Here is a 56,188-nt window from a genome sequence, read left to right as displayed (position 1 = left end):
TCCAGCCGGGCGCGCTCGGTGCTCGCCTCCTTTTTCAGCCGCTTGCGCTCGGCGTTATAGGCATCGACAAATTCAGCGATCATCTCGGGATGGGTGAGGTGCTGGCGCAATCCCGTTATCGCGAGTGCTTCGATGTCGTCGAGGTAGACGCGGCGGCCGTTGGTGCAAGAGCCGCTTTCCCGGTATGCCGAGCATTGCACTCGCAACCCTTTGCGGTCACTGCCAACCGAACACATACCGCCGCCGCATGAGCCGCACCTGATCAGTCCGGAGAACACTCGTTTCGCTGCGCGCGACTTTTGCGCCGTTGCTGGCGTCGCGTCGCGGCGGCGCTCGATCTTGATGAGTTGCGCGGTCTTGAACGTGTCGTCGTCGATAATGCGCAAGTGCGGCACCTCGACAATCTTGTATTGCTCTTTCGGATTGGGCCGCGACAGGCGCTTGCCGGTCGTCGGGTCCTTCACCATCCTGACCTTATTCCAGACGATGCGACCGGCATAAAGATCGTTCAGGATCATGCCGCCGCCGCGCGCGACGTGACCGTTGATGGTCGAGCCGTTCCAGAGCCTGCCGCGAGGCGGGCGCACACTGCGTTTGTTGAGGTCGTGCGCGATTTGGCGCGGCGTCATGCCGGCGATGTAATCAGCGAAAATCCGTCGAACGATCTCGGCCTCTTCCTCGATGATCTCCAACTCGCCGGGCTTGCCCTTAACAGCGCGGTAGCCGTACGCGCGCCCTCCAGCGTGCCGACGGTCGCGCAAGACACCTTCAAGACCGCGCCGGGTATGCACTCGCAGGTTTTCAATGAACTGCTCGCTCATGAGCGCGCGCAAGGCACCGTCAATCGTGCCAACCTTACCGCTCGCGGTGTGCAGGGTGATGCCGAGGAAGTCGAGCCGCTTGCGGGCGTTGTGATAGTCGGCCTGATCGCGGAAGATGCGATCCATGTCCTCAGCAACAATTACATCAAACAAGCTGTTCTCGGCCGCCTGCATCAGCGCCTGGAAGCCAGGACGGTTGACGGCGGCAGAGCCGGAGATCGCGCGGTCCTCAAAGGTCGAGATCACCGCCATGCCTTCGCGCGCGCAGAGATCGCGACAAAGGGCGATCTGATCGTCAATCGAACGATCCTTCTGACGGTCGGATGAAAAGCGGGCGTAGATTGAAGCGCGGATCATTGGTGTTCGCTCGTCGCAGGTTGGGATGCTGGGCGGGCCGCGATCTCGGCCTCATGATCCTCGCGAGCGAGCCGCTTGGCAAGCTCTCTCACGTAGCGGAGAACGGCCTCGTCGGGCCGATCCGGCGGTATTATTTGACTCTCGACCTCGCCAGATGCCGCTGCGGCCCGCGCCGGCAAGAGGCGTTCCAATGTCGCCGGTTGTTGAAGATGCTGTTTGTGCTCCACCTGGAGGTCTCAGGACTGCGGCGCGGTTGCACAAGCGGGTTACGGCAATGTTCCGGACGGCTTGTTCTGCGCCGTAAATTGACGCAGCATCGCTGCCCCGTGAAGGAAAACCGGCGGTGCTTTTCTGCGCTGCCAAATAGCGTTTCAATCGATCGGCCGGGCCGACATGACCAAGCACAGGCCGCCCCCTAGCCAGGCAGAAGGTCGTGAGCAGCTGTTCGAGAAGCTGCTGGCGGCGATGGGCATTGGCGAGGCCGACCACCTTCTCCGTTTTGGGTTGACACAAGAGCTTGACCAGATTGGCCGTAACGCGCGCCAGATCGCGATGCCGGGCACGCAACCGGATCGTCGTAGGAAGGTGCAGCAATATCGCGCAGCGATCACGAAGGTGCTTGCGATATCCGAAACACTCGGGCCTGATTTCTTTGCCAACGAGATCGCGAGGGCATCCTTGTCACGGCTCAACCCTGACAAGGATGCCAGTACGCTGGACAGGCTGGTGGACTTGCACCGTGACGACCGCGACAACGTGGTTGCCGTGCTAACGTCGCGAGTGCGGGACATCGACCACTGGCTCGAGATCAGCGGCGACGACTACCGGAAGCGCGACGTGCGCGAACTTGTAGTCGAACCGTTTCTACGGCTGATGTCCGAGCACGGGATCACCACGAGCCGCAAGCAGCGGCCGCGCAAACGCATTTTTGACGCACTGTTCGATTGGCTCGGGATCGAACAGAGGGTCCGACCTACAAGCGCCAACATCGACAAGATTGCCAGAGACTTAGAGATGGCCAGCGAATCGATCCCCAAAAGCAAAACGGCGGACTAAAATCCGATCGCCGCTTTTCCTGTGCTTTCGCGACACTCGGCCTCAGAATGAAAAAACCCCGCCACGTTAGCGCGGCGGGGTTCTTTCAAAACTGGGGTCGCATCCCAGTCTTGGCTCACTTTGCACGATGATGATGCCACGGCTGGCGCGACCCCGCAAGAGCGGAGGTCTCCACCCTATGAATTTCACCATCGTCCCGCGTGGGCGCAAACCCAAGCCGTCGATCCCGTTGCATCGGTACATGTACCGCGCGTGCCGGGACATCGAGCATATCACGCGGACCGCGCTGACGTGCTCGCCGACCGATAGCTGGTCGCAATACCTGCTCACCAACATCATCCGCGCCATGCGCAATGGGGCCGATGAACTGGAGCGTGCCATCGAGCTGCGCGTTGCGGAGGATCGCGCGGTGCGCGAGGAAGAGCTCGCCGCGCTGCGCAAGCGCGAGCAGGAGGCGGGTCGGTCATGAACGCGGGCGCTCAAGCTCTCCAACCGAACCTCGCCGACATCCAAGCGCATTTCCATGCGCTGTTTCATCCGGCATTCGTGCACGCCTATCCCAATGCCTTCATCCAGATCGCCTACGCTGACCCGAGCAGAGGCGGCAGCGTGAACGAGGCCAAGATTTTTGAGGCCCACGATTTGAAAAGTGCCGCCATGGAGGCGGCGACCCTGAATGCCAATGGCTACAACGTCTACACCAGCCCTGCGTTGCTGCAATTTCCCAACCGCAAGGTGCCACCGGACAAGCGGGTCCGTGATGACAAATATCTGACCTCCGCCTTCGCCTGGGTCGAGTTCGATAGCGCGGGCGATGCCGAGCGCGTCAACGCCATTCTCAAGGAAAAGCAGATCATCCCTGCACTGATTGTGACGACCGGTACGACGCCCCATCCGCGCATGCATGTCTATTTCAAGGTTGAAGGCATTCGCGACGCAGAGCACCAGAAGCAGATCAACGGTGCGCTGCAAACCCTCCTTGGTACCGATAATGTCAAGGACGCCTGCCGCGTGATGCGGGTCGGTGGCAGCGTCAACTACCCGACTAAGGAGAAGGCGGACGAACGCGGCTACGTCGCCGAGGTGACCAGCTTCCGTAAGGTCTCCGACGCCCCGACCTACCGCGCCGAGCAGTTGCTTGCGCTGGCGCCGGCGCCCCACGATCTCGACGTATTCGCCGAATATCCGAAGTTTCTCCAGCAACTCGGCATCCTCGTCAAGCCGGGCAAGAGCCACGACGACTTGATCGCGATGCTCCAGGCCAGTCAGGTGAAGGGCCAGTGGCACAACAACATGCGCGATGCGATTGCCTCGATGGTCGGCAAGCGCTGGCCCACGCTGGCAATCAAGTCGATGTGCGGGAACTTCGCCGAGGGCGGATTCGACGACAAGGATGTCGAGAAGCTGATCGAGAGCGCCGTCGAGAAGTTCGGCGACCCGGATGATGATCTGGAGAGCACCGCCGCGCACCCGAAAGAGAAGCCCGAGGCCAAGGCGTCGAGCGCGCTGGCCCTGACCTATTACAACGAGCTGAACGAGCTGCCACCGAAGTTCTGGATCATGAAGTTCGTCCTGGCGCGGGGCGAGACCTCGAACTGGTTCGGCCCGCCCGGCGTCGGCAAGTCGGTGCTGATGACCGATCTGGCGTTTCATGTCGCGTGGGGACGCGATTGGCGCGGCTACCGCTCGAAGGAGCGTTGCGGCGTCGTTTACATCGCGCTGGAACGCGGCGCCTTGGTCAGGCGCCGCCTGTCGGCCTACATGCGCAAGTATGAGACGCCCGACCTGCCGATCGCCGTCGCTTCCAACGTCGTCGATCTCAAGAACAAAGGCTGCGTCAAGGTGATCCTCGATACCGCCCGCGAAGCCGAAGCCCGCTTTGGCTGCAAGGTTGGCGTGATCGTGATCGACACGATCAGCAAGGGCATCGCTGCCGGCGGTGGCGATGAGGACAAGGCGAGGGACATGAACATCGTCCTTGCCAATCTGCGCCGCGTCGAGGAGCTGACGAACGTCCACATTGCGTGCGTCGGCCACACCGGTAAGGACGAGGCCCGGGGGCATCGGGGCTCCAACGCCAACCCGGGCGACGTGGACTTGATGGTGCAGATCAGCGGCGACGGCGCGGTCAAGACTGCCACCGTCGTCAAGATCAACGACGGCATGGAAGGCCCGCTTACGCACTACAAGATCGAAAGCGCGCTGCTCGGCACCGATGAGGACGACGACCCCATCACGACGGCCATCGTGTCGGACGATGGAGCCGAGGCCGAGCGGGAAGCCAAGGCCAAGACGGGGCTCAGTGATGCCCAAAGGCGTGCGCTGGAGTTGCTGACGCGGTGCATCAACGAGCACGGACGGCCGCCGCCGCCGTCGCGGGAGTTCCCGCAGAACGTCCGCGTCGTGTTGCTCAAGGAGTGGCACACCATGTGCGAGCGCTGCAGCCTGTCGTCGGCGGAGAAGAAGACCGACCGTGACAAGGCTTTCAGACGGGCGTGGGAAGGTCTGCAAACCAAGATGCGGATTGCCTGCCTCGATGGATGGGTTTGGCTGGTGCGCGATGACGGCTGAGCAGGTGCGGACAGCAGACAAAGGCGGACAATGTCCGGTCTTGTCCATTTGTCCTTTGTGCGGACAGGCACGGACACACCCCTATAGGGGTGTCCGCGTGTCCGCAGGGACCGGAGATCGGGGGAGGTCGTTGGAAAGATCATTGGCGCCGCCGCGCCGCCTTCGCCCGGGTCCTTGCGCCGGCCCAATGAGGCTGAAGCGATGGCTCGCCGCGAGATCAGCAAACAGTGGAGGCAATCACCATGACCGACGACGTTGGATCGGCTCGCAAGCGCGCCCAGCGTGAGCGCAAGCAGCAGCAGCGCCGCGAAAGAATGAGGCGTTATCGCGCCAATGTTCGCGAGCAGGTGAGCATGGTACTCGTGCCCGTCTCAAACAAATGGATTGATGGCTTCATCGATGCGCAGCGCCTACTGGCATCCGAAAGCGAAGACAAAAAGGAGGTCGCTACCGCTATCATTGAAATCGTCTCTGAGTATTTGGCATCCGCAAAAAAGAAGCGCTCATCGTAGACGCGTCTACGTCCCAATCAGTGCAAACGTGGTCTTATCGGTCCGGCTCACAACGGACCACGAGAATTGCCCATGACGAAAGGCCCGCGACCGATCTCTGTTCGCGCTGACTATCCCAAGGCTTCCGGCGTGCCCTTCACGCGTGCATGCTTCGCGCTCGTGCAGCGCCATGCCCTCCAGCGCGACCATGAGGACATCGATTCTTTCATTCCTTACGATGATCCGGTTGCAAAGGAGATCGTGGCCCGCGCTGTGGCGGGAGCTGGATCGGCGACCGGCTCCGGTTGGGCTGCTGAGTTGGCTCAGCAGTCGTTCGGGGCATACCTCAACGATCTCGCGCCGCATTCGGGCGCCGCGCGCTTGATCGCCCTGGCGACCCCGGCAGTGACGACCAATCCGGAGGACACCACGAAATATCCGACGCGGGTCGGCCCCACGGCGCCGGGCTTCGTCGCCGAGAATTCGCCCATGGCGCTCAGCAACTACGCCTTCGATGCCGTCCAGATTGGCCCGGCGAAAAAGATGGGCGTCATTGTCCCGTTCACGCGCGAATTGGCAAAGCGGTCGGATGCCGAACGCATCTTCGCACAGATGCTCCGGGAAGACCTTGCCGCTGGCCTCGACACTGCGCTGTTCTCGACAAGCGCCGCCACAAGCGCGGCACCTGCCGGGCTGCTCTACGGCGTGACCGCCGGCACCGGAATTCCTGGTGCGGACGGCGCAGCGATGAAACAAGACCTGATTGATCTCGCCGCCTCTGTCGCAGACGGCGGCAGCGGCAACGTCACCTTCGTCATGGCTCCGAAGCGTCTCGCCAAGCTGCGCATCCTCGATCCTGTCCTCGCCGCCTCTCTGGACGTGGCCGCCAGCGCGGCAGTGCCGGCCGATCGTATCATCGCGGCGGATGCCGCAGCGCTACTGGTGGCGACGGACCCGGCGCCGGAAATCGACGCTTCCAACGCCGCAACGCTCCACATGTCCAGCGTGCCGCTTGAGATCGTGAGCCTCACGGGTCCGACCACGGCCGATCCCGTTCGCAGTCTGTGGCAAACCGCTTCGACGGCGTTCCGCTTGTTGCACGACCTCGCATTCGCCAAGCGTCGCGCGACGTGCGTCGCCTATACCGACGCAGTGACCTGGTGATGGTGGGAGAGATGCCGGATTATCCCTTCAACGGCGGGCAAGCCAGAACCGAAGCGGATGATCCGGCAGCTCGCCATGAGCGGATTCTCGCTAGGGCTGCGGGGACAATTCAGCGCCTGGGACAGCAGGCTGTGGAGCATGAGCGTTGGCTCAATGACCCGGCTCGGCGCGATCGTGCGGAGTCGGCTCAGGAATACATCAACGAAACTCATCGGCGGAACGGCGGTGCGTAATGGCAGTGGACCTGGAGAATTTCGCGGCGATGATCGGCGAGGAAGTTGCGCGCGTGCAGAAAGCCGAGCGCGAGGACATCGAGCGTCAGTTCGAGCTGATGCGCCGCGCGTTGGAGGTTCAGGCGAGCCGCATCGCTGATCTGGAGGCGAGTGTTGCGGCACCTTCTGAGCGTTCTCTGGCGCCGGAGAGGACCGCGAGCTTGCTCGCGGGGCGTGCTGAATGAAGTTGGTTGACTCAGCTCGGCAGTGCCGGGCGAGCGCGGTTGAGCTGCGCGCCGGCATCAGACGGTTCGGTGAAGCTGCGCTGGAGATCGAACAAGCCGTTGCGCTGATCCGCGATGCCGCCGAGCTGATGAGTGAAGGTGAGCCTGTCCGAGCCCTGGCGCGGGTGCGGGAGGCGGCGGCCATGATGGGCTGCGGCACGCTGCACTGAGCGACACCGGGGGGGCGGTCGGAAAATCTCACGTCCGGGACCCTTAGAACGGTCCGGGGGTGTCGTTGGGGACGGCGCAAATTCTGAGAAAGGGTTGGGAACAATGCCGCCTAAACGCAAGCCCGGCGCCCCGATTGGCAATGCCAACGCCCTCAAGCATGGCAGATACTCAAAGCCCCTCCGTGCGGCGCGGTTGGCCGCCCTTCAGGCCGCAGTAAAGGAACGAGAGCAACAGCGATCGGCGTGGATCGCGACCGTCCCGCAGACCGATTATGGCGCGATCGTCGACGGATTGCGCGCCCTTCGGCGTTCGAAAGAGGCCCTCAATGTGCAGCTCGCAGAACAATTTTCCGATCGGGATTAGGATTCCAAACTCGCGCAGGGCCGCCCTGGAGCGCGCCGCAGCGATGCGCGGGCTGTCGGTAACGCGGCCCTAATGTGTCGGGCGCACAATTCATCGAAGGGCAATAGGAAACGATCAGCATTGGCCGCCTAATTTACGTGTTTGTGGATCGTGAAGCGGAATTGCTCACCGGCACAACGCTGTTTCGTTTTCGAATGACGCATCTGACCTACTGAACCGCGAACTCACCTTTCCATCGTCGTGAACGAAGAATGAATATATCCCGTATTCGTTCGCTTCCTTCAGATGAATGCCGTACCGAACGTCAGCATACGACGGAAGCTGAAACACCCCTATTTGCCCGTCTTCATAGTTGCCGATTGGGGAGCCTGACTGTTCGGCAACCCGGCAGGCTAGATAGTAGCTATTGACGGCGCTTCTGAGAGAGGACGCGAACGCCCGGTCCTTCAGTTCTTGCATGCAACGCTGAAAGCTCCTGTCATCATCGTCGGGGAAAATAGGTCTATGCGAGCGGCTATCTTGTATTCTCGTAAGGATCAAGAATTTCGAGATGTCGAGATAAGCATCAGAGAATTCTCCCTCCTCACCCCAAAGCGGCTCACCGCTGTACGGGACAAAATGCTTCGTGCCGATTTTGTCGAAGTCTTCATAGGCGGGGTATTTGTGCGTGAGGGCCGTCAGCTCAGCTTGAACGCGCGCCTTGTCGGCGTTCAGCATCTCTCGCTCTTGAGCTTTCGCCTTCCGGTATAGCGCAATCATCTTGTCCGGGTTATCGCGGGCGATGATGTTCGCCAGCTCCCGTTGCAGCACCTCAAGGTATCGGTCGTTTGCCTCATTGGCTGCTGAGGCTTTTCGGTCGGCTGTGCGGGCCAATGAACCGAGCGCGGCCTTTTGAGATTGGCGGCCAATGTAGATGCCGACGGCCAATGTTGCGGCGGCGATGATGAAGACTGAAAAATCCATTTTGCCATCCGAAGGTGCAGAAATTATCGCTGTTTGTAGGGTTCGACGTACGGGTATTCCTTCCGGAACATGTCGATGATTTTGCCATACTGAAAGCTAAAATCCCGGCTCAGCATTTCTTCCTCAAAAGCTTGACGCTGCTCGCGGCCGAAAAGAATACTGCGGTTGCGGATTGCTGCGAGAACGAAGGCGCTGCCGTCGCGCTCAAAAGATGTTCTCATCTCTTTTACGGTCAACTTGCCGTTTCCATAGTAAGCCGCTCGCATGGCAACGTCGTTTGATTTCGAGGTGGCCCGCAATTCATTGTCCTTCAACGCCGTTCCGTAGAGTGAAGCGATGACACAACGAAACTCGTCCGTCATCGAAACGTTCTCAGCAAACAATCCCTTAGAGTCCTCGCCACTTCTGTCCCTGATGTCGAGTGACATCCATCGCTGCAAAATATCTTGCAGTCGCTCAGTCCGGGCAACATGCAAGGGGTTCAGATTGTTGAGAAGATCAAAGAGAACCGTTCTCCAGAGCGGGCTTACTGGCGCGGTTTCGACAAGCTGTAGGATCGCATTATGAATGCGGAAGTGCCCCAAGTCGGGACTGTAATCGTCGTCATTGTTGGTGTTTAGGCGCTCGTTCTCGCGCGAACTATGGACCAGCGTCGCGAGGCGTTGATCCGGCACGCTCGCGAATGCTCCTTCCCGCTTGTATAGCTGCTCCAACAGTTGGTCGGACACCGCAGGATTTCGAACGAGAGTTTCCGCCAGACCGTATTCGCTCTCTCCTAATATGTGCTCGAATTCGTCGTCGCCGATTAGCTCGCGAGGGAAGTCAAAAATGAAGTGCGCCTTCTGTATCGTCGCATTGGAAAGGCAGCCGAGCAAAAGGCCACGGCGATATATTTCGTCAGCTTTGTCCGTTGGGGCTCCGCGACCATGATTATACAGCGCGACAAAGACGCTTTTGTTAGTGCAGTAGCAGGCGAGACCTAGATTGATCAGCGGCTGACCGCGTTCGATCAACAACGGTTCAATGCCGTCTGATCCCGACATGAGCAGGGTTGTACGTATCTCATTGGAAATGTCCCTCAATTCCGCGAAGACTTGATCGGGACTTGCCGACAAGAGCCTTGCATCGCGCGTAAGTTTTAGTTGGTGGTCATCCCACGACATTCGGCCGCCCCCCTTGTTCTTTTGTTTTTTTATTGTTGATCCGGGAGGCTATCGGCGGCCGGTTCGAGTTCTAAACTGAGCTGAGCCTTTTCAGGCGGCAAGGGTAAATCAGACAAGGTGATGACCTTGATCTTCGCGAGCGCCCCAAGCGTGGCAACGTCTCCATCGTCGGAATAAATTTCGGTCGCGCCGTGAACCCTCGCGATGGCGACAATCTGACGATCAACTTTCACCTTCTGCCATGGCGCTTTGCTGTTGCCGCGCTTGTTTCCGTTTGCAAGCGCTGTGCGCAGCATCGCTGCGGCTTCCAGAGCTGCGCGGGTATCGAATGGCTCGATTGCGAACACAGCGTATTTCTGCAAATCCTCTACGATTTTCTGAGAGGCTTCCGGCCCGGCCGTGACTAGGGCCTCGCTAAGCGCGGGCGTCGGTATGATGATTTTCGATTTGTCCTGACTCAGCCGGTGCACCAAGTACTGGATTCTATCCCGAGGGCGGATGATGGGGGCACCGTCCGCTCCATTGGGAACGCGGGTACCAGGGCGCAGTAGCAGTAAGAGATTAGTGGAATCAATGACCACCATTCTTGCTGCCTCCCGGTCCCTTTCGCATATCGATCAGCTCCTGATACGCGTCGTCTCCCCATTCGGTGGGAATGTCGCGTAGAGCCGCGAGCGCGTCGGTAAGCTGGGTCTCGCGGAGGGCTTCAAAGCTCTCCACCCGGAAGTTCTCTAGTGTCCAAGTGCCGTCCGCATCGCGAGTCCACTTGCCCTTGCCGAACAATCGCACAGGCTCGAAGAGCTTAGCCCCGAGCTGTTTGGCTATGGCGCGTGTGGTTTCGCAGCCGCTTATCTGTTGAGTTTCAGATTGCAGGGTTATGTGGATGGAGCTGTCTTTGCCGCGAATGCCGGTGACAATGCCGTCAATCGAGCCTTGCTGTTTGACGGTGAATCTTTCCTCCACCGCCTCGCGTCCGGGGAAGCGGATGATGACCCCACGGGGCGCGGCGTCTCGCAGCACGCCGACCGCGTTGTCGGCCTTAAGAAGCTTGTTCAGGGTGTTGAAGGCCCGGAGGGTGTCTCCGCTAGCATCCCCCGCGCGTACGGCTACCACGCGTGCGCGGACCTTGGGCATGGCTTCCCGGTCAACACGCGCGTTTAGGATCGTGCTGCCCTTTGTGAGACCTCGAAAATGCACCGCGTCCCGCTCGCCGAGCAACGTTGCCAATTCGGCCATGTACTGAGCTAGCCGTCCCATCGGCATGGTGGCCGGGCTATAGGCGTCAATCCTGAACTGATATTCGCTGCCGTGCGGACGGGTCGCTTTGTTCGGAGGCTTTGCCATTGGCGTCAACTTTTTAAGGGGCGCGCGTCAGTAAAGCAGAGCCGCTTTAATAATACTACCAATGCGGGCGCGAACCGACGAAAGTAGAGCAGGGCGCGCAACACGCTGCTTTGGGACCGGATCACGGGCGGACGGGGTGCTAAGTCAGGCCGCCCGATAAGTCTTTGAAAATAAAGGCCCGTATTGGGGGGGGCGTTCGTAGCGCTCCCCCGCTCCAAGCCACAACGCCGATAAGACCCGCTGTAGGGGCTTTCGGAAAACTAAGCAGCCGAGATCAGAAACTCCGGAAAATCCTGTCGGGGGGAACGTAGGTAGCGCTCCCCCGCTACCAAAAATCTGACCTACATAGCGTGCAGTCTAACCTTCGGCATGAGTCCCGCTCTTAGATGTCGGACGCGTCCTGGCGGACTAGGATGCGTTAACGTTCGTCCGAATCAAAAGCCGGGCTATTGAGTTTGAGTGAAATTTCAGAGCTGGTTTTACGCGCAGCTGAAAGGCTCGCGGCGGTTCCTAGCGAGGATTTTGCTGCAACCGTGCGCGAATGCCTGCAACAAATTATTGGGTCCGCATTCCGGGTGGCACCCGGATCTGTTGTGGACGCGACCGGAAGTAAGTCCTCTGATTTTCCAATCGTGATCTATCGGCAAGACGATGAGGAAACCGTCTCGTATCCTCAAACGATACCAGCCGATCGCGTTGCTGTTGTTGTGGATATTTGTGAGGAGCTGAATTCGGCGCGTCTGGGCGAAGCTTACTCGCGGATTGCTGAAGCTAAGCGATTGGTCAAGTCAGCCGTTCCAAAAGGTGAAGTGCGCAGCAATAGAACACTGGGCATCATTCTCGCGCAAAAATCCGAGGTCTCACTCGATCTGCTTGCGGAGCAGCTCTACCAACTAGCCTGTCGAACGATACACGCGGAGTGGTTGGATATGCTTGTGGTCGACTCCGTCGGTATCATCAATCAAGCCGTTCAATTTCCGGGAGAGAATGTCAGCGGCAACTTCCTGCCACCAGCTGAGGGTGCGCTTGCATCGCCAGCTCCGCCAGCATTCTATGTTACCATAGTGATGCGTCCGACAGGCGTGTCCTCATTCAATGCCTTCGTCGCGTTCATCGTGGGGCATTTAGTCTTTTTTGCTCCGCAGATTGCTGAGAGCTTGCCAAACTCAAACTTGATAGTGGATGGCCAGGCGACCACCGCAATTACCACGCTCGGCTTTCAGCCGAATTTATCCGGTGAGCTAGTTCCTGTACCTGCCGACGGCTACAGTGGGGCATTCATTCCAAACACGCCAATTCGACTCGAAGATCCGCAGGGTCAAGTGCTGGGTGCCTTGCAATTCATAAAGTGGCAGACCGGTGGTGTGATCTTGATGGCTGGCAAGCTGCCTTTGGAAGGGATGTTGATATTTCTTCCGAACCTTAGGCCAGAATACACGAGGGTCGTAAGGCGCCCAACTCACCAGATATCGCCGGTGCTTCCGATATCCGAATCCGAGTTCAATCAGTTTCTGTCAAACATCCAAGCGCGATCAAATATTCGCGTTCGGAAAGATGTCGGCGGCATCGTCAAACAGAAGTTTTTGGATGAGGGAGCGAGCAGCCCTTTCATTGCTAGATGCACCTTGGGACTGCTGCGTATTCGAGAAAATGTGCTGACTGAACAAGGTCGTCGAAACGACTTCGACAAAAGATTCGAAAGTGCATTCTCGGCCCTGTTGAACGCCAGGGAAGCAGGCAAGAAACTTGGTGAAACTTGGAAGGGCCACACGGAGCGCGTCGCTTCTGGGGTCGCTGCTCAAGTTGAGGGGCGCGATATTCGAATTCATGAGAACATCAACAAGCAGCTCGGCGCTGATTTTGAATCGTTCCTGAATGCTTCCACACGCGCAATCAAGACGGGTGTTCAAGGTATCTGTTCTTTTCTGGCGCTAGACATTGGTTTCTTGTTCAAGAAGCAATCGGCGTTTGATGCGAACATCGAACGCTTGCGGCACACCGATTCAGCATTGGCCGACTACCTTGTCGAAGTAAGAAAGTGGAGTGAGCGTCTATTGCTCCTGCGCAACAATCTGGAGCACGATATCTGGGAGTTTCCTAAAGTAGGTTATGAAATTGTGGGTGATGCGGTGCGGGCAACGGAACCGCAGCTTTCGGGCGATAAGGTCACAGCCCTGGTCAACTTCTTGCTAGATCGCACACTTTGCTTTTTTGAGGAGATCATCGTGCATGTTCTGCAACATCATTTGCCTCTTGGCGTATCTGTCACGGAAATACCTCTTAGCCAACGAAGCGTCGAAGCTCCAGAACGCTTTCAAATCACGCCTTATCCGGGCGGTAAGCCGCGCTGGAAAATTATGTATCACGCAACTCGATTTGAGGAGATCTAGCGCGCCGCAAGTTAACCAGTCTTTGGCTGGCATTTGCTTTGACGAGGGAGAGCGGTAGTCTATTTGAGATCCGTCGGGCGAGACCCCTGTTTCGCCTCCCGTCAACGCCTCCCTAAAAAAATATTCACCTTTACCGAAATTCGGAAATATCGTACACCTCGCTCATCCCGGCTCATCCTGAGGGGCGATCGCGTCGTCGTCTTGATCGCGAGCCGGGCTTGCGGTGGACGCGGCAGCGTCGGGCGCGAAAGGTGCGGGCAGGGAGGGTAGTCCCCGGTGAGCTCGCGGCCGCGCGCGGACGAACGGCGCTGCTAGGTCTCGTCTCGTCTTGCAAGTTTCCGGCGCTGTCGACGGTGCCAGGGAAAACTGCGGCGAAATGGCGGGCCGTGCGTACGGCAAAACCGTGTGGTCCTGGCCGTCGTTGCTACGGTCAAGCTCTTGCGGAGGCGGCTCTCGCGTCAACCGGCGCGAGGAACGGTGAATTTCGCAAGAACGAGGGAGGCCAGAAGGAACTCGGCTCCCGGGAGAGCGCGGCATAAGCCGTCCGACCATCGCGCAGGGAAGGCCGAGTGATCGGCACCACCTGTATGCTGCTGTGCGGTTTTCTGCGTGTGCATTTCGCGCAGCGGACCGCGGGTGCGATGTCAGCACCCGGCCTTCCCTGCGCCCTCTTGGCTCAAGAGGGTGGAGTGACCAGGCAAAGCTCGGGCGAATTCAGCCGCGAGAACGCGGAACTGCGTCCGGCATTTGGAATCGAGGCTGATTGGCGAATGGCAAGTGTGGCTGGGGTGACCGCGGCGCGCCGCCGCATCTGCGTGATGTTGATGCCCCGCTCCGAGCTTTGGCAACCGACGGTTCTGTGATCACCATCACAGGCGCGGCCGCCTTCCCCAGTCTATACTGCCGGCTCGGAGGCAGGGTGGCGACCATGCGGAATCGGATTGCACTGGTTTTCAGTTTCTTTTTTTTCACTTCTCTGGCAGCCGCTGATCCTGCGGCCGCAGACGATCGGACCATCTGCGCGCAGCGCGGCCATGACGACCGCATCGCCGCGTGCTCGCGGCTGATCGCAAAGAGCGGCGGGCGCGACGCCGTGGCGTTCGACAATCGCGGTGCCGAATATGGCGACAAGGGCGACTACGATCGCGCCATCTCCGATTTCAGCGAGGCCATCCGCATCGATCCGAAATACGCGCTTGCCTGGCAGCATCGCGGCGCCGCCCTGCTTCGCCGGAACGAGGTGGATCGGGCCATCGCCGACCTGACCGTGTCGATCCGGCTCGATGCAAACAATCTGAACGCCTTGAACGACCGCGGCATGGCCTATGCCGCTGCGGGTGATTCCGAGCGCGCGCTTTCGGATTACAACGCAGCGATCCGCATCAATCCGAGGTTCAAGTTCGCCTACTTCAATCGAGGGCGGCTCTATGCCGGCAAGGGCGACCACACCCGGGCGATCGCCGAATACTCCGAGGTCATTCGCATTGACCCGACCTACGGCTATGCATTCAACAATCGCGGCCTGTCCTATCGGGACACCGGCCAGGCCGAGCGTGCCGTGGCCGATTTCAGCGAGGCGATCCGGCTTTTGCCGAGGACGACGCTGGCCTACAACAACCGCGGCGACATCTATCTCCTTCAGGGCAGGTACGATCAAGCCCTCGCCGATTTCAATGAGTCGCTGCGCAATGATCCGCAACATCAGAGCGCGCTGGTAAACCGCGGAATGGTGTTCGAGAAGCTGGGCGAGGTCGCAAAGGCCCGCGCCGACTTCAACGCAGCTCTGGCTGCCCCGCAGAAGTACGACAGCGCGAAATGGGCGATGGACAAGGCGCGCGAACGCCTCGCCGCGCTGGACGATACGTCCATCAAGACCGTTCCCGCCACCACCACGTCGGTCATCGCGCTGCCGGGACCGTCAAGTCGAAATGACAGGCGCATCGCGCTCGTGGTCGGAAACTCCGCTTATGAGAATGTCGCAGCGCTCGCCAATCCGGCGCGCGATGCGGCGCTCGTCGCCGAAACGCTCAAGCTCACCGGATTCGAATCCGTCACGCTGCTGACCGATCTGCGCAAGGATGCGTTGACCGCGGCGCTGCGTGACTTTGCAAGGCAGGCGGAGATCGCCGACTGGGCGATGGTGTATTACGCCGGTCACGGCATGGAGGTCGGCGGCGTCAACTACCTGATCCCGATCGACGCGAAGATCGCCTCCGACCGCGACGTCAGCTTCGAAGCCGTGGCGCTGGACCAGGTGTTGAACGCGGCGGAACGCGCCAAGCGGCTGCGCCTCATCGTCCTCGATGCCTGCCGCGACAATCCCTTCGCCAACCAGATGAAGCGCACCATGACGCTGGCGTCCCGTTCGGTGTCGCGCGGCCTTGCGGCGATCGAGCCCGAGGCGGGCACGCTGGTGGTGTATGCCGCCAAGGACGGAGAGATGGCGCTCGACGGAGAGGGCAGGAACAGCCCGTTCGCCACGGCGTTCGTCAACAACATGCGCAAGCCCGGTCTCGAGGTGCGCCGGCTGTTCGACGTCGTGCGTGACGACGTCATGGAGGCGACCAATCGTGCACAAAAACCGTTCAGCTACGGATCGGTCTCGGGCCGGCAGGATTTTTACTTCGTTGCCGGGAAATGAGACGCAAGGCTTTGGCTGTCGCGCGGGCCAAAATTCACGGTATTGAGCCGAATTTCGGAATATCGTACACCCCGCCCATCCCGGCTCATCCTTGCGCGGACGAACGGCGCTGCTAGGTCGCCTGCAATGAGTGGCGCCTGTCGGAGGCATGTTGCCCCCTGGTCCATCGGCGCAAGGGCCCTGTCCGCGGGTCACGCATCGTGCCCGACAATCGGACTTGCGACATGGTGACATTTTCGGCGGCTCACGCCGGCCACGCCTGTCCACCGCCGTCGATCCGCAACACCTGGCCCGAGACGAAGGCACCCATGGGTCCTGCAAAAAACTCGACCACGCGCGCGACCTCGTCGACGGTGGCGATGCGGTCGAGCGTCCCGGTCTCGACCATCCGGTTGGGGTCGACCGCTCGGGTGCCAAGAAATCGGCCGGTGCGGGTGTCGCCGGGCGCGATGCAATTGACGGCGATGTCGTAGGCACGGAGCTGGTCGGCAAGACAACGCGTGTAATGCGTCACGCCGGCCTTCGCCACCGCATAGATCGAGCCGTTTGTGCGGCCCTTGAAGGCGGCGACCGAGCCGAGCGTGACGATGCGGCCGCGCCGCCGCTCCATCATGCCCTTCGCGACCGCCTGGCAGGTCAGGATGGTCGAGAGCAGGTTCCGCTCCAGCACGGCCCGTATGTCGGCTTCCTTGATGTTCACGGCATCGTTCGGATCGGGCTTGCCACCCGCAGCCGCGATATCGCCGCCCGCATTGTGCACGAGGATGTCGATCGGCCCGAGAGCGGCCTCGGTTTCGGCAATCACCCGCGAGATATCGTTGGTCCTGGTGAGATCGCCAAGCACGCGCACGGTGCTCACGCCGAATTCTCGGCTGATCTCCGCGGCAACGGCAGTGAGCGTGGTGCCCTCGCCATATTCGGCCGGTCCGTTCTCGCGCATGCCGTGTATCGCGACGCTGGCACCGAGCGCGGCGAGCTTTTCCGCAAAGGCGCGGCCGAGCCCTCGCCCTGCGCCGGTCACCAGGGCCACCTGCCCAGCCAAAATCCTCGTCCTGTCAGGCGATGCCATGATCCTCTTCCTGCTATGAAATGTCACTCAGCTGCGACATTGAAGCCGATCGCCAGCGCTTGCACCAGGCACATCGGCGCCACCCGCGTGCGGAGCACCGGCTTGGGCATGTCCTGGATCTTGAAGACGGCGCTGGCGCCCTCGATGGCACGCGTTCGCACAGAGACACTGCAGGACGGCGAATTTCATCCGGTTTGGGCATTTAGCTTACCTCTATTTGGCCGCTCCTCGAGTTGGGCGCCGGACGGGCTGGAACTCGTGGGCGTGATGGGGGTTTGCTTGGCCGGGGCAGCAGTAACGATCGGGGAGAGCACGTGAACCGACGCCAGCTTGTTCAAGGGTCGGCAGTGCTGCCGGCGTTGCTGCTTGCTTCCCGATGCAGTCTGGCCGCCCCTTCGGATGACATGTTCGGGCCGTCCACCGTGAGGGACCTGGCGCGGAGGCTGGCGGGCAAGCCCTACGAGGCGCCCGACGAGAAGCTCCCGGGCGGATTGAAGGACCTGGACTACGATCAGTATCGTTCGATCCGCTTTTTGCCCGAGCGGGCGCTCTGGCGCGGCAAGAATCTTCCGTTCGAAGCGCAGTTTTTCCACCGCGGCTTCTTCTACAAGAACAGAGTGAACATCTTCGAGGTCGCGGACGGAAAGGCATCCGAGCTCAAGTACCGCAAGGCGGACTTCTCCTTCGGCGAGAAGGTCCCGCCGTTCGAGGACAGCGATCTCGGGTTCGCGGGCTTCCGCATCCATGCGCCGATGAACCGTCCCGACTATTACGACGAGGTCTGCGTCTTCCTAGGTGCGAGCTATTTCCGCGCCGTGGCCAAGGGGCAGACCTACGGGCTTTCCGCGAGGGGGCTGTCGATCGATACGGGCGAAGCCAAGGGCGAGGAATTTCCGCTCTTCAAGACGTTCTGGCTCGAACGGCCGGCGCCGGGTGCGACCTCGTTGGTGATTCATGCTCTGCTCGACAGCAGGAGCTGCACCGCGAGCTACCGGTTCACCGTGCGCCCCGGGGAGACGACGGTCTTCGACGTCGAGATGTCGGTCTACCCGCGCGTCGAGATGCCGCGCGCCGGTCTCGCGCCCATGACCAGCATGTTCTTCTACGGTCCGAACGACCGCAACGACATCGACGATTTCCGCCCCTCCGTCCACGATTCCGATGGCCTTGCGATCTTCAACGGGAAGGGCGAAAGCCTCTGGCGGCCGCTCAGCAATCCCCGCGATCTCCAGATCAGCACCTTCCAGGATCTCAATCCGCGTGGCTTCGGGCTGATGCAGCGGGAGAGAAACTTCTTCGCCTACCAGGACATCGAATCCAGTTTCGAAAAACGCCCAAGCCTCTGGATGGAGCCGATCGGCGATTGGGGAGAGGGCGGCGTCGTGCTGTTCGAGATCCCGACCAAGGAGGAGATCCACGACAACATTGCCGCATTCTGGCGCCCGAAAAGCCCGCTCCAGGCCAAGGGCGAACACAACTACACCTATCGGCTGCATTGGGGGCCAGATAGCCCGAAGCCGCATTCGCTGGCCAGATTCACGCGAAGCGGGATAGGGGCGAGGGGCGGAGATGCGCGCCTGTTCGTGCTTGATCTGCATGGCGACAACCTCAAGGGCGTCGATCCTGCCGGTGTCAAAGGCGTGGTGACGGCGGAGAAGTCCGAGGTGAAGAACATCGTCACGCAGCCCAATCCCTACACCGGTGGCTGGCGGCTCAGCTTCCAGTGCCGGGTCAAAGGCGAGCCGATCGAACTGCGGGCGTTCCTGGCCGAAGGCGACAAGCCCTTGTCGGAAGTCTGGGTCTACCGATGGGCGCCCTGAGCACTGCACCGCGGCCGATTGCCGGCGATATCGCGACCCAGCGCCTGCTGCCGACGGAGGCCCCCCTTCCGATGGCTCCTGGCGACCTCGGAAAAAGCCTGGTACCCGACCGTATTCCTGCGCCGGTTGCCCCCGCAATGGCCTGGCGGCGCGGCCTCATTCTGCTCTCGACGGCGGCGCTCACGGGGGCCGGCGGATATGAGATGTATCGCGTGCTGCAGGTCGGCGGCGTCACCGTCCTTGAAGCCATGGTGCTGGCGCTCTTCCTGGTCCTGCTCGCCTGGGTCGCCTTCTCCTTCGCCTCCGCGCTGGCCGGCTTCTTCGTGCTGCTGGCCCATCGTCCAGGCGCCTTTGCGCCGGACGAGGAGCTGCCTGCGATCGCAAGCCGCACCGCCATGCTGCTTCCCACCTACAATGAAGATCCGCACCGATTGACGGCGCGGCTTCGCGCGATCATCGAATCCCTGGAGACGACCTCCCAAGGAAGGCTGTTCGACTGGTACGTTCTGAGCGACAGCACCGATCCCGACATCTGGGTCGCCGAGGAAAAAGCGCTCCTCGTGCTGCGACAAGCCGTCGGAACGCCCAGGCTGTACTATCGCCATCGAGCCGACAACACGGCTCGGAAAGCCGGCAACATCTCCGAGTGGATCACGCGGTTCGGCGGCGCCTACGACTTCATGATCGTGCTCGACGCCGACAGTCTCATGAGCGGGCAGACCATCGTCCGACTGGTCCATGCCATGGAGAGCAATCCGAGCGCCGGCCTCGTGCAGACGCTCCCCATGGTCGTCAACGCGCGAAGCCTGTTCAGCCGAGTCCAGCAATTCGCAGGCCGCCTGCACGGACCGATGATCGCCGCCGGCGTCTCCTGGTGGCACGGCTCGGAAGGCAATTACTGGGGCCACAACGCGATCATCCGGGTGAAGGCGTTCGCGGAATCGGCCGCGCTGCCGCAGTTGCGCGGACGCAAGCCATTCGGCGGGCACATCCTGAGCCACGATTTCGTCGAGGCTGCCTTGATGCGGCGGGCCGGGTGGGGCATCTACATGCTGCCGATGCTCGGCGGGAGCTACGAAGAGGTGCCGCCTTCGCTGCTCGATTTTGCGGCGCGCGACCGACGCTGGTGTCAGGGCAATCTTCAGCATCTGGCTGTCGTGCCAGCGCGGGGTCTCCACTGGGTATCGCGCGTGCATTTCATGGTGGGCATAGGAGCGTATCTGACGGCGCCGCTGTGGCTGCTGTTCCTGCTGCTGGGAATGCTGATCTCGCTGCAGGCCCGCTTCGTGCGGCCAGAGTATTTTCCGAAGGGGTTCTCGTTGTTTCCGACGTGGCCGGCCCAGGATCCCGTGCTCGCCATCTGGGTGTTCGTCGCCACCATGGGGTTGCTGCTGTTGCCGAAGCTGCTCAGCCTGGTCCTCGTTTGGATGCGGGGCTCGGTGAGACGCCAGTTCGGCGGCGCGTTGCGTGCTTCGGCCGGAGTTCTCGCAGAGATCGTCGTGTCCGCGCTGATGGCGCCGGTGATGATGATCTTTCAGTCGATCGCCGTCGTCGAGATTCTGGCCGGCCGCGATGCCGGCTGGCAGACCCAGAGGCGCGACGACGGCACGGTGGAGCGCCGCGAACTCTATCGGAAGTACGGCATTCCAACCCTGTGCGGCGTTGCGATGGCCGCAAGCGCCTACGCGGTTTCGGTGCCCCTTCTGCTTTGGATGTCGCCGGTCATCGTTGGGCTGCTGTTCGCCGTTCCCATAGGCGCGCTGACCGCCATGCCCGCCTCCGGAAGATTGTTTGTTACTCCCGAAGAACGAGAGCCGCCTTCCGTGCTGCGGCGAGCGAACGAACTCAGCGCGTCGGCAGACGTAGGGGGCAGCCCCGCCTTGGTGGAGCTGCGCCAAGACCCCGCGCTCCTGGCCTTCCACCTCGCGCAGCTGCTGCCTCCTCGCGCCACCAGGCCCGATACGGTCGACGCCAACCTGGCGGTCGGCCGTGCCAAGGTCGATGCAAGCGAAACTTTCGAGGAGGCCGCAGAGCATCTATCCTCGCGGGAAATCTTCTCGATCTTGAACGACGGTCCGGCGCTTTCCAGCGTGTTGCAGAAGCGATGAAGCTGCGGCCTGGATCTGTCCTGCGGCCGTTTGAAGCTTTTCTCGTTGCATAGTCCGGTATTGCTCTCTCCCTTGATGGCCGGCATCCTCGAACCAAGTGCGCGGAAAAGCGCCCAAAAACGTCCAAGGAAGGAAGCACGCGATGAAGATGATCAAAGGGCCTGCGATATTCCTCGCTCAGTTCGCTGGCGATGCGGCGCCGTTCAATTCGCTCGATGCCATATGCGGATGGGCCGCCTCGCTTGGCTACAAGGGAATTCAGATTCCGAGTTGGGATGGGCGGCTCTTCGACCTGAACAAAGCCTCGGAGTCTCAGACCTATGCCGACGAGGTGAAGGGTGTTGCGGCTCGGCACGGCCTTTCCATCACCGAGCTTTCGACCCATCTGCAAGGCCAGCTCGTCGCCGTTCACCCGGCCTATGATGCGGCGTTCGACGGCTTCGCCGCGCCGGACGTGCGTGGCAATTCCAAGGCCCGCACGGAATGGGCCGTCGATCAGGTCAAGCGCGCCATCCTGGCGTCCCGGCGGCTCGGGCTGACGGCCCAGGCAACGTTTTCCGGCGCGCTTGCCTGGCCCTATGTCTATCCCTGGCCGCAGCGCCCCGCCGGCCTGATCGAGACCGCCTTCGACGAACTCGCCAAGCGCTGGCGGCCGATCCTCGACTATGCCGACGAGCACGGTGTCGATCTCGCCTATGAGATCCATCCTGGCGAGGACCTCCACGACGGTGTCTCCTACGAAATGTTTCTCGAGCGGGTGAACAATCATCCGCGCGCGAACCTGCTCTACGATCCCTCGCACTTCGTGCTGCAACAGCTCGACTATCTCGACTACATCGACATCTACCACCAGCGCATTAAGGCGTTTCACGTCAAGGACGCCGAATTCAATCCGACCGGTCGCCAGGGCGTCTATGGCGGTTTCCAGAGCTGGGTCGACCGTGCCGGCCGCTTCCGCTCACTCGGCGACGGTCAGGTCGATTTCGGCGCCATTTTCTCCAAGCTCACGCAATACGATTACGACAGCTGGGCGGTGCTCGAGTGGGAGTGTGCCCTGAAACATCCCGAGCAAGGCGCGGCCGAGGGCGCCGAGTTCATCCGAAACCATATCATCCGGGTGACGGAGAAAGCCTTCGACGATTTCGCAGGCAGCGGCGCTGACGCGGCTGCCAACCGCAAGATGCTCGGCATCTCCTAAAAAAGAGGGTGCAACATGGCGATCGAAGCAAGCAACGAAACCGGCGGCCATCGTCGTATCCGGCTCGGCATGGTCGGCGGTGGCCAGGGCGCCTTCATTGGTGCCGTCCACCGCATTGCCGCGCGCATCGACGACCAGTTCGAGCTGGTCGCCGGCGCGCTCGCGTCGGATCCGGTTCGCGCCAAGACGTCCGCAAAGGAGCTCGGTATCGCTGACGGCCGGGCCTATGGCTCCTTCGAGGAGATGGCGCGGGCTGAAGCGGCGAGGGCGGATGGCATCGAGGCGGTCTCGATCGTGACACCCAATCACCTGCACAGCCCGGTCGCGAAAGCTTTCCTTGAAGCCGGCATCCACGTCATCTGCGACAAGCCGCTGACGACGACCGTGGCCGAGGCCGAGGAACTGGTGGCGCTGGTCAGGAAGACCGGCAGGATCTTCGTCGTCACGCACAATTACACCGGCTATCCCATGATCCGGCAAGCGCGCGCCATGGTCGCGAATGGCGATCTCGGCGAGATCCGTCTCGTCAAGGCCGAGTATCTGCAGGATTGGCTGACTGAGCCATTGGAAACCACCGGCCAGAAGCAGGCGGCGTGGCGCACCGACCCGTCCCGGTCCGGCGCCGGCGGGTGCATCGGCGACATCGGCACCCATGCTTACAATCTTGCCTGCTTCGTCAGCGGGCTCGAGCTCGACGAATTGCTCGCCCAATTGTCGATCTTCGTGGAGGGGCGGCGGCTCGACGATGATGTCCAGATCCTCCTGAAGTGGAAGGGCGGCGCCAAGGGCATGCTGTGGGCGAGTCAGGTTGCCGTCGGCAACGAGAACGGGCTCACGCTGCGCGTCTACGGCAGCAAAGGCGGCCTTGAATGGGCGCAGGAGAATCCGAACCATCTCTGGTTCACACCCTACGGCAAGCCCAGGCAGCTCCTGACCCGCGGCGGAGCCGGCGCAATGGGCGAGGCCGCCCGCGTTAGCCGCATCCCATCAGGCCACCCTGAGGGCTACCTTGAAGGCTTCGCAACGATCTATGCCGAGGCGGCGCGCGCCATCCGCGCGGCAGCGGCCGGTGAAAAGCCGCATCCCGATGTCGTCTTCCCGACGGTCGAGGATGGCCTCGCCGGCGTGAAGTTGATCGATGCTGCGGTGAAGTCGTCCGCGGGTAATGGCGTCTGGGTTCGGATGACGTAAGGCGGTCGCGAAGCCGCGGAACCCGTTGTCGACGGATCTGCTCTATATGGATGCAATCGTGACCGATGACTTCGCTTTGTCGAGTACCGCCGAGTGAGACAACTTGCTCGGCATTCGGTGCGTCACGTCATGCGACAGCTTGCGGCGTCCGGCGTCCGCACGAAAAATGCATCAAATGCGAGCAATTGGGGCGCCTGCAATTGCATGCTGACTATGGACTACCTCACACATCTGAAATTTCCGCTCTCACAAATTGCTGACGCGGAGCCAAGGCGAGTTCCATTGCTTTGTCTAACCTAGATTGTATGGTGCCCGTAAGAGCATCCGGTCTGATCGACGATGTGCGGCCAATCGGCGCTGTCCGTGTCCTAGTGATCATGATCATAAGAAGAATGTTCGCCCCCGGATAGAATGAGGGACAGAAGACAATGACCGAAGGAAAAGGACAATGTCGCTGCTCCAGATCAATCTCTTCGGCGGTGTCGAGGTCGTGTGTGCGACCGGCGAGTCGGTGTTGATCCCCAGTCGCAAGGCTGCAACTCTCCTGGGCTACGTGGCGCTCAGTTCTCCTCGCGCCATTTCGCGCGGCAAGCTCGCGACGCTGTTGTGGGACGGTCATTTCGGCGATCGCGCGCGCGCCAGTCTTCGACAAGCCCTGCTCACGTTGCGGCGTGAGCTGCCGCGATGTTCGGATGTGATCCTGGCCGATCGCGATGATATACGCATCTGTCCGAACAGCATCAGCACCGATGTCGGGGAATTCGAGCGGCTTTTGACGGGAGGGGATCCCGAACGTCTGGCCCGCGCGGCGGTGCTTTATCGCGGTGACCTTCTCGAGGGCATCGGCTCGACATCATGCCAATTCGAGGCCTGGCTGTCTGCCGAGCGCCAGCGACTGCGGACCCAGGCGATGCGGGCGCTTGCGGGCCTGCTCGACTCCGGCGGGCGCGAACACATGGATATCGCGATCGCACTCGCGCTACGGATCCTCGCAATCGACCCGTTGCAGGAAGAGATTCATCGCATCTTGATGCGCTGTTACGCGCAGCAAGGCCGCCGGACCGATGCGCTCCGTCAGTACGATCTCTGCCGCTCCGTACTGTGGCGCGAGGTTCGCGCAGCGCCGGAGCGAGAGACGGAACGGCTGCAGCTCGAAATCCGGCACACGTTCCGAGCCGCTGTGAGATCTACTTCACTCAAATTGCCTCGTGATAAGAATTCTGACGCAACTTTCACGCTCGACGTGACGCCTGCATCACGATCCCTGTCGTAGCCTTCAGCCGCTCGCACAATCGTGCGCAGTGATCCCGCCTCCCTGTGGGGAGCGCGTGTCGCTCACGGCTCAAGCACTTCATCAGGAGATTTTGAACATGACTGGATTTCAGCAACAGACTGAGGACTACGGCCAATTGGACCCGCAGGGGATCTTCGGCTCGATCCTCGGCGGCGCGGCCGGACGCGTTATCGGCAACCTGCTCGGCGGCAAGAAGGGGAAGCAGATCGGCGGCGCGATCGGCAACATCGGTGGTGGCTTCCTGCCGTTCTCGGCCGGTCCGGACATGCAAGGTACCGTGCAGGTCTCCGACATGGAGTTGCAGGGCTTCTGGAGCGTGCTGAAGAAGATCGGCCAGGGCGTGCAGACCGGCGTGAATGTCGGCAAGCAGCTCGGCGTGTTCAGCGCCCAGCCTGGCCTGGAGCCCGCGGCGGCGCAGGTTTCCGACATGGAGCTGCAGAGCTTCTGGAGCGTGCTGAAGAAGATCGGTCAGGGCGTGCAGACCGGCGTGAATGTCGGCAAGCAGCTTGGCGTGTTCAGCGCCCAGCCCGGCTTGGAGCCCGCCGCGGCGCAGGTTTCCGACATCGAGCTGCAGAGCTTCTGGAGCGTGCTGAAGAAGATCGGCCAGGGTGCCCAGACCGGCCTCGATATCGGTCGCCAGCTCGGCGTGTTCAGTGCCAGCCCCGGCGGTCAGCCTGCCGCGGCGCAAGTCTCCGACATGGAGCTGCAGAGCTTCTGGAGCGTGCTGAAGAAGATCGGCCAGGGCGTGCAGACCGGCTTGGACGTCGGCAAGCAGCTCGGCGTGTTCAGCGCCCAGCCCGGCCTGCAGCCCGCGGCGGCGGAGGTCTCCGACATGGAGCTGCAGGGCTTCTGGAGCGTGCTGAAGAAGATCGGGCAGGGCGTGCAGACCGGCTTGGATGTGGGCAAGCAGCTCGGCGTGTTCAGCGCCCAGCCCGGCCTGCAACCCGCGGCGGCGCAAGTCTCCGACATGGAGCTGCAGAGCTTCTGGAGCGTGCTGAAGAAGATCGGCCAGGGCGTGCAGACCGGCTTGGATGTGGGCAAGCAGCTCGGCGTGTTCAGCGCCCAGCCCGGCCTGCAGCCCGCGGCGGCGCAGGTCTCCGACATCGAGCTGCAGGGCTTCTGGAGCGTGCTGAAGAAGATCGGCCAGGGCGCCCAGACCGGCCTCGATATCGGCCGTCAGCTCGGAGTCTTCAACGCCGGCCAGCCCGCTGGCACGATGCACTAGACCCAACGCGTGGGGGCGGGCGCAAGCCCGCCCTCTGCGCTTAGACGTGAATGGAAACCAGATGGCCGATTCAACCGCGTCGCAGCAATTCATCGTGCAGGGAGGCCCGGTCCAATCCGGTGAGCTCAACGAACACTTGCAGCGTGAACCCGGCGTGAAGCGAGTCGCGCAAGTCGCACCCGATGTCGTCATCTTGTCGATGACGACGACACAGGCCGATCGCCTGAAATCGACGTTTGCCACGCTGGTGGTCGAACCGGATTCAGCGCTGAAGCCATTCGATGCCGACTGACGTCGGTGGGCAAACATTGGACACGCAAAACATCAAGGAGGCCGCAGATGGCCACGAAAGGCAAATCAGGAACTTCCACGCAGGGCGAGCACGACGCGACCGAAGCCGCGATGAACGGCAACGGGCCCGTTCCGGACCAGGGCACCGCTCCATCATCGTCACGGGGGCAGGAGCCCGCAACGATCGCAGCGCGCCCGGCGCAATTCATGATCGCGCCGCAGCAGCAGCCCGGGCTTGCTACCTTCAGCGTCGACTTCCTGACTCAGCAGCTCAGCAACAGTCCCGACATCGAAGTGGTGAAAACGGTCTCTCCGCCGCGCCTGTTCGGATTTCAGAGCGCAGAGCTCGGACAAGTGCCGCTCAGCCCGCTGGTCCTCGCCAAGATGACTCCTGACAAGGCCAAGTTGCTGCAGACCCAGGCGGGACAGCGTTGCGCGGTGGAGCGCGACGAGCGGCTGAGCTACATGCTCGATCCGACCACGCCGCAGCTGCCCAATCCGGGGGTGCTGACACCGCTGGCCGACGGCTTCACGACCACGATCGAAGTGCTGGGCCAGGATGGTCCGCTGCCTGAAGCCGAGGTTTATGTGTTCGGCAGCATGTGGCCGGCCCAAGGCATCACCGACGCCACCGGCCGCGCCACAGTGACCCTGCAAGGCGAAAGACCCGAGACCATCCGCTCGATCCTGGTCAAACCGAAGATCGACTACTGGACCTTCTGGCTCGATCGTCCGCAGCTCGTTCCTAACAGCGTCAACCGGATCGTTGTCAGGGCGCTCGGCGCGGTGTTGCGGAATTTCCCCGGCCAGCAATTGATGGGATGGGGTGAGCGCGCGATGGGCCTTGATCGTCTGCCTCCGTCCTTCGATGGCGCCGGCATGAAGATCGCAGTCATCGATTCCGGCCTGGCGCCGACCCATCGCAATCTGCACGGCATCACGGCAGGCACCAGTATCGTCGGGACCGACAAGGCGGCCTGGACCGTCGATACGATCGGCCACGGATCGCATTGCGCTGGAATCATCGCTGGCGGACCCGTCGGCGCCGGTGGCGGCATCCGCGGCTTCGCTCCCGCGGCGGAAATCCACGTCTGCCGCATCTTCCCCGGCGGCCGGTTCAGCGATCTCGTCTCCGCGCTCGATTACTGCATGGAGCATGGCATCGACGTCGCCAATATGAGCCTGGGCGGCGGCGAGCCTTCGCGCATTATCGAGGAACGCATCATCCGAGCCAAGCAAATGGGTATGGCCTGCATCATCGCCGCGGGCAATTCCTCGGGGCCGGTGCAGTTTCCCGCGTCGACGCCGCATTGCCTGGCGGTTGCCGCGATCGGCAAGTGGGGCGAATTCCCCAACGACAGCTATCATTCGCAGCAGGCCCTCGACGGCTTCCAGAGCCGCGACGGATATTTTCCGGCAAAGTTCTCCTGCTTCGGTCCGGAGGTCGACGTCTGCGCGCCTGGTGTGGCGATCGTCTCGTCGCTTCCCGCCGATGGCTTCGGAGCATGGGACGGCACCTCGATGGCGACTCCCCATGTCACGGGCCTGGCCGCGCTGGTGCTGGCGCATCATCCGGACTTCACCAAAGGCAACTTTCAGAATCGCGACGCACGCCGTGTCGAGCGGCTGTTCCAAATTCTGAAGGAAACCGCGACGCCGCTGCAGTTTGGCGACCCAAATCGGACCGGCGCGGGATTGCCGAACGTGATGCGGGCACTCGGCCTGGAAACCGGCGTCGCCCCGGTGATCGCCGCCGCTACCGCAACCGACCCTGCGCTGGCAACGTTGCGGCGTCTGCTTGGATTGCAGTCGGTCGAAGCGCCGAGCATGGTTCCCGTGGGGTCGCCGCCGCCGTCCGCCGATCCCGTGCACGGCAGTGCGATCCACGTGGCGCGCGGTCCGGCACAAACGGCGGCCGCAATGAATCTGCAGTCCGTCGATCCGATCAAGAACGGATCGAGCTCCGTCGCTCACGGTCCCGCACAGACCGCAGGCGCGGCAGTCGCGCCCATGATGGTGGATCCGAATCCGGCGCAGATCCGGGAAATCATGCACAGGGTGGGATTGCTCTAACGCGCGTCCTTGGCATCTCAGAAAGGGGCACAGCAGCAGCTGTGCCCCGAGTGCCGACTGCCTTGAGGCAATTGCTGCGGCCGCTCGCCTTGGGAACATGGTGGATTGTTTGCCGCGTCCTGGATTTTCCTTCGCGGCGTCGTGCCGCACAGGCGCAGCTTGGAACTCTCGCGCCCGATCGAAACTTGACTCCGCGGGTCAGCATCGCCGCCGATCGCTGGCCTGCACGGCCCCGCCTCCAAGCCCCCCATACCCCCCTGGGTGGGGCCGTGCTTCCAAGCAGGAGGTGCAATTGTCCGAGCCGACCGAGCAACAGATCAGAGAACGCGCGCACCAATTGTGGGAGCAGGCGGGCAAGCCCGAAGGGCGCGAGGAGGAATTTTGGCACGCGGCGGAGCAGGAGCTGCGCAACGAGGACAGGTCGAGCACGCTGCGGACGCCGGATACGCTGTGACCGACAAGACCTGCCCATTCTGCCAGGGTCTTGGATGGGTCTGCGAAAACCATCCGCTCCGGGTCTGGAGCGAGAAGCTCGGCGGCTGCCGCTGTGGCGAGGGCATGCCCTGCTCCTGCAACACGACTGAGGACCCTGAAATCAGGGTGGTGATCGTCGAAGCCGACACGACGTGGCACTAGCGGCGCCCAACCGATGCCTGCTCGGCTGGTCACTTCCGAAACGCTGCACCTCAGGGAACGGACCATCCCGGAAAGGAATTTAGTGTCCGCACGGCTCCGACAACAATTCTTTCCGCGGCAGTTTCGGTGGTGGACGAGCAGAAGAAGCTAGAGCACCAGATCGAACTCGCAACGCGAGCGGCCTCGCTCGTCAGGGATGAAACCACCGGACAACGCTTCAGGAGCTTCGCGGAGGAACTGAAACGAAAGCTGCTTCGCATAATGCGCCGTGGCAAGGTGCGCACACGCGCCTATGAGCTCTGGGAGCAGGCGGGACGGCCGAGCAATCGCGAGTTGGAGTTCTGGCTGGAAGCCGAACGTCAGATCGAAGATGAACGCGAGGAGCGAAAGAGCTCGGGCGCTTCATAGCGCCGGGCGGTATCTCCGTCCTCTGCGCGCGGACCGCAGGTTCCGGTCGCGCGAGCAAGAAAAAAGCCGCCGGGTTCTTCACCCTGGCGGCGTCGTAAAGTCCGTAGCTGTTGATCGTCTTCCCAGCCTCGTGCGTACCGCCGTTACCTTGTTTGCGGCCATGCCCGATCCTTGTAGGCGTTGGTGCGCGATTCCGCTGTGATCTGGAGCACACAGTGGAGAGGATTCGCTGTCACGTTCTGACGACCGCGCTGCGCTGCAACCATCAGCGCGCTCACGAGCCCCTCAGGTCCGGTACCACGCCGCCAGGTTCCACGTGATGGTGTCCCAGCCGGAGATGTCGATCATCAAATTGTTGGCGCCGGCGTTGACGACGTGGCGCGACAGCAGCGGCAGGAACACGTTTGCCTCGCAGAAGATCTCGTCGACCTTCATCAGCAGCGCGGCGCGCTTGACCGGATCGAGCTCGTTCTGCGCGGCCTTGTAGGCTTTGTCGGCTTCGGGGTCGGAATAGCGCGAATTGTTGCGGCCGAGCCATTTGTTGTCTTTGGTGGCGATCTCCCAGGACACGCACTGGTTCAAGAGGCGCTCCGGATCGGGCTGCGGCTGCGTGGTGTTGTACATCTCCATGTCGGCATAGAATTTCGAGTAGGTGTCGGGATTGCCGACGTCGGATGAGAAGAACACGGAGGCGGTGACCGCCTTGATCTCGATGTCGATGCCGGCCTTCTGGCACGCCTGCTTGATGATGGCCTGCGTCTTCTGCCGCGGCGCGTTGGTCGAGGTCTGGAATACGTATTTGAGCTTCTTGCCGTCCTTCTCCCGGATGCCGTCCGCGCCCTTGGTCCAGCCGGCCTCGTCGAGGATCTTGTTGGCCTTGTCGATGTCGAACTCGTATTTCAGCTTGGGCGACTTGAACTGCTTGGGCGCGTTGACGAAGCTCGCGGTGGCGATGGCGCCGCGGCCGTAGATGAACTTCTGGATCGAATCGCGGTCGATCAGGAAGTTGATCGCGCGGCGAACGGCGGGATCGGACAGCGTCGGATGCTTGGTCTTGACGCTCGAGCGCTCGCCGTCGACCTCGGTCCAGGGATCCGTCGTGTTGAGGATGATGAACTCGACATTGCCTGAAGGCGTGATCTCGAGCTTGCCCTTGCCGCCGGCCTCCATGCGCTTGAGGACCTCCTCCTCCACCTGCATGTTCCAGGCGAAGTCGTACTCGCCGGTCTGCAGCACGGCGCGCGCCGCGGACACCGCGTCGCCGCCGCCCTTGATCTCGACCATGTCGAAATGCGGCTGGTTCTTGATGTGATAGTCGGGATTGCGCTCGGCGCGGATCATATCGCCGGGCTTGAACTCGACGAATTTGTACGGGCCGGTGCCGACCGGCTTCAGATTGCCCGGCGCTTCGCGCGACTTGGCGCCGACATACTCGCCGAAATGATGCTTCGGCAGGATCATCCCGACCGAGCCGACGAACGGATCGGCCCAGAACGGCGTCGGCGCCCGGAAGATCACCTTGACGGTGTGGTCGTCGATCTTCTCGACCTTGATGTCCTTGTAGGAGCCCGTGGTGTAGGCCGCGGTGGCGAGATCTGCGGCGTATTGCCAGGTGAAGACGACATCGTCGGCGGTGAAGGGCTTACCGTCATGCCACGTCACGCCCCGCTTCAGCTTCCAGATCACGCTCATGCCGTCGGCCGCAAGGCCGCCGTTCGCCTTGGTCGGCGCCTCGGCGGCGAGGCAGGGGATGAGGTTGCCCTCCTTGTCCCAGCCGGCGAGCGGCTCGAAGAAGATGCGCGAGGCGATCTGGTCCTTGGTGCCGAGCGCGAAATGCGGATTGAGCAGGGTGGGCGCCTGCCAGAGCAGCATCTTGAGCGTGCCGCCGCCGCCGGCCTTGGCCGGCTTGTACGGCAGCGTGGCGTCAGCCATCGCGACGTCGTGCCAGACCAGGATCTGGCTCGCGATCGGCGCCGCGATTCCGACCGCGGCCATTGTCCTGATGAATGAGCGCCGCGACAGCGTGCCTTGCTTCACCTCTGCGACCAGATTGCGGATTTCGTTCTCGTTCATTGGATGATCCCCACTTCGTCGCCACCGGCTCAGTGCGCGCTAACTCAGCACGTCGGGCGTGGTGGAGTCAAAGAGAAGGACGCCGGCCCGGCTGCGGATGGAACGAAAGTGTAATCCGGGATTCTTGCCACGAGCGGCAGCAGCCCTGCTTGCGCGGCGCTTCATCCGGGTTACGCGCGCGCACTTTGTCGCACTCTGCATTCGTTTTCCGTTTGCGGCCGAATGGAGAAAGGCTGGCCCCGAGCCGCGGACAATATGGATTTCCATTTCATTGATTTCGCACCGCAGAAAAGGGAATACGGGTCCGTTGCCGCAAGACCTAAGGAGACCAAGATGCCGTTTCGCCTTCCCCTGATTCTCTCTGCCGTGCTGGCCGCATGGTCCGCCGCAGCCGCGGCCGAGACCATCAAGATCGGCGTGACGCCCGGGCCGCATGCGCAGATCCTCGAAGCGGTGAAGCCGATCGCCGCCAAGCAGGGCCTCGACATCCAGCTGCTAGAATTCTCCGATTACGTGGTGCCGAACGCCGCGCTCGATGCCGGCGAGATCCAGGCCAATTCGTTTCAGAACCAGCCTTACCTGGACAACCAGAAGGCCGACCGCGGCTACAAGATCGAATCCGTCGGTCTGACCGTGAACTTCCCGATCGGCGTCTACTCGAAGAAGCACAAGGCCTTCGGCGACATCCCCGCGGGCGGCAAGGTCTCGATCCCGAACGACCCGACCAATGGCGGCCGCGTGCTGCTGCTGCTGCGCGACAAGGGCGTGATCAAGCTGAAGGACGGCACCGGCTTCAAGCCGACCGTGCTCGACATCACCGACAATCCCAAGAAGCTGAAGTTCATCGAGGTCGACGCGGCGCAGGCCCCGCGCGCGCTCGACGACGTCGATGCCGCCGCGATCAACACCAACTATGCAACCCAGGCGGGCCTCGATCCGGTCAAGGATCCGATCCTGCGCGAGGACCCGAAGGGGCCCTATGTCAACCTGATCGCGGTGCGCAGCGCCGACAAGGACAAGCCTTGGGTCAAGATCCTCGTGGACAGCTACCACACGCCTGAGGTCAAGGAGTTCGTCCTGACCAAGTTCAAGGGCGCGGTGCTGCCGAGCTGGTAGGCAATCTGCCCGCCCAGAGTCCACATGAAGGCGATCCGGCGGGCAGCCTTGCGATCAGCCTTGCGCAGGAATCTTGCGTATGTGCCCTGCGTAATGCCCGCTTGTCGGGAACTGCGGCAACCGACATCATCGGGGCCCATCCTCGCCCGACAGGGATCGTATGAAACGCTTTGCCAACCTGAAACGCCTGGGCTTCTTCACGCGGCTGCTCGACGAGGCGCCGGCGGCGGACCGCTATCGCTTCGCCGCCGAGCAGATCGTGCGCGCCGAAAAGGCCGGGCTCGATTCCGCGTGGATCGCGCAGCATCATTTCCATGAGCGCGAGGGCGGCCTGCCGTCGCCCTTCACGTTCCTGGCTTATGTCGCCGCGCAGACCTCGCGCATCCGCCTCGGCACCGGCATCGTCACGCTGCCGCTGGAGAACGCGGTGCGGGTGGCGGAGGATGCCGCGGTGCTCGATCTCCTCTGCAACGGCCGCTTCGAGCTCGGCGTCGGCACCGGCGGCAACCCGTCGGCCTTCGCCGCTTTCGGCCTCGACAGCGCCCAGCGCAACGAGATCTTTGCCCGCAATTTGGACATCGTCCGCAAGGCCTTGACCGGCAAGCCGCTCGAGGGCGGCGATACGCTTTATCCGCAGCGGCCGCAACTGGATAAGCGCATCTGGCAGGCGACGTTCTCCGTTGCCGGCGGCGCCCGCGCCGGCAAGGCCGGCGACGGCCTCCTGCTCTCGCGCACGCAGCCGCGGGCCAAGGACGCGCCGAACGCGACGCTCGCCGAGATCCAGAACCCGATCATCGATGCCTATCTCGCCGCGCTGCCGCCGGGCTGCGAGCCGCGCATCATGGCCTCGCGCAGCATCTTCGTTGCCGACGACCATCGCGAGGCGCTGCGCCTCGCCGATATCGGACTGCGCCGCGCGCTGCCGCAATTCATGAAGGGCGGACATCCCCCTCCGGGCGAGACGCTGGAGGAGATGATCACCGCGTTCGACACCCATGTCGGCGATGCCGACCACGTCATTGCCTCGCTCCGCGCCGACGCCACGCTGGAACGGGTGACCGATCTCGTCTTCCAGGTGCATTCGGTCGATGCGCCGCATCCTGACGTCCTGCGCTCGATCGAGCTCGTCGCCGACAAGGTCGCCCCAGTGCTGGGCTGGGCCCGGACGGCCGCCAAAGACGTTGTCCTCGCAGGCTAGCCGGAATGAACGAAAAACGCGTTGCACGAGGCTGAATAATGGGAACGCAAGACATCATCGACACGCTCGCCGGCATCGAGCCCGGCTCCACGCTCGACGCCATCCGCGCGCGCCGCCTGCAGGCGCGCGAGAATGCGCAGAAGAGCTATCTCGCTTTGTTCGAGCCGATCGAGGCCGGCGATTTTTCGCTTGCCGAGCGCGCGGTGGTCGCGGCCTTCGCGACCGGGCTCCATGGCGAGTCCCCCGTCGCCGCCTTCTATCGCGACAAGCTTGCCGCGACTGCGGATGGCGCGCCTCTGCTCGATGCGATCAACGCCGAGATCGAGCGCGGCAAGACCTCCGGCCCATACGGCGCCTATCCGGCCGGTCCGTTGTCGATCGAGAACAAGGCCGGCTTGATCTATCGCGTCAGCGCGGAGCGCAAGCCGGTCCTCGGCGCCCGGCTGGTTGCAGCATTGGAGCACGCGCATCTCCTTATCTTCCACCCGCGCGACGCCGCGTCCGCCGACATGAAGGCGCTGCTGGCTGCCGGCTGGTCGTCCACCGGCATCGTCACGTTGTCCCAGCTCGTTGCATTCCTGTCGTTCCAGGTGCGCGTCGTCAGCGGCTTGCGCACGCTCGCCGCCGCAAGCGCGTAGGAGGCCCAATCATGAGCACCGTCAATCCGCCCGTCGTCTTCACCCAGGACGAGCTCGGCTGGGTCTCGTGGATCGACCCTCTGCCCGAGGCCGAGCTGACCGAGCGGCACTACGCCGGCCTCGTCGACCGCGCCCGCGCCAAGTCGGAATATTTTCGTCTCTTGGTGCGCGATCCCGAAGTTCTGGAGGCCCGCACCAAGACCGACAAGGACATCTTCTACAACGTCGCCGACGGCCTGCCGCGCGCCGAGCGCGAGCTCGCCGCTGCGGCGACCTCGCGCTACAACGGCTGCATCTATTGCGCCTCCGTGCATGCGCGCTTCGCCAGCACCTATTCCAAGCGCCGCGACGACGTGCAGCGTCTGCTTGACGAGGGCGTTGGGGCCGATCTCGGTGAGCGCTGGAATGCGGTGGTCAAGGCCTCGGCGGCGCTGGCCGCAACGCCGATCGCATTCGGGCCCGACAATATCGCCGAGCTGCGCCGCGCCGGTCTCGACGACGCCGAGATCGTCGACGTCATCAACGGCGCCGCGTTCTTCAACTGGGCGAACCGGCTGATGCTGTCGCTCGGCGAGCCCTCGAAATAGGCAATCTTACCGGCACGAGAATTGCTGCTTGTATCAACATTGAATGGATGGAGCCGTGAATGAGCAACATCGATCGCCGTACCCTGGTCAAAGGCTCGCTCGCCGCCATGATGGCGGGCACAGCCTTCTCGCGCGCCGCACTGGCGCAATCCGCCGAGCCGATCCTGCTCGGGGTCAGCGGCCCCCTCACGGGACCGAACGCGCAATATGGCGCGCAGTGGAAGCAGGGCTTTGATCTCGCGCTCGACGAGATTCACGCCGCCGGCGGCATCAACGGCCGCAAGCTCGCCTACCAGTTCGAGGACAGCCAGAGCGATCCGCGCCAGTCGGTCGCGATCGCCCAGAAATTCGTCTCCGATCCCCGCATCGTCATGGAGCTCGGCGATTTCTCCAGTCCCGCCTCGATGGCGGCCTCCCCGATCTATCAGCGCGGCGGCCTGGTGCAGTTCGGCTTCACCAATTCGCACCCCGACTTCACCAAGGGCGGTGACTTCATGTGGAGCACGTCCGTGAGCCAGGCCGACGAGCAGCCGCTACTGGCGTCCTACGCCGTCAGGCGGCTCGGCCTGAAGAAGCTTGCGGTGCTGCACCTCAACACCGATTGGGGCCGCACCAGCCGCGACCATTTCGTCAAGGCGGCCAAGGAATACGGCGCCGAGGTCGCGATCACCGAGGGCTACATCGCCGAGGAACGCGACTTCCGCTCCACCTTGGTGCGCGTGCGCGACGCCAGCCCGGACGGCCTGATCCTGATCTCCTATTATTCCGACGGCGCGCTGATCGCGCGCCAGGCCCGCCAGGTCGGCCTGAAGCAGACGATCTGCGCGGCCAGCTCGGTGTATTCGCCGAAATTCATCGAGCTCGGGGGCGAGGCGGTCGAGGACGTCCATCTCGGCACGCGCTATTTCCCGCAAGATCCGCGGCCCGAGGTGAGGAAGTTCATCGACGGCTTCAAGGCCAAGTACAACGGGCAGGAGCCCGACGCCTTCAATGCATACTCCTATGACGCGATGAACATGGCCGCTGCCGTGGTGAAGATCGGCGGCACCGACCGCCGCGCCATCCGCGATGCCTTCGCCAAGGTGAAGGACGTCTCCAGCGTCATCTTCGGTCAGGCCACGTTCGACGTCGAGAGCCGCCGCGTCAAGGGCGCCATGAACGCCGAACTCGTCGTGCGCAAGGGCCAGTTCGCGCTCTGGGACGGCAAGCCGACCTGATGTGATGGCCGAAGCGATCGCTCCGGCCGCTTCTCCCTGATTAGGAATGCTGCGTGTCCTCCTGGCTCGACCACACCATAAACGGGCTGATCGTCGGCAATGTCTACGCGCTCGTTGCAGTCGGGCTCGCGCTGATCTTCGGCGTCAGCCGGCTGATCAACTTCGCGCAAGGGTCGATCTATCTGGTCGGCGCCTATATCGGCTGGACCGCGGTGGTGCAGCTGCACACGCCGCTGCCTCTCACCATCATCGTGGTCGCCGTGGCCGCGGCGATCGTCGGTCTGATCATCGAGCGATTCGGTCTACGGCCGCTGCAAAACTCGGTGCGCATCGCGCCGCTGCTCGCGACCATCGGCATCAGCTTCGTGCTCGATCAACTGGTGATGCTGATCTTCTCGCCCAATCCGCGCGCGCTGCCGAGCCAGTTGCCCGATGTCCGCTTCCAGGTCGGTGGCGGGACGATCGGGCCGCTTGATCTGCTCATTGCCGGCGTCGGCCTCACCAGTGCGCTGCTGCTGTTCGTGTTCCTGCGTTACACCAAGCTCGGCTGGGCCGTGCGTGCCACGGCACAGGACCGCGACGCCGCCATGCAGATGGGCGTCGACGTCAACCGGGTCAATCAGGCCGTGTTCGGTATCGCGGCGGCGCTCGGCGGCGTCTCCGGCATGCTGGTCGGCATGTACTACAACCAGATCGACACGGCGATGAGCCTTCAGGCGACGCTCAAGGGCGTCGTCGCGGAAGTCGTCGGCGGCGCCGGCAACGTGCCGGGCGCGGTGATCGGTAGCCTGCTGCTCGGGCTGGTCGAGAGCTACGGCGTCGCCGTGCTCGGCACCAGCTACCGTAATTTGTTCGCGTTCCTGCTGCTCGTCGTCGTGCTCGTGCTGCGGCCGAACGGCCTGTTCGTCAGCGCACGGCAGGCGCCGCCCGAGCCGCTCACCGGCACGTTCATCGCGCCGAGCCGCCCGGTGAATATTCCGCGCTGGGCGCTGTTGGTCGCCGTTGCCGGCTTTGCGATTCTGCCGCTGTTTCCGGTATCCTTCTACGTACTCCAGACCCTGATCAACGCCTGGCTGCTCGGCATGCTCGCGCTCAGCCTGACGCTGGTTGCGGGCACGATGGGGCAGGTCTCGCTCGGGCATGCTGCGTTGCTTGCGATCGGCGCCTACACCTCCGTATTGCTGTCGCTGACGCTGGCCGTTCCGGCCGGACTTGCCGTCATCGGCGGTGGCCTGATGAGCGCCGCGCTCGGCACGCTCCTGATCTCGCCGTCATTCCGCCTGCGCGGGCATTACGTGTCGATCGCGACGCTTGCGATCGGCGAGATCGTGGCGCTGGTGATCCTGAACTGGGAGAGCGTGACGCGCGGCCCGATCGGCATCTCCGGCATTCCGCCGCTGGCTCTATTCGGCTATGACCTGATCAGCCCGACCTCGGTCTATTGGTTCGGCCTTGCGGTGATGGTCGTGCTGGCGCTGCTGCAGGGGCGGCTGCTCACCTCGCATCTCGGCCGCAGCTTTCGTGCCATCCGTGACGACGACATCGCCGCGCGCGCCTATGGCCTCAGCCTGAACCGCTACAAGTCGATCGCCTTCATCTTCGGCGGCTTCGCCGCTGGCGTCAGCGGCGGCATTGCCGCACATCTCTATTCCTACATCAACCACGAGACCTTCAACACGCAGCAATCCATTCTGGCGCTGACCGTCGTCATCCTCGGCGGCCTCGGCAACGTCGTCGGCGCCATCGTCGGGGCGGTGGCGCTGGTCGGCCTGCCCGAAGTGTTCCGGATCGCGGCGGAGTATCGCATCCTGATCTACGGCATCGTTCTCTTGCTGCTCGTGCGGTTCAGGCCGCAGGGCCTGTTGGGAACGGTCTGATGGAGAAGCAGCTTCACGCCATGCTGTCCCTGCGCGGCCTGACGCGCCGTTTCGGTGGCCTCACCGCGGTCGATACGATCGACCTCGATCTTGCCAAGGGCGAATTGATCAGCATCATCGGCCCGAACGGCGCCGGCAAGACGACGCTGTTCAATCTCGTCACCGGGCTGGACCGGCCCGATGCCGGCACCGTCAGCTTCGAAGGGCAGGACATCACCGGCCTGTCGCCGGAGCGGCTCGCGGCCGAAGGCATCGCGCGCACCTTCCAGCTCGGCCGCGTGTTCGGCAATCTCAGCGTCATGGACAATGTCCTGATCGGCGCGCACACGCGGCTGCGCGCCGTGAAGCCGGCCGTGCCGGTGATCGGTCCGCTGCTGGAATTGGGTCTGGCCTTGCTGCGTCCCTCGCGCGTCAGGGCCGAGGAGGAGCGGCTGCGCGAGGAGGTGAAGGCCATCCTCGCGCGTTTCGGCGAACGGCTGCTGCCGCGCATCGACCAGCCCGCCTACAGCCTCTCCTATGCCAACCGCCGGCGCGTCGAGATCGCCCGCGCGCTGGCGCTGAAGCCGCGGCTGCTGCTGCTCGACGAGCCCACCGCCGGCATGAACCCGACCGAGACCGCGGAGATGCAGGGACTCGTCGCCGAATTGAAAGCCGAAGGGCTAACGATCCTGCTGATCGAGCACAAGCTGGAGATGGTGATGCGCCTGTCCGACCGCGTCATCGTCATGGACGAGGGCAAGAAGATCGCGGAAGGGCCGGGCGAGCAGGTGCGAACCGATCCCAAGGTGATCGAGGCCTATCTCGGCCACGGACTGTCAGGGACGACTGAGCAGGAGAGCGCGGCATGACGAGCGCACCCGAAGCACTGCTGGCTTTGTCTGATGTCAACACCTTCTACGGTCAGGCCCAGGTGCATTTCGACCTGTCGATCACGGTCGCGCGCGGCCACATCGTCTGCCTGCTCGGCGGCAACGCGAGCGGCAAGTCGACCACGATGAAGATCATCTTAGGGCTGGTGAAGCCGCGCTCGGGCGAGGTGACGTTCGACGGCGCTTCGCTGATCGGGCTCACCACGCCGCAGGTCGTCCGCCGCGGTATCGCCTCGGTGCCGGAGGCGCGGCGGCTGTTCGCCGACATGAGCGTGCGCGAGAACATCCTGATGGGCGCCTTCGTGCGCAACGACCGCGACGCCATCGCGCAGGATCTCGACAGGATGCTGACGCTGTTCCCGAAGCTCGGCCAGCGGCTGTCGCAGCGCGCCGGCTCGCTGTCCGGCGGCGAGCAGCAGATGGTGGCGATGGCGCGCGCGCTGATGAGCCGCCCGCGCATGATCGTGATGGACGAGCCGACCATGGGCCTGTCGCCGCTTTATGTCGATCGCGTGCTGGAGCTGATCCGCAGCATCAACCAGGCGGGCGTCTCGGTTTTCATGGTCGAGCAGAACGCCAGCCTCGCGCTCGAGATCGCGCACGAGGCCTATGTGCTGCAGACCGGCAAGATCGTGCTGTCTGGCCCCGCGCGCGCACTGAAGGACGACCCCCGCATCCGCGACGCCTATCTCGGCGGCTCCGAGGCGGCCTGACGCTCAGGCCGACGCCGCGCTTGCGACCTGCTCCGCCGGCTGATCATCGCCGTTGGGATCGCCCGGCGCGGTCGCCCAGGCGAGCTCCACCAGCGTCACGATCCGGCGGCCGCCGCCGTCGAGCTGGACGACGATCAGGCCCTGCTCCTCCATGTAACCGAGCAGGCGCTGCGCGCGGCGCAGCGAGTGCGAGCCGTAGGCGCGGGCGATCGCGGCATCGCCGGGGCAGGGCCAGCCTTCCTTCGCCGCGCGCGCGATCATCATGAACACGCCCTGCATGTCGTCGGGCAGGATCGAGGCGCGCAGCGCCACGTCCTGCCAGGCGTCGTCTTCAGTGAGATCCGTCCCGAGCCCGGCGCGCGCATGCGTCAGCATGCGCCGGAATTCGTTGAGATCGGGCACCGCCGCCCCTAAGCCCTCGATGCGGCAGCGGACCACGAACTCCTGATAGAGCACGCCGATGGCGCGGAAGCCGGCGTCGGGCTCGGCCATCACGGCACGCAGCGTGCGATCCACGCGCTCGCGCCGCTCGGCGAGCTCTTCGGCACTGACGGGAGCCTCGACCACCTCTAGCCGAATCTCCGGCACCGCGGCGGCCTTCGCCGCGCGAAGCTGCTCGAGCAGATCCGGAGCCGGCCGTCGCTGCGGCCGGCTGGCATCGGGCGGCGGTGCGGCGAGGATGACCGCGCGGGCATCTTCAAGCGTGGCTTCCGGCAGCGGCATCAGCCGCGGCGTCGAATTGCGCGGGCTGGTCTCGGTCGGGCCGATGTTGAGGCGCAGCGGCCGGCGCGACAGCGCAGGTCCCAGTGCCATGAACTGGCCGCGCTCGAGATCGCGGAAGGCTTCCGCCTGCCGCCGCTCCATGCCGAGCAGGTCGGCGGCGCGCGCCATGTCGATGTCGAGGAAGGTGCGGCCCATCAGGAAGTTCGAGGCTTCGGCCGCAACGTTCTTGGCGAGCTTGGCCAGGCGCTGGGTCGCGATGATGCCGGCAAGCCCGCGCTTGCGGCCGCGGCACATCAGATTGGTCATGGCGCCGAGCGAGAGCTTGCGTGCTTCGTCCGAGACTTCGCCCGCCACCGCCGGCGCAAACAACTGCGCTTCGTCGACGACGACGAGCATCGGGTACCAATGATCGCGGTCGACGTCGAACATCCCGCCAAGGAACGCAGCCGCGCGCCGCATCTGGTTCTCGGCGTCGAGACCTTCGAGATTGAGCACGGTGGAGACGCGATGCAGCCGTGCGCGCTCGCCCGCGACCTGGAGGCCGCGCTCGGTGTGATCCTCGGCCTCGATCACCAGATGGCCGAAGCGCTCGGCCAGCGTGACGAAGTCGCCCTCGGGATCGATGATGGCCTGCTGCACCCAGGGGGCGCTCTGTTCCAGCAGCCGCCGCAAGAGATGCGACTTGCCGGAGCCCGAATTGCCCTGCACCAGGAGACGGGTCGCCAGCAGTTCCTCGAGGTCCATGGCGGCCGCGGCGCCTGCCGTGGTCTGCCCCATCTCGATCGCAACCGTCATGTCCCCGACTCAAAGTCCGTCATTCGCGGACAGCGGCTTATCAATCCAGCCGCGGCGCGTCGAGCGCTCCAGCGCCAATCAGGTGGTGTTGCCCACGCCAAAACCGGAAAGCTCCGCCGTGAGCGGCAGGAACCCGGTGCCGAACGGCGTCGGCTCGGGGAAGATGGTGCAGACCGCCATCGCTCGGCCCGAAATGACGCAGATCAAGATCGACCGGCCCGAGACCTGCTATCCGGCCGTATGACCTTTCTGACCTTCTTCACGGCGACCTATTTCCTGCTGGCGGTGCCGGGGCCGACCAACACGCTGTTGGCGACATCGGGGGCCGGAGCGGGCATCTCGCGCTCCCTTCATCTGCTTGCGGCGGAACTGTGCGGCTATCTGTTGGCGATCGCGGTGCTGCGGCTGGCGCTCGGTCCAATCATCAGCGACATCCCGATTGCGGCGCTGCTGCTCCGCGTCGCCGTGACCATCTACATCCTGTGCCTCGCGGTCATGCTCTGGCGCGTCAATACGCGCGAGCTGCGCGGCGGCGCTGCGGTGACGTTCGGCCAGGTGCTGCTGACGACGCTGCTCAACCCGAAAGCACTGGTCTTCGCGTTCCTGCTGCTGCCGCTTGGGCCCGGGCCGCTCGAACTGCTGCCGTGGCTCGGCGTGATCGCGCTGCAGATTCTCACCGCCGGCGCCGCGTGGATCATTCTCGGCGCAACGCTCGGACGCGGCGCCCGTCGCCTCGGGCGCCCTGACCTCGTCACACGCACCGGCGCAGTCACGCTGGTCGCGGTGACCGGGCTGATCTGGCTGCAATCCTTCCTGGTTGCCTGAGCGCCGGCATTGCCGGGGCGCGCCGCGCTACTGCGCGCCGGAGCCGCCCTGCACGATCTTCTCGTTCAGTTTCTGGTCCACGGTGTCGACGGTGCGGTCGATCTCGGCGTTGGGCACGCCGAGCTGATGCGAGATCAGCTTCACCAGCAGGTCGACGCGTTCGATGAAGGGCGCACCGCTCGCGACCGCGCGCGCCGCCGATGACGGCTTGAGCAGGCTCTCCGCGGCCTTGGCGTACTTCGCGAACGGCACCTGGTCCTGCGGATCGGCGCCGAGGCGGCGGGCGATCGCATCGACATGGTCGTAGATCGTCTGCGAACGATTGAGATCGCCGTGCACGGCGTCGCGGATCGACTGCGGCTCGTTCGGCGTGATGCAGCGGTAATTGCCGGTCAGCAGCATCGACCATTTCGCCAGCGGCACGAACAGGGAATCGAACACTTTCAGCTTCACCGGCACGTCGTGGCCGTCGAGCGTCACCGCGTCGATGTCGGCCTCCAGCTCGCGCAGCAGCTTGTTGTGCTTCTCGTCGGCGAAGACCGACGCCTTGAAGTTGGTGGGCAGGCCGACATGCAGCACGTTGGCGGCCTCTTCCGGCGGCCGGAAGGCCTGCGGGTCGGGCGAGCACAGCGTCACCAGCCCGGGCTCAAACCGCTCCCACACCTGCGCATTGGTGTAGGCCTCCTCGAGATCCATGTCGGCGAGTGCCGGAATCCGCTTCAGGTAGGGCAGGGGCGGCATGTTCATGATCGACAGGCACGGCAGCTTCGCCGCGGCAATCTTGACCATGAGGACGCGCACCGTGTGGTTGGTGTATTGCGGCTCCTGCATCGCGAGGCCGACCAGATCGTAGCGGGAGAGGTCGACATTGGCCGGCGTCACCGCGTCGAGCTTGCCAGGGAGGTTGCGGGAGAAGATCGCCCGGTGCACCGCCTCGTCGCGTAGCTTAATGCGCACCTCGGTACCGTCGCGGTTGATCAGCTCCGCAGTCTTTGCGCGGCAGACCAGGGTCACGTTGTGCCCGGCCATCAGCAGCTTCGTGCCCAGCAGGGAGCCGTAAGAAGCCCCAAGAATCAATATGTTGCGCGCCATGCTCGTCCCCTGGAAATCTGTGTGATTTTTCCGGCCCCGGCCGTTCCGCGGGGCAGTTGAGGGCATGTAAAGCGAAGCGCAGGGGAATGGCAACTGGGATAATGCATACAAGGGTGCGTCTGGTCCCCGCGGGTTCGAGGGCCAGCCTGGCGGTGTGTTTCGGTCTCGTGTCAACCCAGTGAAGCAAAGATATTCTTCTTTACCGAAATTCGGATTTGTCGTATGTGTCGGTCATCCCGGCTCAATCTCGAGGGGCGATCATGAGGTCGTCATTGTCGCGAGCCGGGCTTGCGGTGGACGCGGCAGCGTCGGGCGCGAAAGGTGCGGGCAGGGAGGGTAGTCCCCGGTGAGCTCGCGGCCGCGCGCGGACGAGCGGCGCTGCTAGGTTTCGTCTCGTCTGTAAGTTTCCGGCGCTGTCGACGGTGTCAGGGAATACTGCGGGCGAAATGGCGGGCCGTGCGTACGGCAAAACCGTGTGGTCCTGGCCGTCGTTGCTACGGTCAAGCTCTCGCGAATGCGGCATTGGCGTCAACCGGCGCGGTGCCGGCGACTTTCGCGGGAGCGAGGGAGGCCAGAGGGAACTCGGCTCCCGGGAGAGCGCGGCATAAGCCGTCCGACCATCGCGCAGGGAAGGCCGTGTGTTGGGCTTCACCTGTATGCTGCTGTGCGGTTCTTCCTGCGTGTGCTCTAGCGCAGCGGACCGCGGGTGCCGCCGGCACCCGGCCTTCCCTGCGCCCTCTTGCCGATGAGGGCGGCGAGACGAAGCAAAGCTCGGGCGAAGCAGCCGCGAGGCCGAGTACGCACGTCTGCGTCACACATTCGCTGTCATCGCCCGGCTTGACCGGGCGATCCAGTACTCCGAGACGCCTGTGATTGAATCGAGAGGCCGCGGCGTACTGGATTCCTCGCCTTCGCGGGGAATGACAGCCGTCACTCGGAGAGCGAGCTATCGCCTCATACTCCGTCATTGCTTCGCTTCGCTCGCAATGACGTTGATGGAGCGCCGCTTCTTGGCGGCCTCAGCCCTGGCTCGCCATGCGCTCGCGGTCGAGATGCTGCTCGATCTTGGGGCGGTCACGCGTGCGCTCGAAGCTGGTGCAGAGCAGCTCGGTCTCCTCGAGCGAGATCGGAGCACGATAGAGCCGGCACATGAATTCGGCGTTTCCACGCCCCTTGCCGGTGCCCGGCCCGCGCTCTGCGAGAAACATGCAGTCCCGGCAGATGCTCGCTTCGAGCCGCTGATGGGCAGCATCGAGGTGATTGAGGATCTCGCGGAGAGAGTCGCGCAGCCTGATGCACTCCTCGGTCCCGAGCGACGTCACCGCGTTGACCACGTGATTGATCGGGTCGTGCTGGCTCAGGCACTTCTCACCTTGGGACGTGACGTGCAGGACGACGGAACGCTTGTCCTCATGCGACGGCTTTCGCACCAGGAACGACTTGCTCTCCAGAGTCTTCACGATCTGCGACGCCGTCGCGCGTGTGGCGCCGATGAAGCCGGCCAGTGCGGACGGCGTGCGCGAAAACCTGTTGGCGCGCCCGAGAAAGCGCAGCGCCATCCATTCCCGATCGCGCAATCCATGCTGATTGCCTTCGAAATACCAAGCCCGCGCCGCCTGAACCAGCAGCTCGACGGCTTCCCGCGCCAATGGCATGAATCTACCTCGTCCCCGGAACTTCGTCTGCGGCGTCCCGAAGCCGCTTTGCGCCCTGAGTGTCAGACGAGCATGCCCTGTCGAACTCTCGCACAATGGCGCGGATCGCACCGCGCCCGACCTCGGCCGATGAGCGTCGCATCGTCCGCAGCGAGAAGCCGTATCGCTGATGGCATGCCAACGGCGTGGTCGTCGCGCGGGAGCTCGGGTTGCCGTCGCCGGCAAACGGTGGATCGGAGTAGCTCAACCGGAGCCCCCAAAGTTCAAGTCACAAGCAGACGTTTCTTATACTCAACCAAAACGATGGATGAGCTTCTCAACAAAATCAAGTAGAGACCCTCTCACAGGCTGGATGTCGTCGCAGGCGAATGTAACGTTCAAGGGCAATCTCGTTGTTCGCAACACATGATGGTGAACGCAATACATGGCACGGCGAGTAATATGCACTCGATATTGTGAGAGTTTGATTGCACGCGCGTTGTTGTCTTGCGTTGATGCAAACTGATCGAAGCTTGTGCATCACGATGACGTTTGGCGGCACGTCATCCACAACTTGTGCGTTCTGCCGCGGAATCGTCGAGGGAACTCATTGGAATTGCACGCGGCGGTTGTTCCCGTCGTGCTTGCAGAATAGACTCTTCGATCGCTTGCACAGCGCTTGCCAGCTCGTGCACATCCGAACGGCGAATTCGCTCACGACCAAAATGGGTGAGCCGGTGTGCACGCGCATGCGCTGGAAGCGTAGCGACATGCGCAATCTCTTGTCGAAAACCACGGGCAGGGCGGACGGCAGGCGCCTCACCCCTCTCCACCCGTCAGTCGCCCTTGAGCATGTCCCGAAGCTCGCGGAACGGATCGGCGCTCGGCGGGGCCGATGCGCCCTGTCGCATCGCGTTGTAGATTCGCGGAACCATCTCGACCGCCTGGTCGAGGCCCGAATCACGTCCCGGCTGATAGCCGCCCATCAGGCGAAGGTCGCGCGTGTCCTCGTATTTCGCGATCATGGCGCGCAGCTTGCTCACCAATTCGCGCTCCTCGGGGTCCCAGACGTTGTGGGCGAGGCGGGAGACCGAGGCCAGAACATCGACGGCCGGATAGCGTGCCTGATCGGCGATGTGCCTGGAGAGCACAATGTGCCCATCCAGCGTGCCGCGGATGGTGTCGGCGATCGGCTCGTTGTGATCGTCGCCGTCGACCAGCACGGAGAAGATCCCGGTGATGGTGCCGGAACCCTCCTCACCGGGGCCGGCGCGCTCGAGCAGGCGCGGCAGATCGGTGAAGACCGTCGGCGCGTAGCCGCGCGCCACCGCGGGCTCGCCGGCGGCGAGCGCGACCTCGCGGGCGGCGTGGGCAAAACGGGTGATCGAATCCACCATCAGCAGGACCGATTCGCCGCGGTCGCGGAAATATTCGGCGACTGCCATCGCCGTCTTCGGCGCCAGTCGCCGCATCATCGGGCTTTCGTCGCCCGTCGACACGATTGTGACAGCGCGATGACGGTCGTTGCCGAGCACGTCCTCGATGAACTCGCGCACCTCGCGGCCGCGCTCGCCGACCAGGGCCAGCACGACCGTATCGAAGCCCTGGCTGCGGGCGAGCATCGCGAGCAGCGTCGATTTGCCGACGCCCGATCCGGCAAAGATGCCGACGCGCTGGCCGGCGCAGACCGGCGCGAACAGGTCGATGACGCGTACGCCGGTGCGCAGCGGCTTGTGCACGCGCGCACGCTTCATGGCCGACGGCGCCTCCGCCTCCGTCGAGACCGCCTGCGACCCTTGCGTGAGCGGCCCCTGTCCGCCCAGCGGCGCGCCGAGGGCGTTGATGACGCGGCCCTTCCAGCTCGGATCGGGCGCGAAGGACAGCGGCGGCATCCGGTAGGCCGCCGAGCCGAGCCCGCCGCCAAATTGCCGGTCGAACGGCTTGGCGATGATGCCGTCGCTGTCGATCCGCACCACCTCGCCGATCTGGCGCTTACCGCCGCAATCGACGCCGATGAGCTCGCCGAGCCTGACGAAGCGCGACAGGCCGGAGACGCGGAAATGCGTCGGCGCGATCTCGGAGATCGCGCCACTGACGCTTGCCAGGGGAGTGCTCTGCTGAAGCTCCAGCAGCGCCCACTCGAGTTGCCGAAGAGCGTTCAAGGAAACCGTCCAACCTCATCCTGCGCGCTTGGCGCGCAATCTACTTGCCGGGTTCGCCGAGGGTCCGGATCGCGTTCTGCAGCGAGCTCTCGGTGCCCTCGATCATCGAGTTGGTGCCATCGAAAGCGCGCGATGCCGAGATCAGCCGCGTCAGTTCGAGCATCGGATTGGCGCCGGAGCCTTCGACATAGCCCTGCTTGAAGCCGTCCCGGGAGAAGTCCGCGATGGCGGTCGCTGGCCGGTCGGGCGTCACGCCGGAATTGCCATAGCGTTCGAGATTGGCGTCGGCCGGAATGCTGAACAGGCCGATGGTGCCGATCTCGTTGTTGTCCTGGATGATCGCGCCGCTGCGCGCGATCGAGATCGGTCCGCCGTTCGGGTCGAGCGTGATCTGCGCGCCGCCGGAATCGACGATCGGAAAGCCGCTCACGGTCTGAAGATCGCCGTTGGTGGCGATCTGGAGCCGGCCGTCGCGCGTGTAGACCGTGCCGTTCGGACCGGCGAAGGCGATCCAGCCCTGGCCGACCACGGCGACGTCCAGCGGGTTGCCGCTCTCGGTAATGTTGCCCATCTCGCGCGAGATGACGTTGTCGCCGGGCGAGGAGAACGCCACCGGCGTCGGACCGGCCTTCGACAGCACGGTCTCGAACTTCACCACGTCGGTGCGGAACGCGGCCGTGTTGACGTTGGCGACGTTGTTGGCGATCGTCTGGAGGCGCTTTTCGAGGGCGACCTGCGCCGACAATCCCACATAGAGAGCCGATTGCATGACTTACCTGTTGAACTTGATGTTCTGAAGCGTCGTGAGCACGTTGGTATCCATGCTGACCGACGTCGCGGCGCCGGCGATCAGGACCAGCGCGGGATTGGTCGAGCTGTCGTTCCGGGCCTGGGTCGCATCCCACATCGCCGCAAAGCGCTGCACGAACTTGGTCACCTTGGCCGGATCCTGGAAGTCGGTGAGCTTGATCTTGTCCGCGATCATCTTGGCCTGGGCGTCGATGTTCGCCGCGCTGATCGTCGAAGGCAGGCCGAGCGCGGTCTGCACCACCTGCGTCAGCGCCTTGTCGGCCAGGATCTGGTAGGCGGTCGTGATCGTGGAAGCCTTGCGGGTGAAATACAGCGCCAAACGCAGGCCTTCGTTCTGATCGCCGGCCTTCTCCTCCATCGTCTGCGTGACGTACTGGGTCGCGGTGCCGGTCGTGGCCGCGGCGGTCTGGGTCGCCTTGTCGCCGAGTGCGGCGAAATTGAAGGCGGTCGCGAATTGCCGGTAGCGGGTGTCGGTCAGCTTGTTGGCGAAGGCGTCCTTGCTCGTGACCCCCTCGGTCAGCACCTTGCGCATGAACGCCTTGGCGTAGGTCATGTCGCTGAGGCCATAGGCCTTCATCGCATAGGAATAGAGACGATAGTCCTTCAGGAAATCGTCGATGGTCTTCACTTTGCCGATATGGCCGAGGAAATAGTCGGTGTCGCGGCTGACGTCCGGCTGCTTCGCGACCTGCGTCAGCGACTTGCCCATGTCTTTGGTCAGCCTGGTGTAGTCCGCGATGGTGGATAGCATGACACGCGCCCCTCCGGCCGCAGGTCGCGACCCCGCTTCAAGCTGCCGCCAATTGCTTGCGCGGGGCTGGCGACCTCGAAGCCAGCTTCGCGCAAGCGTCGCCGACTAGGTATTCCAGGTGGGATCGGCGATGGAGCGGCGCGTTGGGCAGTTTCGTGGGGATTTTCATCACGGTAGCGGCGCTGCTCGGCGGCTTTGCCGCCATGGGCGGGCACCTGGCCGTGCTCATGCAGCCGTGGGAGTTCGTGATCATCATGGGAACCGCGGTCGGCACCTTTATCGTGGCCAATCCATGGAAGACGGTGGTGGACACGGGCGTCGCCTGCATGCAGGCCATCACCGGCGCGGTGCCCGGCCAGCGCTACTACCTTGACCTGCTCGGCGCGCTCCACGCTCTGATGCGCGAGCTGCGTGGCAAGGGGCGCAACGAAGTCGAGGCGCATATCGACGATCCCGCCTCCTCCGAAATCTTCAAGGCGTTCCCCAGCGTGCTCGGAGATCCCTCGCTGCTCCAGTTCATCTGCGACTATGTCCGCCTGATAATCATGGGCAATGCGCGCACGCACGAGATCGAGGCGCTGATGGACGAGGAGATCCATACCATCGTGAAAGGCAAGCTGGCGCCCTATCATGCGCTGGTGACGGTGTCCGAGGCGCTGCCGGCGCTCGGCATCGTCGCCGCCGTGCTTGGCGTCATCAAGGCGATGGGCGCGCTCGACCAGTCGCCGAAGCTATTGGGCGGCTTTATCGGTGCAGCCCTGGTAGGCACCTTCGCAGGCATCTTCCTGTCCTATGGCGTGCTTTCGCCCTTCGCGATCAAGATCAAGATGACGCGCGAGAAGAAGTGTCGGCCCTACATCATCGTCAAGCAGACGCTGCTGGCATTCATGAACGGTGCCATGCCGCAGATCGCCGTCGAGCACGGCCGCAAGATGATCTCCAGCAGCGAGCGTCCCTCGATCGACGTCGTCGAAAACGAGACGATCGCAGGTCCCAAGCCCGTCGCTGCCGACGCTGAACCCAAGGCGGCGCGCGCATGATGATGGAAGACGCAGAAGTCGACCAGCGCAAGCAGCTGCCGAACTACCTGCTGGACGCTGCTGGCATATCGATCGAGCGTATGCCGATGCTCAATGTGATCTTCGATCGCATGGCGGCATCGTGCACCGACAGCCTGCAGCCGATGGCCGGAACGCCCTGCTATTTCTCGGTCAACGGCATCACCAACGATCCGCTCGGCGACATCATCAAGGACTACGAGGGCAACGCGGTCGCGGCCGTGCTCTATGCCGAGCAGTGGGATTCGCGCGTCATTATCATGCTCGACCGCGACTTCGTATTCACGATGGTCGAGGCGATGTTCGGCTCTGACGGAGCGGAACCGCCGCTTGACGTCGAACGGACGTTCTCGAACATTGAGATACGGCTGGTCCAGGCGCTGTTCGAGCGGTTCGCCAAGGCGCTGCAAGGCGCCTTCGCCGGAACGTCCAACGTCACCTTCCGCGTCGAGCGTGTCGAGACCGCGATGGCGTCGCTGGCGATCGGACGCGCCAGCAACATGTCGATCTGCGCGAACATGATGGTGCAGGCACTCTACCGCGGCGGTCAGATGTTCCTGATCATTCCGCACTCCGCGCTCAACCCGCTGCGTCAAAAGCTCGCTCACGTGGTCGTCAGCGACGGTCGCGCCGCCGACCCACGCTGGCGCGAACAGATGGAAAGCGAGGTGCAGCGGACCGAGGTGACCCTCAGTGCCGTCCTCGACGAGAAGATGGTGACGCTCGGCGACGTCGTGAAGTTCGAGGTCGGGCAGGTGCTCGAGCTCGAGGCCACGCCGCGCACGCTGGCCCGTCTCGAAAGCAACAATCAGGTGTTGTTCTGGTGTCAGATCGGCCAGCTCGACGGCTATTACGCCATGCAGGTGGCAGATCCCGTCGATCAGAAGCGGGAGTTCGTCGATGATATCCTATCTCGTTGATATCGTGCTGCTGGTTGCGCTCGCCTTCACCAGCCTGCGGGTGACCAGGATGCATCGCGAGCTGGCGCGGCTGCGCAGCTATCAGGGCGAATTCTCAACCATCATGCACGAGACCGCGGGTGCCTTCGACACGGTCATCACCGCGGCGCACGATTCCACGGCGAATCTCGGACGCCTCGCCAACGTGCTGAGCACGAAGATCGATCAGGCTCACGAGGCGATCGCAGCGCTCGATGCGCGCAGCGGGCTCGCACCCGCGGCGACGGCCGCGACCGCCGAGCTGAACAAGCACTGAATGCCGGCACCGGCAGAGCAATACGGCCGGAACGCCACGGCGCTCCGGCAGCGGAAGTACCAAGAGGCGATACCATATGGCGCAATCATTCGACTACGAGTCTGCACCTGCATCGGCTGAGACCGAGACGTCACCGCTGGAACGCCTGGCCGAGATCGCCCAGCGCACGGCCGAGGAGACCGGCAAGTTCGCCAATGTCGACGCCATCTTGCGCATTCCCGTCACCATGCAGGTGGTGCTGGGATCGGCGACCATTCCGGTGGCGAACCTGATGAAGCTCGGACGCGGCGCGGTGGTTCCGCTCGATCACCGGGTCGGGGAGCCCGTCGACGTCGTCGTCAACGGCCGCATCGTCGCCCGCGGCGAGGTGGTCGTCGTCGAAGAGGACAATTCCCGCTTCGGCGTCTCACTCACGGAGATCGTCGGACCGCTGGGGCAGGGTGATACCTGACCATGGCGGCACCGGTCGGCATCGCTCCCGTCAAGCAGCGAGGCGTTACCACGCTGGGCGGCACGGAAAAGGTCGCCGCGCTCCTGCTGGCCATGGGCCGGCAGGCGGCGGCGAGCGTGCTTCAGCAGTTCGAGCCGCAGGAGATCCGCATCGTCACCAAGGCGGCGGCGGAGCTGCGGCCGATCACCGCGCAGGAGCTCGAGGGGATCGTCGAGGAGTTCGCCCAGCAGTTCTCGATGGGCGCGAACATTCTCGGCACCCTCGGTGGCCTGGAAGCGGTGCTCGGCGACGTGCTTCCGGCCGATCAGGTTTCGGCGATCATGACGGACCTACTCGGCAATTCGAGCCGCTCTGTGTGGGACCGCGTCTCGTCGGTGTCGGAAAATTCGCTGGCCACCTACCTGTCCAAGGAGCATCCGCAGACCGCGGCGCTCATCCTGTCCAAAGTCAAGCCGTCCTGCGCCGCCAAGGTCATGAGCCAGCTGCCGTCGAGTCTGCGCAACGAGTTGATGCGGCGCGTGCTCAGCCTCAAGCCGATCGTTGATGACGCGATGAAGGTCCTCGAGAAGACGCTGCACGAAGATCTGACGCTGAATTTCGCCCGCAACCTCGGCGCCGACACCTACGCCCGCGTCGCCGACATCATCAACAAGATGGAGCGCGGCCACATCGAGGACATCCTGAAGAGCCTGTCGGAGAAGCGTCCGAAGTCGGCCGAGGTGCTAAAGGAGCTGTTGTTCACCTTCGACGACGTCATCAACCTGGCGCCGAAGGCGCGCACCATGATCTTCGACCAGGTTCCGACCGACCGCATCGTGGTCGCACTGAAGGGCACCGACAAGCATTTCCGCGAGGTGATCCTGTCCGCGGTCGCCTCGCGCGTCCGCCGCGTCGTCGAGGCCGAGCTCGCGATCGGCGAGCCGTCGAACCAGCGCGACGTGCTCGAGGCGCGCCGTGTGATCACCGACCTTGCACTCGACCTCGCGGAGAAGGGCGAAATCGAGCTCAACCCCGAGCAGGAGGATGGGCTGGTCTTCCGCTGACCGCTGAACGGGCATGGCAGAAACATCCGATCAGGAGAGCAAGACAGAAGAGCCGACCGAGAAGAAAGTCCGCGATGCGCTCGAACAGGGCAAGATTCCGGTCTCTCGGGAGGCCTCCATTTTCGCCTCGATGGCCGCGCTGATGGTGATCCAGGCATTCCTGATCGGCCAGGGCGTGCAGCAATTGACGCCGACGCTGAAGAGCCTGCTCGACGATCCCGAGGGCTTCCCGCTCTCGACCGGTGCGGACGCGCAGAACCTGCTCACCGTGGTCGGCCTGCAGGCGCTGCGGTTCCTGGTGCCCTTGGTGGTCATCCTGGTGGTGTTCGGGCTCGCGGCCTCGCTGCTGCAGAACGCGCCGCGCCTGGTGCTCGAGCGGATCAAGCCTGACATGTCGCGAATCTCTCCAGTCAGCGGCTGGAAGCGGTTGTTCGGGACGCAGGGCCTGATCGAGTTCGCCAAGTCGTTGTTCAAGCTCGCCGCGGTGACCGCCGTGGTCGCCTTCGTGCTGCGCGCGTCCGAAGCGAGGGCGTTCGAGGCCATGTACACCGACCCGGTCGCGCTGCCGGAGATGATCCTCAACATCGCGATGCGCATCGTCTCGGCGATCTGCATCGCCACCATCGTGCTGGTGGCGATCGATCTCGCCTGGGCGCGCTTCCACTGGCGGCGCGAGCTGCGCATGACCAAGCAGGAGATCAAGGACGAGCACAAGCAGGCGGAAGGCGATCCCCTGATCAAGGCGCGCTTGCGCTCGCTGGCGCGCGACCGGTCGCGCCAACGCATGATCGCCTCGGCCTCGCGCGCGACGCTGGTGATTGCCAATCCGACGCACTTCGCGATCGCGCTGCGCTACAAGCGCGAGGAAAACGCCGCGCCGCTGGTCGTGGCCAAGGGCATGGACGTGATCGCGCTGAAGATCCGCGAGATTGCCGAGCAGAACCGAATCCCCGTCATCGAAAACAAGGCGCTGGCGCGCGCGCTCTACGAGGCAGTCCAGGTCGATCAGGTGATTCCGGCGGAATTCTTCCGGCCCGTTGCCGAGATCATCTACTTCCTCCAATCCAAGCAGGCGCCGCGGCCCGAGAACGTTCGATAGATTTCCGAGGATGGTGCTTCGCGCAACAGCTTGACGAAAGCTTAACGCCCTAGGCTCGTCCCGAATGGATCAGAATGGGGCCGTCGTGGGACCGCTTTTTCTCTTCGAACTCGCATCGTCGCAGGCGCGCTATCTCGAGCTGCGTCAGTCGACCATCGCCACCAACGTCGCCAACGCCAACACGCCGGGCTTTCGGGCGCGCGACGTCGAGCCGTTCAACAAGGTGCTCGATGGCATGCCGGTGAGGCTTGCGACGACGTCGCCTTCGCACATGCAATTGGCCGCAGCCGAGACCGACACGCGGGCGACCGCGAAGAAGGACAGCTGGGAAGTGGTTCACTCCGGCAACTCCGTCAGCCTCGAGCAGGAAATGATCAAGGGCAGCGACGTCAATCGCGACTATTCGATGAACGCGGCGATCGTGCGGTCGTTTCACCGCATGGTGCTGTCGAGTGCAAAGGCCTGAGGTGAATTGACATGCTGGACTCATTGAGCGCCTCGCTGACGGTCGCAAGCTCCGGGCTCGAAGCGCAGTCGACGCGCATGCGCATCGTCTCGGAAAACCTCGCGAACGCCACCTCGACGGGGCGCGCCGCCGGCGCCGATCCGTATCAGCGCAAGACCATCACCTTCGATGCGGCGATGGATCGCGCCTCGGGCGCACAGCTCGCGAAGGTCAAGGAGATCGGGGTCGACACCACGCCTTACCGGGTGGAGTACGATCCGGGGCATCCCGCCGCCGACAAGGCCGGCTACGTCAAGCTGCCGAACGTGAACATGATGATCGAGATGGCCGACATGCGGGAGGTCAACCGCTCCTATGAGGCCAATCTCCAGGTCGTGAAGCAGGTGAGGTCCATGCTCGGCATGACCATCGATCTCTTGAGGAGCTGACCATGCTTGAGGCGATTTCATCCACCGCGATTTCCGCAGGGCAAGCCGCGAGCCGTGCGACCGAGACGCAGGCCGTCTCGCCGGCGGCGACCACCGCGATCCAGACCAGTGACGACGTCGGCTTCGAATCGGTGATGAAGCAGGTGACGTCGGATGCGATCGGGACGCTGAAGGCGGGCGAGGCGGCATCGATCTCTGCAATGCAGGGCAAGGAATCGACGCGCCGCGTCGTGGAAGCGCTGATGTCGGCCGAGCAGGCCCTGCAGACGGCGGTCGCGGTTCGCGACAAGGTCGTCCAGGCCTACCAGGAAGTCGTTCGGATGTCGATTTGATCTGAAGGAGTGGGACCAGTGAAATCGCTCGCCATCGCGGCCACGGGCATGAACGCCCAGCAGACCAACATCGAAGTCATCGCGAACAACATCGCCAACATCAACTCGACCTCCTACAAACGGGCGCGCGCGGAGTTCACCGATCTGTTCTACCAGATGGACCGCATGCAGGGGGTCGCGAACACCAACGGCTCGTCGCCGATTCCGGAAGGTGCCAATCTCGGCCTCGGCGTCAAGTCCGCGGCGATCCGCAAGCTGCACATCCAGGGCGCGCTGACGCAGACCGGCAATCCCTATGATCTCGCGATCAATGGACGTGGCTGGTTTCAGGTGCTCGGCCCCAACAACGAGGTGCAATACACCCGTGCGGGCTCGTTCAACGTCAACGCCAACGCTCAGCTGGTCACGATCGACGGTTACCTGCTGGATCCCGCGATCACCATCCCGCAGGGGACGGTCGAGGTCACCGTCAACCAGACCGGCCAGGTGTTTGCCAAGCTCGACACGGAAGTGAATCCGCGGCAGATCGGCCAGCTCAACCTCGCCAACTTCGCCAACGAAGCGGGTCTCGAGCCGCTGGGCAGCAATCTCTACAAGGAGACCACGGCGTCCGGCACGCCGGTCGTCGGTCTGCCGGGCGATGCCGGCTATGGCAAGATCAACCAGAAATGGCTCGAGGCCTCGAACGTCGACCCGGTCAAGGAAATCACCGAGTTGATCTCGGCACAGCGTGCCTACGAAATGAATGCCAAGGTCATCCAGGCCTCGGATGAAATGGCCCAGACGGTCTCGAAGGGCATGCGCTAGTTCCGGTGTCTCGATGTTGAACAGGGTGGGCCTGATCGTGCGCGGGTTGGCCGCCGTGCTGCTGGTTCTCGTAACGGCGCGGGTCGCCGCGGCCGAGGAGAAGCGGCTTCCCGTGCCGGCCGTCTCGATCCGCGCCGGCGAGCTGATCCGCGAGGAGATGATCACCGAGCGCGCCTTCGCGCCGAGCCTGCTCGGCGTCGCCATGTTCATCGAGGCGCGTCAGATCCTGGTCGGCCGCATGGCGCGGCGCGCGCTGTTACCGGGCCAGCCCATTCCGACGAACGCGGTGGAGGACCCCTGGACCGTCGCGCGCGGCGCCATGGTCAAGGTCGTGGTCGAGGACAGCGGCCTCTCCATCGTCACTTACGGCTCGGCCATGCAGTCGGGTGCGGCCGGCGCGCTGATCCCCGTGCGCAATACGGACACCGGCGTGATCATCAGGGGCGTCGTCCAGCCGGACGGCAGCGTCAAGGTCATGGAAGGGTCATGACCAGGCTCCTGCTTGCGCTCATGCTGCTGGTGTCGGCCGCCGGCGCCCAGGCCGCCGTCCGCATCAAGGACATCGCGGACATCAAGGGTTTGCGCGAGAACCAGATCGTCGGCTACGGCCTCGTCATCGGCCTCAACGGTACCGGCGACACGCTGCGCAACGCTCCGTTCACCGAACAGTCCCTGCAGTCGATGCTCGAGAACATGGGCATCAACGTCAGGAACGAGACCACGAGCACCAACAATCCCCCGCGTCCGACCACGCTGCGCACGCGCAACGTCGCAGCGGTGATGGTGACGGCGGACCTGCCGCCTTCGATCGGGCCCGGCGAGCGCATGGACGTCACCGTGTCCTCGCTCGGCGATGCGACGTCGCTGCTCGGCGGCACATTGGTGATGACGTCGCTGCGCGCGGC

The 56,188-nt window shown here is 63.4% G+C and carries 56 protein-coding genes and 1 pseudogene (1 of these 57 only partly in view); 43 read left to right on the top strand and 14 right to left on the bottom strand.

Going from position 1 to position 56,188, the window contains the following annotated elements:
* Positions 1-173: 173 nt before the first annotated feature.
* Positions 174-1,178 (bottom strand): annotated as a pseudogene (locus tag I6F21_RS38960) (recombinase family protein); the annotation flags it as partial.
* A 393-nt stretch (positions 1,179-1,571) separates the two neighbouring features.
* On the opposite strand from I6F21_RS38960, the gene I6F21_RS02580 reads away from it, so the two are divergent.
* From I6F21_RS02580 to I6F21_RS02550, 7 genes are all read left to right on the top strand, one after another.
* Complete coding sequence (locus I6F21_RS02580; protein ID WP_225182794.1) at positions 1,572-2,234, top strand: hypothetical protein; 663 nt, start codon at positions 1,572-1,574, stop codon at positions 2,232-2,234.
* A 178-nt stretch (positions 2,235-2,412) separates the two neighbouring features.
* A complete protein-coding gene (locus tag I6F21_RS02575; RefSeq protein WP_225182793.1) occupies positions 2,413-2,703 on the top strand; it encodes a hypothetical protein in 291 nt (96 codons plus the stop codon).
* Positions 2,700-4,805 carry an AAA family ATPase gene (locus I6F21_RS02570; protein WP_225182792.1) on the top strand — a complete coding sequence of 702 codons (2,106 nt, stop codon included), beginning with the start codon at positions 2,700-2,702 and terminating at the stop codon, positions 4,803-4,805. The genes I6F21_RS02575 and I6F21_RS02570 overlap by 4 nt, the downstream gene beginning before the upstream one ends.
* A 242-nt stretch (positions 4,806-5,047) precedes the next feature.
* Complete coding sequence (locus I6F21_RS02565; RefSeq protein ID WP_225182791.1) at positions 5,048-5,317, top strand: hypothetical protein; 270 nt, start codon at positions 5,048-5,050, stop codon at positions 5,315-5,317.
* 72 nt (positions 5,318-5,389) lie between these two features.
* Positions 5,390-6,460: a phage major capsid protein gene (locus I6F21_RS02560; RefSeq protein WP_225182790.1), complete on the top strand. Its 1,071-nt coding sequence runs from the start codon at positions 5,390-5,392 to the stop codon at positions 6,458-6,460.
* Between the two features lie 232 nt (positions 6,461-6,692).
* Positions 6,693-6,917, top strand: a complete 225-nt coding sequence (locus I6F21_RS02555) for a hypothetical protein (RefSeq protein ID WP_225182789.1) — start codon at positions 6,693-6,695, stop codon at positions 6,915-6,917.
* Complete coding sequence (locus I6F21_RS02550) at positions 6,914-7,126, top strand: hypothetical protein (protein ID WP_225182788.1); 213 nt, start codon at positions 6,914-6,916, stop codon at positions 7,124-7,126. The genes I6F21_RS02555 and I6F21_RS02550 overlap by 4 nt, the downstream gene beginning before the upstream one ends.
* Before the next feature lie 529 nt (positions 7,127-7,655).
* Here I6F21_RS02550 and I6F21_RS02545 read toward each other — a convergent pair.
* The 4 genes from I6F21_RS02545 to I6F21_RS02530 are packed head-to-tail and all read right to left on the bottom strand — an operon-like array spanning position 7,656 to position 10,960.
* The gene (locus I6F21_RS02545) at positions 7,656-8,453 is read right to left on the bottom strand and encodes a hypothetical protein (RefSeq protein WP_225182787.1); all 798 of its coding nucleotides are present in this window, start codon (positions 8,451-8,453) and stop codon (positions 7,656-7,658) included.
* A gap of 23 nt (positions 8,454-8,476) precedes the next feature.
* Positions 8,477-9,616 carry a hypothetical protein gene (locus I6F21_RS02540; RefSeq protein WP_225182786.1) on the bottom strand — a complete coding sequence of 380 codons (1,140 nt, stop codon included), beginning with the start codon at positions 9,614-9,616 and terminating at the stop codon, positions 8,477-8,479.
* A 29-nt stretch (positions 9,617-9,645) separates the two neighbouring features.
* Positions 9,646-10,200: a PIN domain-containing protein gene (locus I6F21_RS02535; protein ID WP_225182785.1), complete on the bottom strand. Its 555-nt coding sequence runs from the start codon at positions 10,198-10,200 to the stop codon at positions 9,646-9,648.
* Positions 10,187-10,960, bottom strand: coding sequence for a hypothetical protein (locus I6F21_RS02530; RefSeq protein ID WP_225182784.1), 774 nt, complete (start codon positions 10,958-10,960; stop codon positions 10,187-10,189). Before I6F21_RS02530 ends, I6F21_RS02535 begins: the two co-directional genes overlap by 14 nt.
* Positions 10,961-11,415: 455 nt before the next feature.
* Between I6F21_RS02530 and I6F21_RS02525 the strand changes: the two genes are divergently transcribed.
* The 3 genes from I6F21_RS02525 to I6F21_RS02515 all read left to right on the top strand — a co-directional run bounded on the left by I6F21_RS02525 (position 11,416) and on the right by I6F21_RS02515 (position 15,991).
* Entirely contained in the window at positions 11,416-13,350 is a 1,935-nt protein-coding gene (locus I6F21_RS02525) for a DUF6602 domain-containing protein (protein ID WP_225182783.1), read from the top strand.
* Positions 13,351-13,919: 569 nt separating this feature from the next.
* Positions 13,920-14,213, top strand: coding sequence for a hypothetical protein (locus I6F21_RS02520; RefSeq protein ID WP_225182782.1), 294 nt, complete (start codon positions 13,920-13,922; stop codon positions 14,211-14,213).
* A gap of 65 nt (positions 14,214-14,278) precedes the next feature.
* Entirely contained in the window at positions 14,279-15,991 is a 1,713-nt protein-coding gene (locus tag I6F21_RS02515) for a tetratricopeptide repeat protein (RefSeq protein WP_225182781.1), read from the top strand.
* A 244-nt stretch (positions 15,992-16,235) separates the two neighbouring features.
* Here I6F21_RS02515 and I6F21_RS02510 read toward each other — a convergent pair whose 3' ends face one another.
* The gene (locus I6F21_RS02510; RefSeq protein ID WP_225123894.1) at positions 16,236-17,060 is read right to left on the bottom strand and encodes an SDR family NAD(P)-dependent oxidoreductase; all 825 of its coding nucleotides are present in this window, start codon (positions 17,058-17,060) and stop codon (positions 16,236-16,238) included.
* A 23-nt stretch (positions 17,061-17,083) separates the two neighbouring features.
* On the bottom strand, positions 17,084-17,221 hold the full coding sequence (locus tag I6F21_RS02505; protein WP_157785121.1) for a hypothetical protein: 138 nt from the start codon (positions 17,219-17,221) through the stop codon (positions 17,084-17,086).
* A 153-nt stretch (positions 17,222-17,374) separates the two neighbouring features.
* Between I6F21_RS02505 and I6F21_RS02500 the strand changes: the two genes are divergently transcribed.
* The 11 genes from I6F21_RS02500 to I6F21_RS38955 all read left to right on the top strand — a co-directional run bounded on the left by I6F21_RS02500 (position 17,375) and on the right by I6F21_RS38955 (position 29,304).
* Positions 17,375-18,880 carry a glucan biosynthesis protein G gene (locus I6F21_RS02500; RefSeq protein WP_225182780.1) on the top strand — a complete coding sequence of 502 codons (1,506 nt, stop codon included), beginning with the start codon at positions 17,375-17,377 and terminating at the stop codon, positions 18,878-18,880.
* Entirely contained in the window at positions 18,868-20,988 is a 2,121-nt protein-coding gene (gene mdoH / locus I6F21_RS02495) for a glucans biosynthesis glucosyltransferase MdoH (RefSeq protein ID WP_225182779.1), read from the top strand. The genes I6F21_RS02500 and mdoH overlap by 13 nt, the downstream gene beginning before the upstream one ends.
* A 142-nt stretch (positions 20,989-21,130) precedes the next feature.
* Positions 21,131-22,186 (top strand): sugar phosphate isomerase/epimerase family protein, encoded by a 1,056-nt coding sequence (locus I6F21_RS02490; protein WP_225142103.1) that lies wholly within the window; start codon positions 21,131-21,133, stop codon positions 22,184-22,186.
* Positions 22,187-22,201: 15 nt separating this feature from the next.
* Entirely contained in the window at positions 22,202-23,377 is a 1,176-nt protein-coding gene (locus tag I6F21_RS02485; RefSeq protein WP_225182778.1) for a Gfo/Idh/MocA family oxidoreductase, read from the top strand.
* Positions 23,378-23,825: 448 nt separating this feature from the next.
* A complete protein-coding gene (locus I6F21_RS02480; RefSeq protein ID WP_051056908.1) occupies positions 23,826-24,650 on the top strand; it encodes a BTAD domain-containing putative transcriptional regulator in 825 nt (274 codons plus the stop codon).
* A 97-nt stretch (positions 24,651-24,747) separates the two neighbouring features.
* The gene (locus I6F21_RS02475; RefSeq protein WP_225182777.1) at positions 24,748-25,896 is read left to right on the top strand and encodes a hypothetical protein; all 1,149 of its coding nucleotides are present in this window, start codon (positions 24,748-24,750) and stop codon (positions 25,894-25,896) included.
* Positions 25,897-25,957: 61 nt separating this feature from the next.
* A complete protein-coding gene (locus I6F21_RS02470) occupies positions 25,958-26,188 on the top strand; it encodes a hypothetical protein (protein WP_036006916.1) in 231 nt (76 codons plus the stop codon).
* Between the two features lie 47 nt (positions 26,189-26,235).
* Complete coding sequence (locus tag I6F21_RS02465; RefSeq protein WP_225182776.1) at positions 26,236-28,260, top strand: S8 family serine peptidase; 2,025 nt, start codon at positions 26,236-26,238, stop codon at positions 28,258-28,260.
* A gap of 292 nt (positions 28,261-28,552) precedes the next feature.
* Positions 28,553-28,714: a DUF2934 domain-containing protein gene (locus tag I6F21_RS02460; protein ID WP_225182775.1), complete on the top strand. Its 162-nt coding sequence runs from the start codon at positions 28,553-28,555 to the stop codon at positions 28,712-28,714.
* Entirely contained in the window at positions 28,711-28,896 is a 186-nt protein-coding gene (locus tag I6F21_RS02455) for a hypothetical protein (RefSeq protein WP_074447556.1), read from the top strand. Before I6F21_RS02460 ends, I6F21_RS02455 begins: the two co-directional genes overlap by 4 nt.
* A gap of 129 nt (positions 28,897-29,025) precedes the next feature.
* The gene (locus tag I6F21_RS38955; protein ID WP_036006918.1) at positions 29,026-29,304 is read left to right on the top strand and encodes a DUF2934 domain-containing protein; all 279 of its coding nucleotides are present in this window, start codon (positions 29,026-29,028) and stop codon (positions 29,302-29,304) included.
* A 285-nt stretch (positions 29,305-29,589) separates the two neighbouring features.
* On the opposite strand, the gene I6F21_RS02445 is transcribed toward I6F21_RS38955, so the two are convergent.
* A complete protein-coding gene (locus I6F21_RS02445; RefSeq protein WP_109144833.1) occupies positions 29,590-31,377 on the bottom strand; it encodes a peptide ABC transporter substrate-binding protein in 1,788 nt (595 codons plus the stop codon).
* 333 nt (positions 31,378-31,710) lie between these two features.
* Between I6F21_RS02445 and I6F21_RS02440 the strand changes: the two genes are divergently transcribed.
* The 8 genes from I6F21_RS02440 to I6F21_RS02405 all read left to right on the top strand — a co-directional run bounded on the left by I6F21_RS02440 (position 31,711) and on the right by I6F21_RS02405 (position 39,592).
* Positions 31,711-32,493 (top strand): MetQ/NlpA family ABC transporter substrate-binding protein, encoded by a 783-nt coding sequence (locus I6F21_RS02440; protein WP_036027487.1) that lies wholly within the window; start codon positions 31,711-31,713, stop codon positions 32,491-32,493.
* A gap of 160 nt (positions 32,494-32,653) precedes the next feature.
* Entirely contained in the window at positions 32,654-33,691 is a 1,038-nt protein-coding gene (locus I6F21_RS02435) for a putative FMN-dependent luciferase-like monooxygenase (RefSeq protein ID WP_225182774.1), read from the top strand.
* 38 nt (positions 33,692-33,729) lie between these two features.
* The gene (locus tag I6F21_RS02430) at positions 33,730-34,329 is read left to right on the top strand and encodes a CMD domain protein (protein WP_225182773.1); all 600 of its coding nucleotides are present in this window, start codon (positions 33,730-33,732) and stop codon (positions 34,327-34,329) included.
* A gap of 11 nt (positions 34,330-34,340) precedes the next feature.
* Positions 34,341-34,916, top strand: a complete 576-nt coding sequence (locus I6F21_RS02425; protein WP_225182772.1) for an alkylhydroperoxidase domain protein — start codon at positions 34,341-34,343, stop codon at positions 34,914-34,916.
* 59 nt (positions 34,917-34,975) lie between these two features.
* Complete coding sequence (locus I6F21_RS02420; RefSeq protein WP_036027466.1) at positions 34,976-36,133, top strand: ABC transporter substrate-binding protein; 1,158 nt, start codon at positions 34,976-34,978, stop codon at positions 36,131-36,133.
* A 53-nt stretch (positions 36,134-36,186) separates the two neighbouring features.
* Positions 36,187-38,010, top strand: a complete 1,824-nt coding sequence (locus I6F21_RS02415; RefSeq protein ID WP_225182771.1) for an ABC transporter permease — start codon at positions 36,187-36,189, stop codon at positions 38,008-38,010.
* Entirely contained in the window at positions 38,010-38,858 is an 849-nt protein-coding gene (locus tag I6F21_RS02410; RefSeq protein ID WP_225155249.1) for an ABC transporter ATP-binding protein, read from the top strand. Before I6F21_RS02415 ends, I6F21_RS02410 begins: the two co-directional genes overlap by 1 nt.
* On the top strand, positions 38,855-39,592 hold the full coding sequence (locus I6F21_RS02405; RefSeq protein WP_225182770.1) for an ABC transporter ATP-binding protein: 738 nt from the start codon (positions 38,855-38,857) through the stop codon (positions 39,590-39,592). Before I6F21_RS02410 ends, I6F21_RS02405 begins: the two co-directional genes overlap by 4 nt.
* 3 nt (positions 39,593-39,595) lie before the next feature.
* On the opposite strand, the gene I6F21_RS02400 is transcribed toward I6F21_RS02405, so the two are convergent.
* Positions 39,596-41,110 (bottom strand): ATP-binding protein, encoded by a 1,515-nt coding sequence (locus I6F21_RS02400; RefSeq protein ID WP_225182769.1) that lies wholly within the window; start codon positions 41,108-41,110, stop codon positions 39,596-39,598.
* A gap of 118 nt (positions 41,111-41,228) precedes the next feature.
* On the opposite strand from I6F21_RS02400, the gene I6F21_RS38765 reads away from it, so the two are divergent.
* Both I6F21_RS38765 and I6F21_RS02395 read left to right on the top strand, forming a co-directional pair.
* A complete protein-coding gene (locus I6F21_RS38765; protein ID WP_276573616.1) occupies positions 41,229-41,354 on the top strand; it encodes a hypothetical protein in 126 nt (41 codons plus the stop codon).
* A complete protein-coding gene (locus I6F21_RS02395) occupies positions 41,351-41,935 on the top strand; it encodes a LysE family transporter (protein ID WP_225182768.1) in 585 nt (194 codons plus the stop codon). The genes I6F21_RS38765 and I6F21_RS02395 overlap by 4 nt, the downstream gene beginning before the upstream one ends.
* Before the next feature lie 27 nt (positions 41,936-41,962).
* On the opposite strand, the gene I6F21_RS02390 is transcribed toward I6F21_RS02395, so the two are convergent.
* From I6F21_RS02390 to I6F21_RS02370, 5 genes are all read right to left on the bottom strand, one after another.
* On the bottom strand, positions 41,963-43,027 hold the full coding sequence (locus I6F21_RS02390; RefSeq protein ID WP_036006955.1) for a 2-dehydropantoate 2-reductase N-terminal domain-containing protein: 1,065 nt from the start codon (positions 43,025-43,027) through the stop codon (positions 41,963-41,965).
* 1,019 nt (positions 43,028-44,046) lie between these two features.
* Positions 44,047-44,682 carry a MarR family transcriptional regulator gene (locus tag I6F21_RS02385; RefSeq protein ID WP_057030112.1) on the bottom strand — a complete coding sequence of 212 codons (636 nt, stop codon included), beginning with the start codon at positions 44,680-44,682 and terminating at the stop codon, positions 44,047-44,049.
* Positions 44,683-45,497: 815 nt separating this feature from the next.
* Complete coding sequence (gene fliI, locus I6F21_RS02380) at positions 45,498-46,823, bottom strand: flagellar protein export ATPase FliI (protein WP_225182767.1); 1,326 nt, start codon at positions 46,821-46,823, stop codon at positions 45,498-45,500.
* Between the two features lie 40 nt (positions 46,824-46,863).
* A complete protein-coding gene (flgF, locus tag I6F21_RS02375) occupies positions 46,864-47,592 on the bottom strand; it encodes a flagellar basal-body rod protein FlgF (protein ID WP_225182766.1) in 729 nt (242 codons plus the stop codon).
* A gap of 3 nt (positions 47,593-47,595) precedes the next feature.
* Positions 47,596-48,384, bottom strand: coding sequence for a DUF1217 domain-containing protein (locus tag I6F21_RS02370; protein WP_036006968.1), 789 nt, complete (start codon positions 48,382-48,384; stop codon positions 47,596-47,598).
* 143 nt (positions 48,385-48,527) lie between these two features.
* On the opposite strand from I6F21_RS02370, the gene motA reads away from it, so the two are divergent.
* From motA to flgI, 12 genes are all read left to right on the top strand, one after another.
* Positions 48,528-49,424 (top strand): flagellar motor stator protein MotA, encoded by an 897-nt coding sequence (gene motA, locus I6F21_RS02365; RefSeq protein WP_036006971.1) that lies wholly within the window; start codon positions 48,528-48,530, stop codon positions 49,422-49,424.
* The gene (locus tag I6F21_RS02360; protein WP_036006973.1) at positions 49,421-50,362 is read left to right on the top strand and encodes a FliM/FliN family flagellar motor switch protein; all 942 of its coding nucleotides are present in this window, start codon (positions 49,421-49,423) and stop codon (positions 50,360-50,362) included. The genes motA and I6F21_RS02360 overlap by 4 nt, the downstream gene beginning before the upstream one ends.
* Positions 50,343-50,657 (top strand): hypothetical protein, encoded by a 315-nt coding sequence (locus tag I6F21_RS02355; protein WP_036006976.1) that lies wholly within the window; start codon positions 50,343-50,345, stop codon positions 50,655-50,657. Before I6F21_RS02360 ends, I6F21_RS02355 begins: the two co-directional genes overlap by 20 nt.
* A gap of 76 nt (positions 50,658-50,733) precedes the next feature.
* On the top strand, positions 50,734-51,108 hold the full coding sequence (fliN, locus tag I6F21_RS02350) for a flagellar motor switch protein FliN (protein WP_036006979.1): 375 nt from the start codon (positions 50,734-50,736) through the stop codon (positions 51,106-51,108).
* 2 nt (positions 51,109-51,110) lie between these two features.
* Positions 51,111-52,151: a flagellar motor switch protein FliG gene (locus I6F21_RS02345; protein ID WP_036027431.1), complete on the top strand. Its 1,041-nt coding sequence runs from the start codon at positions 51,111-51,113 to the stop codon at positions 52,149-52,151.
* A 13-nt stretch (positions 52,152-52,164) separates the two neighbouring features.
* Positions 52,165-53,250, top strand: coding sequence for a flagellar biosynthesis protein FlhB (gene flhB, locus I6F21_RS02340; RefSeq protein WP_036027429.1), 1,086 nt, complete (start codon positions 52,165-52,167; stop codon positions 53,248-53,250).
* A 64-nt stretch (positions 53,251-53,314) separates the two neighbouring features.
* The gene (gene flgB, locus I6F21_RS02335) at positions 53,315-53,716 is read left to right on the top strand and encodes a flagellar basal body rod protein FlgB (RefSeq protein ID WP_036027427.1); all 402 of its coding nucleotides are present in this window, start codon (positions 53,315-53,317) and stop codon (positions 53,714-53,716) included.
* Positions 53,717-53,727: 11 nt separating this feature from the next.
* Positions 53,728-54,144 (top strand): flagellar basal body rod protein FlgC, encoded by a 417-nt coding sequence (gene flgC, locus I6F21_RS02330; protein WP_036006988.1) that lies wholly within the window; start codon positions 53,728-53,730, stop codon positions 54,142-54,144.
* 2 nt (positions 54,145-54,146) lie between these two features.
* Complete coding sequence (locus I6F21_RS02325; protein WP_036006990.1) at positions 54,147-54,476, top strand: flagellar hook-basal body complex protein FliE; 330 nt, start codon at positions 54,147-54,149, stop codon at positions 54,474-54,476.
* Positions 54,477-54,494: 18 nt separating this feature from the next.
* Positions 54,495-55,283, top strand: a complete 789-nt coding sequence (flgG, locus tag I6F21_RS02320; protein WP_036006992.1) for a flagellar basal-body rod protein FlgG — start codon at positions 54,495-54,497, stop codon at positions 55,281-55,283.
* Between the two features lie 13 nt (positions 55,284-55,296).
* Positions 55,297-55,773, top strand: coding sequence for a flagellar basal body P-ring formation chaperone FlgA (flgA, locus tag I6F21_RS02315; protein ID WP_225182765.1), 477 nt, complete (start codon positions 55,297-55,299; stop codon positions 55,771-55,773).
* Positions 55,770-56,188 carry the 5' end (the start) of a flagellar basal body P-ring protein FlgI gene (flgI, locus tag I6F21_RS02310; protein ID WP_036007006.1) on the top strand. 712 nt of this gene lie beyond the right edge of the window, so 419 of the gene's 1,131 nt are visible here — the first part of the coding sequence; it begins with the start codon at positions 55,770-55,772; its stop codon lies off the right edge, out of view. Before flgA ends, flgI begins: the two co-directional genes overlap by 4 nt.

Origin of the sequence: Bradyrhizobium sp. NBAIM03, assembly GCF_020194055.1 — a bacterium.
Taxonomy (GTDB): Bacteria; Pseudomonadota; Alphaproteobacteria; order Rhizobiales; family Xanthobacteraceae; genus Bradyrhizobium; species Bradyrhizobium yuanmingense.
Note: the sequence above shows the minus strand (reverse complement) of the source record. Positions and strands in the feature narration are given on the sequence as shown.

Excerpts from the sequence above, each read along its gene's own strand:
- I6F21_RS02580 (WP_225182794.1), top strand. The coding sequence starts at position 1,572 with ATGACCAAGCACAGGCCGCCCCCTAGCCAGGCAGAAGGTCGTGAGCAG.
- I6F21_RS02575 (WP_225182793.1), top strand. The coding sequence starts at position 2,413 with ATGAATTTCACCATCGTCCCGCGTGGGCGCAAACCCAAGCCGTCGATC.
- I6F21_RS02570 (WP_225182792.1), top strand. The coding sequence starts at position 2,700 with ATGAACGCGGGCGCTCAAGCTCTCCAACCGAACCTCGCCGACATCCAA.
- I6F21_RS02565 (WP_225182791.1), top strand. The coding sequence starts at position 5,048 with ATGACCGACGACGTTGGATCGGCTCGCAAGCGCGCCCAGCGTGAGCGC.
- I6F21_RS02560 (WP_225182790.1), top strand. The coding sequence starts at position 5,390 with ATGACGAAAGGCCCGCGACCGATCTCTGTTCGCGCTGACTATCCCAAG.
- I6F21_RS02555 (WP_225182789.1), top strand. The coding sequence starts at position 6,693 with ATGGCAGTGGACCTGGAGAATTTCGCGGCGATGATCGGCGAGGAAGTT.
- I6F21_RS02550 (WP_225182788.1), top strand. The coding sequence starts at position 6,914 with ATGAAGTTGGTTGACTCAGCTCGGCAGTGCCGGGCGAGCGCGGTTGAG.
- I6F21_RS02545 (WP_225182787.1), bottom strand. The coding sequence starts at position 8,453 with ATGGATTTTTCAGTCTTCATCATCGCCGCCGCAACATTGGCCGTCGGC.
- I6F21_RS02540 (WP_225182786.1), bottom strand. The coding sequence starts at position 9,616 with ATGTCGTGGGATGACCACCAACTAAAACTTACGCGCGATGCAAGGCTC.
- I6F21_RS02535 (WP_225182785.1), bottom strand. The coding sequence starts at position 10,200 with ATGGTGGTCATTGATTCCACTAATCTCTTACTGCTACTGCGCCCTGGT.
- I6F21_RS02530 (WP_225182784.1), bottom strand. The coding sequence starts at position 10,960 with ATGGCAAAGCCTCCGAACAAAGCGACCCGTCCGCACGGCAGCGAATAT.
- I6F21_RS02515 (WP_225182781.1), top strand. The coding sequence starts at position 14,279 with ATGCGGAATCGGATTGCACTGGTTTTCAGTTTCTTTTTTTTCACTTCT.
- I6F21_RS02510 (WP_225123894.1), bottom strand. The coding sequence starts at position 17,060 with ATGGCATCGCCTGACAGGACGAGGATTTTGGCTGGGCAGGTGGCCCTG.
- mdoH (WP_225182779.1), top strand. The coding sequence starts at position 18,868 with ATGGGCGCCCTGAGCACTGCACCGCGGCCGATTGCCGGCGATATCGCG.
- I6F21_RS02490 (WP_225142103.1), top strand. The coding sequence starts at position 21,131 with ATGAAGATGATCAAAGGGCCTGCGATATTCCTCGCTCAGTTCGCTGGC.
- I6F21_RS02485 (WP_225182778.1), top strand. The coding sequence starts at position 22,202 with ATGGCGATCGAAGCAAGCAACGAAACCGGCGGCCATCGTCGTATCCGG.
- I6F21_RS02480 (WP_051056908.1), top strand. The coding sequence starts at position 23,826 with ATGTCGCTGCTCCAGATCAATCTCTTCGGCGGTGTCGAGGTCGTGTGT.
- I6F21_RS02475 (WP_225182777.1), top strand. The coding sequence starts at position 24,748 with ATGACTGGATTTCAGCAACAGACTGAGGACTACGGCCAATTGGACCCG.
- I6F21_RS02470 (WP_036006916.1), top strand. The coding sequence starts at position 25,958 with ATGGCCGATTCAACCGCGTCGCAGCAATTCATCGTGCAGGGAGGCCCG.
- I6F21_RS02465 (WP_225182776.1), top strand. The coding sequence starts at position 26,236 with ATGGCCACGAAAGGCAAATCAGGAACTTCCACGCAGGGCGAGCACGAC.
- I6F21_RS02445 (WP_109144833.1), bottom strand. The coding sequence starts at position 31,377 with ATGAACGAGAACGAAATCCGCAATCTGGTCGCAGAGGTGAAGCAAGGC.
- I6F21_RS02440 (WP_036027487.1), top strand. The coding sequence starts at position 31,711 with ATGCCGTTTCGCCTTCCCCTGATTCTCTCTGCCGTGCTGGCCGCATGG.
- I6F21_RS02435 (WP_225182774.1), top strand. The coding sequence starts at position 32,654 with ATGAAACGCTTTGCCAACCTGAAACGCCTGGGCTTCTTCACGCGGCTG.
- I6F21_RS02430 (WP_225182773.1), top strand. The coding sequence starts at position 33,730 with ATGGGAACGCAAGACATCATCGACACGCTCGCCGGCATCGAGCCCGGC.
- I6F21_RS02425 (WP_225182772.1), top strand. The coding sequence starts at position 34,341 with ATGAGCACCGTCAATCCGCCCGTCGTCTTCACCCAGGACGAGCTCGGC.
- I6F21_RS02420 (WP_036027466.1), top strand. The coding sequence starts at position 34,976 with ATGAGCAACATCGATCGCCGTACCCTGGTCAAAGGCTCGCTCGCCGCC.
- I6F21_RS02410 (WP_225155249.1), top strand. The coding sequence starts at position 38,010 with ATGGAGAAGCAGCTTCACGCCATGCTGTCCCTGCGCGGCCTGACGCGC.
- I6F21_RS02405 (WP_225182770.1), top strand. The coding sequence starts at position 38,855 with ATGACGAGCGCACCCGAAGCACTGCTGGCTTTGTCTGATGTCAACACC.
- I6F21_RS02400 (WP_225182769.1), bottom strand. The coding sequence starts at position 41,110 with ATGACGGTTGCGATCGAGATGGGGCAGACCACGGCAGGCGCCGCGGCC.
- I6F21_RS02395 (WP_225182768.1), top strand. The coding sequence starts at position 41,351 with ATGACCTTTCTGACCTTCTTCACGGCGACCTATTTCCTGCTGGCGGTG.
- I6F21_RS02390 (WP_036006955.1), bottom strand. The coding sequence starts at position 43,027 with ATGGCGCGCAACATATTGATTCTTGGGGCTTCTTACGGCTCCCTGCTG.
- I6F21_RS02385 (WP_057030112.1), bottom strand. The coding sequence starts at position 44,682 with ATGCCATTGGCGCGGGAAGCCGTCGAGCTGCTGGTTCAGGCGGCGCGG.
- flgF (WP_225182766.1), bottom strand. The coding sequence starts at position 47,592 with ATGCAATCGGCTCTCTATGTGGGATTGTCGGCGCAGGTCGCCCTCGAA.
- I6F21_RS02370 (WP_036006968.1), bottom strand. The coding sequence starts at position 48,384 with ATGCTATCCACCATCGCGGACTACACCAGGCTGACCAAAGACATGGGC.
- I6F21_RS02360 (WP_036006973.1), top strand. The coding sequence starts at position 49,421 with ATGATGATGGAAGACGCAGAAGTCGACCAGCGCAAGCAGCTGCCGAAC.
- I6F21_RS02355 (WP_036006976.1), top strand. The coding sequence starts at position 50,343 with ATGATATCCTATCTCGTTGATATCGTGCTGCTGGTTGCGCTCGCCTTC.
- fliN (WP_036006979.1), top strand. The coding sequence starts at position 50,734 with ATGGCGCAATCATTCGACTACGAGTCTGCACCTGCATCGGCTGAGACC.
- I6F21_RS02345 (WP_036027431.1), top strand. The coding sequence starts at position 51,111 with ATGGCGGCACCGGTCGGCATCGCTCCCGTCAAGCAGCGAGGCGTTACC.
- flhB (WP_036027429.1), top strand. The coding sequence starts at position 52,165 with ATGGCAGAAACATCCGATCAGGAGAGCAAGACAGAAGAGCCGACCGAG.
- flgB (WP_036027427.1), top strand. The coding sequence starts at position 53,315 with ATGGATCAGAATGGGGCCGTCGTGGGACCGCTTTTTCTCTTCGAACTC.
- flgC (WP_036006988.1), top strand. The coding sequence starts at position 53,728 with ATGCTGGACTCATTGAGCGCCTCGCTGACGGTCGCAAGCTCCGGGCTC.
- I6F21_RS02325 (WP_036006990.1), top strand. The coding sequence starts at position 54,147 with ATGCTTGAGGCGATTTCATCCACCGCGATTTCCGCAGGGCAAGCCGCG.
- flgA (WP_225182765.1), top strand. The coding sequence starts at position 55,297 with ATGTTGAACAGGGTGGGCCTGATCGTGCGCGGGTTGGCCGCCGTGCTG.